At 36.9% G+C, this 51556-nt stretch carries 45 protein-coding genes, 3 tRNA genes and 6 pseudogenes; 24 read left to right on the forward strand and 30 right to left on the reverse strand.

The genetic code is table 11. The annotated features are described in order from the left end of the window. Together NPX99_RS07025 and NPX99_RS07030 are read left to right on the forward strand one after the other, a co-directional pair. A pseudogene (locus NPX99_RS07025) lies at positions 1 to 85 on the forward strand (lambda exonuclease family protein); the annotation flags it as partial. A 79-nt stretch (positions 86 to 164) separates the two neighbouring features. Next, entirely contained in the window at positions 165 to 440 is a 276-nt protein-coding gene (locus NPX99_RS07030; RefSeq protein ID WP_269031162.1) for a helix-turn-helix transcriptional regulator, read from the forward strand. 3 nt (positions 441 to 443) lie between these two features. Here the strand turns inward: NPX99_RS07030 and NPX99_RS07035 are convergent, their stop codons facing one another. The 3 genes from NPX99_RS07035 to folE form a co-directional block, all read right to left on the reverse strand. After that, complete coding sequence (locus tag NPX99_RS07035; protein WP_269031163.1) at positions 444 to 1616, reverse strand: tyrosine-type recombinase/integrase; 1173 nt, start codon at positions 1614 to 1616, stop codon at positions 444 to 446. A gap of 150 nt (positions 1617 to 1766) precedes the next feature. Further along, a tRNA-Leu gene (locus NPX99_RS07040) sits at positions 1767 to 1851 on the reverse strand. 129 nt (positions 1852 to 1980) lie between these two features. Next, positions 1981 to 2598 (reverse strand): GTP cyclohydrolase I FolE, encoded by a 618-nt coding sequence (folE, locus tag NPX99_RS07045; protein ID WP_269031164.1) that lies wholly within the window; start codon positions 2596 to 2598, stop codon positions 1981 to 1983. A 126-nt stretch (positions 2599 to 2724) separates the two neighbouring features. Between folE and NPX99_RS07050 the strand changes: the two genes are divergently transcribed. The 3 genes from NPX99_RS07050 (at position 2725) to thrS (ending at position 5602) form a co-directional block, all read left to right on the forward strand. Continuing rightward, positions 2725 to 3153, forward strand: a complete 429-nt coding sequence (locus NPX99_RS07050; protein WP_269031165.1) for an iron-sulfur cluster assembly scaffold protein — start codon at positions 2725 to 2727, stop codon at positions 3151 to 3153. Next, positions 3154 to 3507 carry a membrane protein insertion efficiency factor YidD gene (gene yidD, locus NPX99_RS07055; RefSeq protein WP_269031166.1) on the forward strand — a complete coding sequence of 118 codons (354 nt, stop codon included), beginning with the start codon at positions 3154 to 3156 and terminating at the stop codon, positions 3505 to 3507. 118 nt (positions 3508 to 3625) lie between these two features. Then, on the forward strand, positions 3626 to 5602 hold the full coding sequence (thrS, locus tag NPX99_RS07060; protein WP_269031167.1) for a threonine--tRNA ligase: 1977 nt from the start codon (positions 3626 to 3628) through the stop codon (positions 5600 to 5602). A 32-nt stretch (positions 5603 to 5634) separates the two neighbouring features. Here thrS and NPX99_RS07065 read toward each other — a convergent pair whose 3' ends face one another. The 5 genes from NPX99_RS07065 to NPX99_RS07085 form a co-directional block, all read right to left on the reverse strand. After that, the gene (locus NPX99_RS07065; protein WP_269031168.1) at positions 5635 to 6138 is read right to left on the reverse strand and encodes a MerR family transcriptional regulator; all 504 of its coding nucleotides are present in this window, start codon (positions 6136 to 6138) and stop codon (positions 5635 to 5637) included. Positions 6139 to 6330: 192 nt separating this feature from the next. Further along, positions 6331 to 6654, reverse strand: coding sequence for an integration host factor subunit alpha (locus tag NPX99_RS07070; protein WP_269031169.1), 324 nt, complete (start codon positions 6652 to 6654; stop codon positions 6331 to 6333). 78 nt (positions 6655 to 6732) lie between these two features. Further along, positions 6733 to 7707: a beta-ketoacyl-ACP synthase III gene (locus tag NPX99_RS07075; RefSeq protein WP_269031170.1), complete on the reverse strand. Its 975-nt coding sequence runs from the start codon at positions 7705 to 7707 to the stop codon at positions 6733 to 6735. Positions 7708 to 7756: 49 nt separating this feature from the next. Next, a complete protein-coding gene (gene plsX, locus NPX99_RS07080; RefSeq protein WP_269031171.1) occupies positions 7757 to 8827 on the reverse strand; it encodes a phosphate acyltransferase PlsX in 1071 nt (356 codons plus the stop codon). Between the two features lie 149 nt (positions 8828 to 8976). Beyond that, a complete protein-coding gene (locus NPX99_RS07085) occupies positions 8977 to 9540 on the reverse strand; it encodes a YceD family protein (protein WP_269031172.1) in 564 nt (187 codons plus the stop codon). 222 nt (positions 9541 to 9762) lie between these two features. Here NPX99_RS07085 and NPX99_RS07090 point away from each other — a divergent pair, with 222 nt between their 5' ends. Next, entirely contained in the window at positions 9763 to 10242 is a 480-nt protein-coding gene (locus tag NPX99_RS07090; RefSeq protein ID WP_269031205.1) for an outer membrane protein assembly factor BamE, read from the forward strand. A gap of 81 nt (positions 10243 to 10323) precedes the next feature. On the opposite strand, the gene nusB is transcribed toward NPX99_RS07090, so the two are convergent. The 6 genes from nusB to glyA form a co-directional block, all read right to left on the reverse strand. Then, positions 10324 to 10794, reverse strand: coding sequence for a transcription antitermination factor NusB (nusB, locus tag NPX99_RS07095; RefSeq protein WP_269031173.1), 471 nt, complete (start codon positions 10792 to 10794; stop codon positions 10324 to 10326). Positions 10795 to 10796: 2 nt separating this feature from the next. Continuing rightward, positions 10797 to 11249 (reverse strand): 6,7-dimethyl-8-ribityllumazine synthase, encoded by a 453-nt coding sequence (locus tag NPX99_RS07100; protein ID WP_269031174.1) that lies wholly within the window; start codon positions 11247 to 11249, stop codon positions 10797 to 10799. Positions 11250 to 11327: 78 nt separating this feature from the next. After that, positions 11328 to 11945: a riboflavin synthase gene (locus tag NPX99_RS07105; protein ID WP_269031175.1), complete on the reverse strand. Its 618-nt coding sequence runs from the start codon at positions 11943 to 11945 to the stop codon at positions 11328 to 11330. After that, positions 11927 to 13054 carry a bifunctional diaminohydroxyphosphoribosylaminopyrimidine deaminase/5-amino-6-(5-phosphoribosylamino)uracil reductase RibD gene (gene ribD, locus NPX99_RS07110; RefSeq protein WP_269031176.1) on the reverse strand — a complete coding sequence of 376 codons (1128 nt, stop codon included), beginning with the start codon at positions 13052 to 13054 and terminating at the stop codon, positions 11927 to 11929. Before ribD ends, NPX99_RS07105 begins: the two co-directional genes overlap by 19 nt. Further along, positions 13047 to 13529 (reverse strand): transcriptional regulator NrdR, encoded by a 483-nt coding sequence (nrdR, locus tag NPX99_RS07115; protein ID WP_269031177.1) that lies wholly within the window; start codon positions 13527 to 13529, stop codon positions 13047 to 13049. Before nrdR ends, ribD begins: the two co-directional genes overlap by 8 nt. 13 nt (positions 13530 to 13542) lie before the next feature. Next, positions 13543 to 14856, reverse strand: a complete 1314-nt coding sequence (glyA, locus tag NPX99_RS07120; protein WP_269031178.1) for a serine hydroxymethyltransferase — start codon at positions 14854 to 14856, stop codon at positions 13543 to 13545. 343 nt (positions 14857 to 15199) lie between these two features. Here glyA and argC point away from each other — a divergent pair, with 343 nt between their 5' ends. Then, complete coding sequence (gene argC / locus NPX99_RS07125) at positions 15200 to 16135, forward strand: N-acetyl-gamma-glutamyl-phosphate reductase (protein ID WP_269031179.1); 936 nt, start codon at positions 15200 to 15202, stop codon at positions 16133 to 16135. A gap of 13 nt (positions 16136 to 16148) precedes the next feature. On the opposite strand, the gene NPX99_RS07130 is transcribed toward argC, so the two are convergent. The 4 genes from NPX99_RS07130 to hfq form a co-directional block, all read right to left on the reverse strand. Then, on the reverse strand, positions 16149 to 17240 hold the full coding sequence (locus NPX99_RS07130; RefSeq protein WP_269031180.1) for a COX15/CtaA family protein: 1092 nt from the start codon (positions 17238 to 17240) through the stop codon (positions 16149 to 16151). A 138-nt stretch (positions 17241 to 17378) separates the two neighbouring features. Then, positions 17379 to 19151: a hypothetical protein gene (locus NPX99_RS07135; RefSeq protein WP_269031181.1), complete on the reverse strand. Its 1773-nt coding sequence runs from the start codon at positions 19149 to 19151 to the stop codon at positions 17379 to 17381. Between the two features lie 140 nt (positions 19152 to 19291). Beyond that, on the reverse strand, positions 19292 to 20635 hold the full coding sequence (hflX, locus tag NPX99_RS07140; protein WP_269031182.1) for a GTPase HflX: 1344 nt from the start codon (positions 20633 to 20635) through the stop codon (positions 19292 to 19294). A 57-nt stretch (positions 20636 to 20692) separates the two neighbouring features. Then, positions 20693 to 20932: an RNA chaperone Hfq gene (gene hfq / locus NPX99_RS07145; RefSeq protein ID WP_269031183.1), complete on the reverse strand. Its 240-nt coding sequence runs from the start codon at positions 20930 to 20932 to the stop codon at positions 20693 to 20695. 566 nt (positions 20933 to 21498) lie between these two features. Between hfq and NPX99_RS07150 the strand changes: the two genes are divergently transcribed. From NPX99_RS07150 to mazG, 8 genes are all read left to right on the forward strand, one after another. Continuing rightward, positions 21499 to 26064, forward strand: coding sequence for a hypothetical protein (locus NPX99_RS07150; protein ID WP_269031184.1), 4566 nt, complete (start codon positions 21499 to 21501; stop codon positions 26062 to 26064). A gap of 756 nt (positions 26065 to 26820) precedes the next feature. Beyond that, on the forward strand, positions 26821 to 29139 hold the full coding sequence (locus NPX99_RS07155; RefSeq protein ID WP_269031185.1) for an NADP-dependent malic enzyme: 2319 nt from the start codon (positions 26821 to 26823) through the stop codon (positions 29137 to 29139). Between the two features lie 197 nt (positions 29140 to 29336). Continuing rightward, positions 29337 to 29621 carry an acyl carrier protein gene (locus NPX99_RS07160; RefSeq protein ID WP_269031186.1) on the forward strand — a complete coding sequence of 95 codons (285 nt, stop codon included), beginning with the start codon at positions 29337 to 29339 and terminating at the stop codon, positions 29619 to 29621. 9 nt (positions 29622 to 29630) lie between these two features. Continuing rightward, a complete protein-coding gene (locus NPX99_RS07165) occupies positions 29631 to 30806 on the forward strand; it encodes a beta-ketoacyl-ACP synthase (RefSeq protein WP_269031187.1) in 1176 nt (391 codons plus the stop codon). A gap of 14 nt (positions 30807 to 30820) precedes the next feature. Next, on the forward strand, positions 30821 to 32095 hold the full coding sequence (locus tag NPX99_RS07170; protein WP_269031188.1) for a beta-ketoacyl-ACP synthase: 1275 nt from the start codon (positions 30821 to 30823) through the stop codon (positions 32093 to 32095). A 67-nt stretch (positions 32096 to 32162) separates the two neighbouring features. Further along, positions 32163 to 33191: a zinc-binding dehydrogenase gene (locus NPX99_RS07175; protein ID WP_269031189.1), complete on the forward strand. Its 1029-nt coding sequence runs from the start codon at positions 32163 to 32165 to the stop codon at positions 33189 to 33191. A 6-nt stretch (positions 33192 to 33197) separates the two neighbouring features. Then, a complete protein-coding gene (locus tag NPX99_RS07180; protein ID WP_269031206.1) occupies positions 33198 to 34127 on the forward strand; it encodes a lipid A biosynthesis lauroyl acyltransferase in 930 nt (309 codons plus the stop codon). Positions 34128 to 34159: 32 nt separating this feature from the next. Next, positions 34160 to 34981, forward strand: a complete 822-nt coding sequence (mazG, locus tag NPX99_RS07185) for a nucleoside triphosphate pyrophosphohydrolase (protein ID WP_269031190.1) — start codon at positions 34160 to 34162, stop codon at positions 34979 to 34981. Positions 34982 to 35053: 72 nt separating this feature from the next. Here mazG and NPX99_RS07190 read toward each other — a convergent pair whose 3' ends face one another. After that, positions 35054 to 35431 (reverse strand): iron-sulfur cluster assembly accessory protein, encoded by a 378-nt coding sequence (locus tag NPX99_RS07190; RefSeq protein ID WP_269031191.1) that lies wholly within the window; start codon positions 35429 to 35431, stop codon positions 35054 to 35056. A gap of 564 nt (positions 35432 to 35995) precedes the next feature. Here NPX99_RS07190 and NPX99_RS07195 point away from each other — a divergent pair. Continuing rightward, positions 35996 to 36072: transfer RNA gene (locus tag NPX99_RS07195), tRNA-Pro, on the forward strand. A 186-nt stretch (positions 36073 to 36258) separates the two neighbouring features. Here NPX99_RS07195 and NPX99_RS08770 read toward each other — a convergent pair. The 8 genes and pseudogenes from NPX99_RS08770 to NPX99_RS07245 all read right to left on the reverse strand — a co-directional run. Further along, positions 36259 to 37074: pseudogene (locus NPX99_RS08770) on the reverse strand (DNA adenine methylase). A gap of 82 nt (positions 37075 to 37156) precedes the next feature. Beyond that, positions 37157 to 38194, reverse strand: coding sequence for a phage late control D family protein (locus NPX99_RS07215; protein ID WP_269031207.1), 1038 nt, complete (start codon positions 38192 to 38194; stop codon positions 37157 to 37159). Then, entirely contained in the window at positions 38194 to 38448 is a 255-nt protein-coding gene (locus NPX99_RS07220; protein WP_269031195.1) for a tail protein X, read from the reverse strand. Before NPX99_RS07220 ends, NPX99_RS07215 begins: the two co-directional genes overlap by 1 nt. Next, a pseudogene (locus NPX99_RS07225) lies at positions 38418 to 38669 on the reverse strand (hypothetical protein); the annotation flags it as partial. The gene NPX99_RS07220 and the pseudogene NPX99_RS07225, both read right to left, overlap by 31 nt. A gap of 129 nt (positions 38670 to 38798) precedes the next feature. Beyond that, positions 38799 to 39074, reverse strand: a pseudogene (locus NPX99_RS07230) (hypothetical protein); the annotation flags it as partial. Then, a pseudogene (locus NPX99_RS07235) lies at positions 39070 to 40333 on the reverse strand (DUF6990 domain-containing protein); the annotation flags it as partial. The pseudogenes NPX99_RS07230 and NPX99_RS07235, both read right to left, overlap by 5 nt. Positions 40334 to 40434: 101 nt before the next feature. Next, the gene (locus NPX99_RS07240) at positions 40435 to 40557 is read right to left on the reverse strand and encodes a hypothetical protein (RefSeq protein ID WP_269031196.1); all 123 of its coding nucleotides are present in this window, start codon (positions 40555 to 40557) and stop codon (positions 40435 to 40437) included. 57 nt (positions 40558 to 40614) lie between these two features. Further along, positions 40615 to 40709, reverse strand: a pseudogene (locus NPX99_RS07245) (SMI1/KNR4 family protein); the annotation flags it as partial. Positions 40710 to 41239: 530 nt separating this feature from the next. Between NPX99_RS07245 and rpmG the strand changes: the two are divergent. The 4 genes from rpmG (at position 41240) to NPX99_RS07265 (ending at position 43500) form a co-directional block, all read left to right on the forward strand. Then, complete coding sequence (gene rpmG / locus NPX99_RS07250) at positions 41240 to 41407, forward strand: 50S ribosomal protein L33 (RefSeq protein ID WP_004864083.1); 168 nt, start codon at positions 41240 to 41242, stop codon at positions 41405 to 41407. 366 nt (positions 41408 to 41773) lie between these two features. Then, complete coding sequence (locus NPX99_RS07255) at positions 41774 to 42334, forward strand: thermonuclease family protein (RefSeq protein WP_269031197.1); 561 nt, start codon at positions 41774 to 41776, stop codon at positions 42332 to 42334. A gap of 30 nt (positions 42335 to 42364) precedes the next feature. Further along, the gene (locus tag NPX99_RS07260; protein ID WP_269031198.1) at positions 42365 to 43000 is read left to right on the forward strand and encodes a uracil-DNA glycosylase family protein; all 636 of its coding nucleotides are present in this window, start codon (positions 42365 to 42367) and stop codon (positions 42998 to 43000) included. A 17-nt stretch (positions 43001 to 43017) separates the two neighbouring features. Further along, positions 43018 to 43500, forward strand: a complete 483-nt coding sequence (locus tag NPX99_RS07265) for an Lrp/AsnC family transcriptional regulator (RefSeq protein WP_269031199.1) — start codon at positions 43018 to 43020, stop codon at positions 43498 to 43500. Between the two features lie 35 nt (positions 43501 to 43535). Here the strand turns inward: NPX99_RS07265 and cobT are convergent, their stop codons facing one another. From cobT to glpD, 3 genes are all read right to left on the reverse strand, one after another. After that, on the reverse strand, positions 43536 to 44525 hold the full coding sequence (gene cobT, locus NPX99_RS07270) for a nicotinate-nucleotide--dimethylbenzimidazole phosphoribosyltransferase (RefSeq protein WP_269031200.1): 990 nt from the start codon (positions 44523 to 44525) through the stop codon (positions 43536 to 43538). Positions 44526 to 44923: 398 nt separating this feature from the next. Further along, the gene (gene dusA, locus NPX99_RS07275) at positions 44924 to 45904 is read right to left on the reverse strand and encodes a tRNA dihydrouridine(20/20a) synthase DusA (protein ID WP_269031201.1); all 981 of its coding nucleotides are present in this window, start codon (positions 45902 to 45904) and stop codon (positions 44924 to 44926) included. A 460-nt stretch (positions 45905 to 46364) separates the two neighbouring features. Next, positions 46365 to 47900, reverse strand: a complete 1536-nt coding sequence (gene glpD / locus NPX99_RS07280) for a glycerol-3-phosphate dehydrogenase (RefSeq protein WP_269031202.1) — start codon at positions 47898 to 47900, stop codon at positions 46365 to 46367. A gap of 335 nt (positions 47901 to 48235) precedes the next feature. Here glpD and NPX99_RS07285 point away from each other — a divergent pair, with 335 nt between their 5' ends. From NPX99_RS07285 to NPX99_RS07300, 4 genes are all read left to right on the forward strand, one after another. Next, positions 48236 to 49108: a DsbA family protein gene (locus NPX99_RS07285; protein WP_269031208.1), complete on the forward strand. Its 873-nt coding sequence runs from the start codon at positions 48236 to 48238 to the stop codon at positions 49106 to 49108. Positions 49109 to 49321: 213 nt separating this feature from the next. Then, positions 49322 to 49813, forward strand: coding sequence for an acetyl-CoA carboxylase biotin carboxyl carrier protein (gene accB, locus NPX99_RS07290; protein ID WP_269031203.1), 492 nt, complete (start codon positions 49322 to 49324; stop codon positions 49811 to 49813). A 14-nt stretch (positions 49814 to 49827) separates the two neighbouring features. Next, a complete protein-coding gene (gene accC / locus NPX99_RS07295) occupies positions 49828 to 51186 on the forward strand; it encodes an acetyl-CoA carboxylase biotin carboxylase subunit (protein WP_269031204.1) in 1359 nt (452 codons plus the stop codon). 203 nt (positions 51187 to 51389) lie between these two features. Continuing rightward, positions 51390 to 51465: transfer RNA gene (locus tag NPX99_RS07300), tRNA-Thr, on the forward strand. The last annotated feature ends 91 nt before the right edge of the window (positions 51466 to 51556 follow it).

A 51556-nucleotide genomic window follows, 5' to 3' on the forward strand; every position in this document is an offset into this window, starting at 1 on the left:
AATTGAAGAAATTAATAAAGCAGTCGAAGCTTTTTTAACTCAGATAGAACAAGAGATACAAAAGATCTCAACAAAAGCTGCTTAATCCCATATGGGGGTGCGTTTTTTAAAGTCTTCTTTGCACCCCTACCCTCTCATAATTATAATAAGAAGGATCAATTTAGATGAATGAAGAAAAATTAAAAGCCTCAATAGAAAAAGTAAGTTTATTTGAACAAGCTTTACTATCAATGCGCTTGCAAAGGCTCGTCAATATACAAGACCTCTCAATTTATCTTGGAATGTCTATGACCTATATTAGAGAGCTTGTAAAATCTGGTGCTTTCCCTAAACCAATACAAGAAGGGCGATACTTAAAATGGGATATCGTTGAAGTTGATCACTATATTGAAAGCAAAAAAGCAGAAAGAGACTCTATAGAATTACCACCACTATCGTAACAATCAACATCCAGTCACAAAAGACGCCCACTGTTCTAAAAGAACACGGCGCTGTTCTAAAAAATCAGTCCTCATATAGGCTTTTGTGACTGAATTCCCCACTGAATGAGACAAAGTAAATTCCGCAATTTCAAATGGTGTTGATGTTGTCTCTGCTATCCAATCACGAAGACTAGATCTAAATCCGTGAGGTCGATAAGCAATCCCTCTATCTTTCATAAATTTAGAAAGCGTCATATCAGATATAGGCTTTCCAGAATTTCCAACAAACAAAAATCCATTTTTTTCGATTCTTTTTGCTTTTTCAATGATAGCAATCGCTTCATCTGTAAGAGGTACACGAAAATCAAAAACCTTTCCAACTATCCCCTTCATATTTTCTTTTGGAATTATCCATATTGATTGATGAATCTCCTCCAACCGTATATGCCTAATTGGCATTGAACGAACCCCCGTTAAAATTAAAAGTTTTAAGGCTAAATTTGATACAATATTATCATCTAAGGATTGATAAAAAGCCGGAACTTCTTTCCATGGCATAGCCGGAATATTTTGAACATTTTGAATAAATTTTCCCAATAAAGCTTTTGCTTTTGGTACCAATTGCATATCCACATCTATACCACGTGCTGCGGCATGCTTTATAGCAATATTCAAACGCGATAAAGCCTTGCTTGCTGTTTCATTTTTGGTTTTCCAAATAGGGGATAAGCACTCTTTTATATCAATCTGCGTCAATTCAGTAATTGCTATATCTCCAAGCTTAGGAAAAACATGCAATGTAAGAGGTGTTAACCACCTTGCTGCTGTTCCTTCGTTCTTCAATTCACTTTTCTTGGCTTCAAAAGCGCTTAAAACAATTTCTCTTAAAGAAATATCATCAACCGCCCGCCGTAATTTTTCATTTTTCCTTTCACGAATCGGGTCAATACCTTGGTTTAAAAGATCACGGCAAGCTGTAGCCTTAAGCCTTGCTTCTTTTAAAGATACAACGCTACAAGAGCCTAATCCCATTTCACGACGTTTTTTATTGAAATCGAATCGAAAAACCCAACGTCCTTGATTCTGCGTCGTTTTAATAAGCCATAGTCCAGCTCCATCCGCATATTTACCTTTAGGTAAATTTTTTACAGATAAGGCGGATAATTTATCACGTGTTCTTGTTTTCCTAATCACTTTTTAAACCACCTTTTGAACCACCTTTTGAATTGCGCTTTTGACAGATTCATCAGATATCAAGGTCGTGTATAAAAGACAATTAATTAAATAAAAACAATAAAATAAGATAAAAAACAACATCACGTGATATTGTAGAAAATCCATAACTGGTGCGGTCGAGAAGACTCGAACTTCCACGGGTTGCCCCACAGCGACCTCAACGCTGCGCGTCTACCAATTCCGCCACGACCGCACATGGTGAAGTGAAATACATTGATTTCTGGCTTTAACAAATCATAAAGCCAGGTACAAGCCTATTTTTTCTTTCCTATGATTTATTTTTCCTAAATGATGATAGCGCAATAGAACATACGTTGGTTAATTATAATCTTTGCACCATCTTCATAAAGTTATCCTGTGCACCTTGGTCTTCTTCATAACAACCACGAAAACTTGTTGTAATCGTTGTCGTACCTTGCTTTTGAATTCCTCTCATAGCCATACACATGTGTTCAGCCTCAATCAACACTGCAACACCACGAGGCTGTAAATGAACCACCAAAGCACCAGCTATTTGAGCGGTCATAGCCTCTTGCGTTTGTAAACGACGGGAAAAAATGTCTACAACACGTGCAATTTTTGAAAGGCCAACAACTTTTGTATCAGGAAAATAGCCAATATGAGCTTTCCCAACGATGGGGATCATATGGTGCTCACAATGCGAATAAAAAGGAATATTTTTCATGATTATTGCATCATTGTATCCTGAAACTTCTTCAAAAACTGTATCTAAGATCTCTTCAACGGATTTGCTATAACCAATAAAAAGCTCGCGATACGCTTTAGCTACACGTCTTGGAGTGTCGACAAGTCCTTCTCGATTTGGATTTTCTCCTATCCATAACAACAATGTACGAATCGCTTCTTCTACCTCTCTAAAACTAGGACGCTTTCCAGATAAAAATGGATCTACCGAACCTCCTTTAACAACATCTTGCATTTTAAAACTCCAATTTTATCCCCTAGCAAAGGATTTGCTTCATATCTATTTCATTTTGTATAATCTCTATATAAGCGAATGAAAAGGTTAAGCAATAAAAACTCTTAAAATTTCAGGTAAGAGCTCATGATTGACAATCTCTATAGTAATAAAATACTTGAACACGCCGCCCATATAAGCAAAATTGGACGTCTTAATAATCCTGATGCAACATCAAAAAAACACGCACACCTTTGCGGTTCAACAATTACTGTAGATCTAAAAATAAAAAACAATATCATTATAGATTTTGCTCACGAAGGACATGCATGTGTACTAGGACAAGCTTCAACTTCCCTTTTAGCATCTCATATTATAGGACAGACAACACAAAATCTTAAAATGTTACGTGAAATTATCTATCACATGCTCACAAAAGATGGTCCACCTCCCCAAGCTCCATTTGAAGCATTCTCTTGTTTGCAACCGATTAAAAATTATCAAGCACGTCATACATCAGTAATGCTTCCCTTTGATGCCGTCATAGATTGTATTGAACAAATTGAGGAAAAATAAATGTTCATATTGCAGTTCCAACAAAAAAACAGAAAAACGCGAAATTATGTGGGACCTTGGCGAAAAACACCTGGACGATTACTTGGCATTTTCTTGATACGTTTTTATCAAATAACGCTTTCTAGCTTTATAGGAAATCAGTGTCGTCATGCACCAACCTGTTCAGAATATATTTATGAAGCAATTGCACGCCACGGACTATGGGCTGGTGCATGGATGGGATTTTTTCGTATCCTACGTTGTGGTCCATTTGGAACATATGGATTTGATCCAGTCCCAACCTCTCCTGAAAAGAGTTGTTGTTTTTATAAACCTTGGCGTTACTGGAAAATTTCTACAAAACACGATAAATAATTCTTTTCTTTTTCCATGCCTATTGATAAAAAAAGTCTATAAACTTTAAATTAAATATAACTCAGTTTTCAGGAAATCATCCGCAACCGTTAGCGGAATTGGAGTAAAAGGTTGTTTTATGTCTTGTTCTGTTTCTCTTTCCTTTCCTGATGGTTCAAAACGTGATTATCCTAGCAAAATGACTGGCTTAGAGTTGGCTGAAACCATTTCTAAATCACTTGTGAAAAAAGCAGTCGCCTATAGCCTTAACGGAATCACTCGAGATCTATCAGATCCATTAGAACAATCTGGTCAAATAGAAATCATTACCCGAGAAGATCCACGTGCTCTTGAACTCATCCGTCATGATTGTGCACATGTGTTAGCTGAAGCAGTACAAGAACTCTTTCCTGACACACAAGTGACAATTGGTCCTGTTATTGAAAATGGTTTTTATTACGATTTTGCACGCCAACAACCTTTTACATTGGATGATCTCACTATCATTGAAAAAAAAATGCGTGAAATTATTCAACGCAATAAACCTTTCAAAAAAGAAATTTGGTCTCGTAAAAAAGCAAAAGAGATTTTTTCTGAAAAGGGCGAACTTTATAAGGTAGAGCTTATTGAAAGCATTCCTGAAAATCAAGATTTAAAAATTTATTATCAAGGTAATTGGTTTGATCTTTGCCGTGGTCCACACATGCAATCTACTGGACAAATAGGCAATGCTTTCAAACTGATGAAAGTCGCAGGAGCTTATTGGCGTGGTGATTCCAATAATCCAATGCTCACAAGAATTTATGGCACGGCGTTTGCCAATGAAAATGACTTAAAAGCCTACTTGCACATACTAGAAGAAGCTGAAAAGCGTGATCATCGCCGCTTAGGACGTGAAATGGATTTATTTCATTTTCAAGAAGAAGGGCCAGGAATGATTTTTTGGCATAAAAAAGGCTGGAAAATGTTCCAAAATTTGATCAACTATATGCGTAGACGTCTTGATGATCATCAATATGCGGAAGTTAATGCACCGCAAGTTCTCGATAGATCACTTTGGGAAATATCTGGTCATTGGGGATGGTATAAAGAGAATATGTTCAAAGCAATTCCAGCGGCAGAAGATTGGAATCATGAAAATATTTATGCTCTTAAACCAATGAATTGCCCTGGTCACGTGCAAATTTTCAAACATGGTTTAAAATCTTATCGCGATTTGCCTATAAGGCTTGCTGAATTTGGTCTTGTCCATCGTTATGAACCCTCAGGCTCTTTACACGGTCTTATGCGTGTGCGAAGCTTTACACAAGATGATGCACATATATTCTGTACCGATGAGCAGTTAGCTGATGAATGCCTCAATATTAATGATTTAATTTTATCAACTTATGCTGACTTTGGTTTTAAAGAAATCAGCCTTAAACTTTCAACACGTCCAGAAAAGCGAGTTGGAACTGATGCATTATGGGATCATGCAGAAAATATCATGGAATCCGTTCTTAAAACTATTGAGACAAAATTTGCAGGACAAATCAAAACAAGTATCCTCCCAGGTGAAGGTGCATTTTATGGTCCAAAATTTGAATATACATTAAAAGATGCTATCGGTCGTGAATGGCAATGTGGAACAACACAAATAGACTTTAATCTTCCTGAACGTTTTGGTGCATTTTATATTGATAAAGATTCAGAAAAACGTCAACCTGTCATGATCCATCGCGCCATTTTTGGATCAATGGAACGTTTTCTTGGTATTTTAATCGAAAATTTTGCTGGACATATGCCTCTTTGGCTTGCTCCTGAACAAATCGTTGTAGCGACCATTACATCTGAAGCAAATGAATATGCAAAAAAAATAACGGCAAAACTTAAAGCTGCTGGACTTTCTGCAACATCAGATCTTCGTAATGAAAAAATTAATTATAAAATACGTGAACACTCTTTACAAAAAATTCCGGTAATTTTGGTATGCGGTAAACGTGAATCTGAAACCAATAGTGTGAGTATGCGCCGCTTAGGAAGTACAGAACAGCTCTTCTTGTCTATAGAAGAATCGATTGAACAACTTATCAATGAAGCAACACCACCAGATTTACGCCGTTTAATAAATGCTTAAAAATACACTAAAAGACAAAAGAATCGATAAAATTATCGCGCTCTATCAAGCGCACGTTTACATTCAATAAGTTCAAACAGCGTCTCTTGTAACAATGCTTTATCTGTTTTATCTTTGTGAATATTAACAGAACCAATAGATGCGTCCCCTCCGCTCCTCATGAAACTCAAAAGCCCAAAAGAAGACTTTTTAGGCTCACTACTAGAAGTTTCAAAAGTTTGTCCTGCATGCTTCTTTTCTATTACGACATTCATAGCTTCAAGATCACCATTACCAAATGCAGTAACAAAAGCGATACCATTCTCTTTCAAAAGGCGCTGTACACCCTTTATCGTATACCCCTGATCATACAGCAACTGCTTAATGCCATTGAGCAACTCAATATCGGTTGGGCGATAATAGCGCCTTCCTCCCCCACGTTTCATTGGTTTAATTTGCCTAAAACGCGTTTCCCAGAATCTCAACACATGTTGCGGAAGCTCCAATAACTCGGCTACTTCGCTAATGGTGCGAAAAGCATCAGAGCTCTTATCCATTTGTAACACCTTATCTAAAACACTCTTGGTTACACAACAACCCATAAAGTTCTAATTTTTCAACAAAACCGGTCAAAAATAGGACCATACTTGACAATTTTTAAACTCAAAAGCCTTTTCTCGAAATAAAATGCAAAACTCAATTTATAATACAATTTTTTAACAAACGCCAAACATCGTAACAGTATTTATTTATGTGATATTACTTTTTTGTTTTGCACGATGCGAATCTAAGATTTTTTGTTTAAGGACATTTGCAGCCTTAAATGTCACGACACGTCGCGGTGGAATCGGCGCTTCAATGCCGGTTTTTGGATTCCGTCCAACGCGTTCATTTTTACTACGAACTTGAAAGGTTGCAAAAGAAGAAAGCTTAACGGACTCACCTCTCACAAGGGAATTGCAAATTTCATCCAAAACTAACTCAACCAAAGCTGCTGATTCAGTATGTGACAAGCCTACCCTTCTACAAACTACGCTCGCTAAATCTGCACGCGTTACTGTTTTACTTGTCATTATAACCACCTATTTAAAATATTAAAAATTACAAAATGACTTATACGTTTTATTCAAATATGGTCAAGAGACTATAATTTACCAACGAATAAGAATTGCTCCCCACGTAAATCCACCTCCCATAGCTTCTAACATAATAAGATCTCCTTTTTTAATTTTCCCTTGGCAAACAGCTGTTGTTAAAGCCAATGGCACTGATGCTGCAGACGTATTACCATGCTGATCAACAGTAATCACAACCTTATCTAAAGCAATTCCTAATTTTTTAGCTGATGCTTCAATAATACGTTTATTAGCTTGATGAGGAACAAACCAATCTAATTGTGAAGAATTCATACCTGCTGCTGCAAAACAATCATCAACCACATCGGTTATCATACCAACTGCATATTTAAAAACTTCTCGTCCCTCCATGCGTAAATAGCCCGTTGTTTGCGTTGTTGAAGGGCCACCATCAACATACAGCTTATCCATATATGCGCCATTAGAGCGTAATTTTGTAGCCAATATGCCACAATCAAAAGCAAGATTGCTTTTACATTCCTGTGCTTCTAAAATAGCAGCACCCGCACCATCGCCAAATAAAACACATGTCGTGCGATCTTTCCAATCCAAAATTCGAGAAAATGTGTCAGACCCAATAACTAAAATTCTTTTGGCTGCTCCACAGCGTAAATAGGCATCTCCTGTTGTTAAAGCAAAAATAAAACCAGAACAAACAGCTTGAATATCAAAAGCAAATCCATGTGTCATTCCCAAAGCATGTTGAATTTCAACAGCAGAAGCAGGAAAAGTACGATTTGGTGTTGAAGTTGCTAAAATAATACAATCAATATCTTTTATTGTTAAACTAGCATTTATAAGTGCTTTTTGTGCAGCCTCAACGCCTAAAGAAACCGTTGTTTCATTTTTATTGGCAATATAACGCTGACGTATTCCTGTACGTTGAACAATCCATGAGTCCGATGTTTCAACAAATGTTGCAATCTCATCATTCGATAAGCTTTTTTGAGGCAAGGCGCTTCCTACACCACGTATAACGGATCGAATCATTACGCCCTAACCTTTTCTTCAAATTTTTTAATTATATTACAAAAACTTATCATAAGTTCTTCTCATTTATGGTCGCTTCATCTTCTTGATTTAAAAGTGTTGCTTTATTTTCATGAAACCTCCGCAAATCAGCAGTTATTTTTTTCAGAAGTCCGTTGTTAACCATCTCATAACCAACGCGGATAGCAGACGCAAAGCCATTAGCATTAGCACTTCCATGGCTTTTTATGACAACACCGTTTAAACCTAAAAGCACCCCACCATTCACCCTATCGGGATCCATTTTGTGTTTCAATGCACGAAAAGCACTCCGCGATAAAAAATAACCAAGAGATGTTAAAAAAGAACTGCGCATAGCGGAGTTTAGAATCTCTGCTATCTGTCGCGCAGTGCCCTCTGCAGTTTTTAAAGCAATATTACCGGAAAATCCTTCTGTTACAACAACATCTACTGTTCCCTTTCCAATGTCGTTCCCTTCAACAAATCCTTTATATTCTAGTCCTTCTAAATGCACTTCGCGTAATATCATTCCCGCTTTTTTAATTTCATAAAGACCTTTAACCTCTTCAACACCCACATTTAAAAGACCAACACTCGGCCTTTCAGTATGATAGAGAGCACGAAACATACCTGCCCCCATAACGGCCAAATCAACCAACTGGCTCGCAGACGCACCAATCGTTGCTCCAATATCCAAAACAATGCTTTCACTGCGAAGCGTTGGCCAAATACCTGCAATTCCAGGGCGTTCAGCCTCTGCCATCATTTTTAAACAAAAATAAGACATCGCCATGAGTGCCCCCGTATTGCCCGCAGAAATACAAGCATCAGCCTTTCCATTTTTTACCGCTTCAATTGCATACCACATAGATGATTTACCACGACCATTGCGAAGGGCTTGGCTTGGCTTTTCATCCATACGGGTATAGCTTTCTGTAGGATAAAAGCGGGATACAGAAGCCAAACAAGGGTATTTTTTTAAAACCGGCGTAACAGCTTCCTCTATCCCATAAAACAGAAAATAAATATTTGACAAATATTTTTGTACAATTGCTGCTCCTGCAATAGTTGCTTCTGGACCATAATCACCGCCCATGACATCCACAGAAATTCTAATCACGCTTGCATATCCCACATCTTTTCATTTACTCTTTTAAAAGCATATTACGATTTTTTCTACTGAATAACCACAAAACACCTTCTGCGAAAATAGCTCCGCAGAAAATACTGTTTTTATAATGCAACACAATAGATAATTTTTTTATGTTTTTACAGTCGCTTCCAACTTTCCAAAACAGAAAATGGCGATGATTTTTGCTCAGTTTCTTCTAAATTTTCAATTACACACGCCTTTACCCCCTCTTTGCGCGGATAATGATTAATGGACAACTCAAAGAATTCTTCCATAATTGCACCAATATCAATTTTATCGCCATAAAATACTTCTGGTGTATCTAGTCCTTCCACATCTAAAAATAATTCTCCTGTATCTTCCGCTGTTTTTGGCTTTATTAAATTTGAGTCTTCAGGGACCAAAACAACCTCAATATTTTCACGGAGAATATTTTCTACTGGTTCTAGTGTAACAACACATAACTGTATTATACGTGCCCGCAATAGACCTTTTACACGTACTCCGCGTTTTTTCCACGGGAAAATATGGAATTTTCCTTCACAAGATTTTACTTCAACCAAATTATGATTCTGAGCCAAGTGAGCGCACTCTTGCTGGTTTGCACAAATAGAAACCTTTATGCCCTTAGCTGGTAGAGAACGTACTGATATAGGATAAGCCAAAGCAAATGTTATTTGAGAAACATTTTGAAGATTCATTAACGACTCCCGAATATAGGATGTAATGTATTGCACTTTTGTTTAGCCAAAGTACATTTCACTCATTTTTTTCTTTTCTAAAGAAATTCTATATGGCATAACTACTTTATAACAGGGAAACTCAATGTAAGCTATGGCAGATTAAGCTAAAATGATAAAAAAAATTTGAGGTTACCTTCTTGTCATGTATTTAAGTATAAAAGGGAGATATCATTGTTTCAAATGCCTCACATAGCAGCCTTAATCAAACGTAAGTCATTGATTGGTCTGTCAATAGCAAGCATGGTAGTAGTTTCTGGTTGTAGTATTCTTGATTCTTCAGGTTCAAGCCAAATATATCAAGAAGGTTATGTTCTTGATAATAATGCTCTTAGTTCTGTTTCTGTTGGATCAAGTCAGGAGCAAGTTATTTTAAGTTTAGGAACCCCCTCACTTAAGACAAAATATGATAATGAGGTCTTCTATTATATCTCACAAACGCGCTATCGTGCGATGCAATTTATGAAAACAAAAATTATTGACCGTAAAGTTTTGGCTATTTATTTCAATAAAAACAACCAAGTTACTAAAGTAGCGCATTATGGTCTACAAAATGGACAAGTATTCGATTTCATCACACAAACAACTCCAACCGCTACAAAAGAACAGCCTTTCTTAATCCAGATTATTAAAGGTCCTGCGAATTTGCCAACACATAACTAGATTATAACAATCTGTATAGGACTGATAATCTCGGGACTGATAACTATCAGTCCCGACAATGTTGAGACTAAGAAAACATTCTTAAAGGCGAATTTTTTTTGCCATACTGTCAAGAACGGCATTAACGAGCTTTGGTTCATCACCATCAAAAAATGCTTTTGCTATATCCACATATTCATTCATGACAACAGCAACAGGCACATCTTGACGATTCATCAATTCCCATAAACCTGCACGCAAAATTGCCCGTAATATGGAATCAAGACGTGAGAGTGACCACTCTGTGGAAAGCTGTTGATGAATCATAGGATCAAGCTGTTTTTGATTCTTTACAACACCCGTAATAATAGCTAAAAACCATTGAAAATCAGCATCAAGATACTGATCTCCATCAATATTTTTTCCTAAACGGTAAGCCTCATATTCAGCTGCCGTTTCCATTACACCAGAACCAACTATATCCATTTGATAGAGGGCTTGAACTGCAGCAAGTCTTGCTGCTCCACGTTTATTGGCTGAACGCGGAGAATATTTTCCTTTTATATCAGCCATATTTAATGATTATCTCCAAATCTCTTTTTTAGAGCGATCATACATAAAGCAGCTTTAGCAGCAAAACTACCTTTATTTTTTTTATCCTGTTTTGCACGCTCCCATGCTTGTTTTTCATCTTCAACAGTCAAAATACCATTTCCAATAGCTAAATGTTTATGAACAGTTAAATCCATCAATGCACGACAAGAATCATTCGCAACAATTTCAAAATGATATGTTTCACCTCGAATAACACAGCCAAGTGCGATATAACCATCATACTTACTCTTTTTTTCGGCAAAAGCTATTGCAGCTGGTATTTCTAATGCCCCTGGAACTGTCACGATATCATAGCTTGCTTCAGCTTTCTGCAAAGCATTTACTGCGCCTGCAAGAAGAGCATCAGAAATCCCCTCATAAAAACGCGCTTCAACGATCAATAGATGCAACTTTTTATGCTTCTCTTTTATCATAACAAGATCCCATAAAAATTAACCAAAAAAATTAGGCTTATAGAGTACAAAATTTTGAAAATTACAATAACCTTCAACTCACATATCTGTTATTTTAAAACCAGAAAGCTTTGCAACATAACGAGCCAACGGATCGATCTCTAAATTGACTTGGTCTCCAATTTTAGCTTGTCCCCAAGTTGTCATTTCAAGTGTATGACGAATAATAAGAATATCAAAAATACAGTCCTCAACACAATTCACGGTCAAAGACGTCCCATTAAGTGCAATAGAACCTTTGCTTACAATAAAGGGCGTAAATTGTGTTGGAACCTGTAGGAAAAAACGAACTGCATCACCTTCATTTTTTTGATCAATGATCTCAGCCAAACCATCAATATGACCAGAAACCAAATGCCCCCCCATTTCATCACCCAATCGGAGAGAACGCTCTAAGTTAATACATGTTCCTTTTGTCCATTGGGCAAGATTAGTCAAACGCAATGCCTCTTCCCACGCCTCCACAGCAAACCAACTCATATTTTCCTGTTTTGATCCTCGTTCAACGATTGTCAAACAAATTCCTGAACACGCAATGGACGAACCAATCTCTAAGCTTTCAACAGCATAACGCGTAGAAATATTGAAACGCAGCCCTTTTTTTAAAGATTGAACATCTTTAATACAACCGATATCCGTTATAATCCCTGTGAACATAACGTCTTACGCCTCCATTTATAAAAACGGTCATTTCCAAACATTCTTGCTTCAATTTTATGAAATTGTGAGAGATAATTTTCAAAATGAGGAGCTTCAATACGGTTTTCGCCTAAAATAATGGGAGCATAAAAGCATATCAAATGATCCACACAACCAGAATTTAAAAACTTTTCTCCTGTCTTCACTCCTCCCTCAAGTAAAACACTATTGATTCCACGTTGATAAAGCAGCTGTAAAATAGCAAGGGGCTGCATGCAGCCATCATCCATTTTTACCGAATACACAGAAACACCATACTGCTCTAGCGCATTTTTTTTGCTTTTCTTTGCAAGGTTTTTATCACAAATAATCCACGTAGGAATTTTTGTTGCTGTTTGAATAACTTTTGCATCAAGAGGGATACATAAATCTGCATCCAAAATGACACGTATTGGCGAACGCCTTTCCATCCCTGGCAAACGACAATTCAATTGTGGATCATCGGCTAATATAGTGCCAATACCAACGAGAATAGCATTATTTTGAGCGCGTAAAATATGCGTATAGGTATGAGAAATCATTCCACTTATTTTTATTCCCCCCTGCCCCTTTTTTCCCACACCATTATCAGCAGATATTGCCATTTTTAAAGTGACAGCACAACGTTGCAACTTTTTTATACACCAATGCGTACACAATGCTTCAAAAGCTTCTTCAGCAAGAATGCCCTCAACCACTTCAATACCAGCTGCCCGTAAAAGAGCAATCCCACGACCATCAACCCGCTTATCTAAATCAGTAAGAGCAATAACAACCCGCGAAACACCTGAATCAATGAGAGCATTCACACATGGTGAAGTTTTTCCATAATGCGAACAAGGCTCTAAAGTCACATAAGCTGTTGCACCATGAGCTAAAGTTCCAGCCATTTGTAATGCTTGTACTTCAGCATGAGGCCTCCCATGAATGGCTGTTACACCATATCCTACAATAGATGTCCCTGCCCCCTCATCGTTTCGCACAATTAACGCACCAACTGAAGGATTCTCACCGGTAAGACCAACATGACGCTCTGCTAAACGGATAGCTGCAGCCATAAACCGCTTATCTTGCATTTTTTTATTCATCAAAATGAGATTCTGTATCCGCTATATCCTTTGACAACTCGTCTATAACATCATGAAAATCGCTTGCATTGCGAAAATCTCGATAAACAGAAGCAAAACGGATATAGGCAATATCATCAATACTTTTTAATGCTTCCATCACAAGACAACCAATTTTTTCTGAAGGAATCTCTGGTTCCCCCAAACTCTCGAGTTGTCGTACAATGCCAGAAATTGCCCGTTCAATATAGTCCGGATCAATATTGCGTTTACGCACTGCTATATCAACTGATCGCATTAATTTATCACGATCAAAGAGCTCACTTCGACCACTTTTTTTTAAGACTAAAAGCTCACGCAACTGAACACGTTCAAAAGTCGTAAAACGACCACCACAAACAGCACAGATACGGCGGCGGCGAATAACCGCCCCCTCCTCTGCAGGACGAGAATCTTTAACCTGTGTATCCTCATACTGGCAGTAAGGACAACGCATCTCCTGTACACCCTTAACAAGTGCTAAGATAAGAGTAAAGAGGAAACTTATCCGTTATATCTTTTACTTTTTTCTTAACAGCCATTTCAACGGCACTATTGTCCTCATCGCTTTTTGCTGCTTTAAGACCATCAAGCACTTCTGAAATCAGCTCACCAATTTGAATAAATTCTTTTTCTGCCAAACCACGCGTCGTTGCAGCTGGCGATCCCAAACGAATTCCTGACGTTATAGATGGCGTTTCAGGGTCAAAAGGAATACCATTTTTATTACAGGTAATATTTGCTCGTCCCAAAGCCAATTCAGCGCGTTTTCCTGTCACATTTTTAGAACGCAAATCAACCAACAATAAGTGGTTATCTGTACCACCAGAAACAATATCAAAACCATTACTCTGTAATGTTTTTGCTAAAATTTTTGCATTCGCAACAACATGAGTGATGTAACTCTTGAAAGAAGGCTGTAGGGCCTCTTCGAATGCAACAGCCTTAGCCGCAATCACATGCATTAAAGGACCACCTTGAAGACCAGGAAAAATTGCTGAGTTAATTTTTTTGGCTAAAACTTCATCATTTGTTAATATCAATCCACCACGAGGACCTCGCAACGATTTATGCGTCGTTGTTGTTACAATATGCGCATGTGGAACAGGTGAAGGATGAACACCACCAGCAACTAAACCAGCAATATGAGACATATCAACGAGAAAATAAGCACCGATTTCATCTGCAATTTCACGGAACCGTTTCCAATCCCATAGGCGAGGATAAGACGAACCACCTGCTATAATAAGCTTTGGTTTGCGTTCTTTTGCGAGCCGTTCAACTTCTTCCATATCAAGAATCTGATCTTCTTGACGCACACCATAGCTAACAACATCAAACCATTTTCCTGACATATTAACGGATGAACCGTGTGTGAGATGACCACCAGCATTTAAATCCAACCCCATAAATGTATCACCAGGCTGAAGTAAAGCTAAAAATACAGCTTGATTCATTTGGCTACCAGAATGAGACTGAACATTTGCAAAAGCAGCACCAAAAAGCTGTTTTGCGCGTTCAATTGCTAAATCCTCAACAACATCAACAAACTGACATCCCCCATAATAGCGCTTTCTTGGATAACCTTCTGCATATTTATTGGTTAAGACTGATCCCTGTGCTTCAAGAACTGCTCTTGAAACAATATTCTCTGACGCAATCAGCTCAATTTCTTGTTGTTGACGCTCAAACTCTCCCTTAATTGCATCAAAAATTGCCCTATCAACGGTTTGTAAACTATCATTAAAAAAGCGCTTTTGTGTGTCATTTTCTTGCTGAGTCATAAAACACATTCCTAACATATAAAAAATAAAGTAATGGGACGATAACACAGCAAACTGTGCAAACCAAACATTTTAAACCACTTTCACTCAAAAATGGTATAAACATTTATCTTATTTCTTTGCCATATAAAATAGAAAACCCTTCCCTCATAAAAATGAGGTAAAATAAGTATGAAGTTTCTCTTCTCACACGTCTATTTATCACACTTTCTACAAATAAAAAGATCTATAATCTTAAGAAATTCAATCATTTAATAACTACCATTAAAATTGTTAATAATTTAAAATAATTTTAACATGACAAGCTCAATACAGTAGAAAAAATTAATTCAAGGCCAATAGGATGACAACGAAAGTTTTTATTGATGGTGAACACGGAACAACCGGATTACAAATACAAAAACGACTAGCCGAGCGTTCGGATTTTCAATTACTCTCTCTTACTCATACAGAGAGACATAATATTGATATGCGACGAGACTGTCTTAGCCAAACTGACATTGCTATTTTATGTCTTCCAGATGATGCTGCACGCAAAACAGTTAACTGGCTTAAAAATAATAAAAAAATTAGAATTATTGATAGCTCAACAGCTCACCGTGTGGCACCAGACTGGGTCTATGGTTTTCCTGAAATGACGATAGGACAAAAAAAACGTATCCAAGCAGCTCATTACGTATCCAATCCTGGATGTTATCCTACCGGTGCAATTAGCTTGATTCGTCCACTCCGTGAAGCAGGCCTGCTTGACGCTCATTATCCAATATCAATTAATGCAATATCTGGCTATACGGGAGGGGGAAAACAATTGATTGCACAAATGGAAAACCAATCTCACGAAAATGATGCGCGAGAAAATTATTTTATCTATGGTCTTAATCTTGAACATAAACATGTGCCAGAAATTAAAATCTATGGGCAAATAAACCAAACACCTGTTTTTGTCCCAAGCGTTGGTCGTTTTCCTCAAGGAATGATTGTAAATATTCCACTCCATCGCCACTTATTTACAAAATCAGCGAACTGTTCTGATCTACGTGAAATTCTCGAAAACCATTATAAAGGACAGAATATCATATCAGTTGCATCACAAGACGAAACAGATGCCCTTACTAAACTCAATCCAGAATGCTTCGCACACAAAGATGGAATAAAGTTATTCGTCTTTGGCAACGAGCGCGAAGGAATTTTCAATCTCTGTGCTCTATTAGATAATTTAGGAAAAGGTGCATCCGCAGCTGTTATTCAAAATCTCGACTTAATGCTTTCAGGAAATTAACTTCTCTGAAATGTTATTTAACAACATGATACGCTCCCTTTGTTGCTCGCCAATGCGCAACCGAAAAGCACAATATGACTAATGCAACAGTTTGATGAATAAGCCCCAAACTGATAGGAACCTCATGTAACAATGTGAAAACACCTAAGATTGCTTGAAGAATGATCATAATACACATAAAAAATGCACGACGAGAATGCGTTGACTGTGGAACATTGCTCCGTACATATAAGGCATGAACAACTGCTGCAATAAACAAAAAATAAGCAAAAAAACGATGGATAAATTGAACAGTTAAAGGATTCTCAAATAAATTAAGCCAAACAGGATTATGCTGCAATAATCCATCGGGTATGATCTGACCATCCATAAGCGGCCATGTATTATAGACTTTTCCAGCATGAAGGCCTGCAACCAAAGCACCCAAATAAATCTCAATCAAAATAAAAACAACAAACCATCCTGCAAAATACTGAATCTTTCGATTTGCTGGTTTTTCTGAATATTCCGTAAGTCCTCTAGATAAATAAGTAACAAAAATAATAACAAAACATGCTGTGATAAGATGAAAAGCTAAACGATATTGGCTCACACTTGTTAAATCACTTTGACCAATACCAGAAGCCACCATCCACCAACCAATAAACCCTTGAAAGGCTATAAGGATTGGTACAACGGTAAGCTGAAACAAAATATTTTTTTCAATACGTTTTGTCGCCCAAAACCAAATGAGACCTATTAAGGCGACAAGACCAACAAGACGCCCGAGAATACGGTGCGCCCATTCCCACCAGAAAATAACCTTAAACGCGCTTAACGTCATATCACGATTAAGCAGCTTATATTGCGCTATCTGTTGATATTTTAAAAATTCTTCCTGCCATTGATCCACACCAATCGGTGGAATGACACCATGTATAGGCTTCCATTCAGTTATCGACAATCCTGATCCCGTCAAGCGGGTAGCTCCCCCCACCAAAACTATTGCCAAACAAAGCAATAAAATAGAATAAAGCCACATTTGAATTTGTTTTCGATTTTTCTTTTGCAATGGTGTTAAAACGGTATCGTTCAATCTCTTTACTGTCATTTCTAATTGCCCCACGTCATTCTCCAACCACAATTTATTTTAAAACCTAAACTTATAAACCCTAGTAAATCCTAGCTATTTTTTTAATATGTACTACAATTTTATTAGAAGACAAGCAGAGTATTATCATATGTGATGAGCTTTCTACGATATTTATGATGCAACCACACGGTAAATAGTTTTCGGAAACCTCTTCATCATTTTCATCATCCAATTTTGTTCATGAAAAGCAGTACTACAAATATAATAGTCTGTGAGCTTTGCAAATTGGTCAAATCCATATTTGGGTTCGCTTGCCATTTCTAAAATGATAAAATCATAATCCTTTTTAAATTCTTGTAAGAGATTTGGGATATCATTTGAAAAATCTTGCGCACAAACGGCACTTGTTAACCCTTGGGGAAGAATATCAACTCCCGTATCATAATCACGATAAATAACATCTTGAAACTGGGCATTACCCGTCAAAATATCGCTCATTCCTCTATGTGGACCAATGACTTTCTCTATTTGTTGACCAGAAATATCCACCAAAAGAATTGTTTTATGCTCTTTTATCAGAAGTAAAGAGAGCTTTGCTGCCGTTCTTGCAGCCTCTGGCCCAATTATTGAAACAACTGTTGAAGCACGACATTTCAAAAAATCGGATAATTCCCCTATTGTAATAAAAGATTCATCATGACTTTTTATTTCCTTAATGTCTAAAGTGCTCTCATCATTTTTAAAGTCATCTTCTTTCCGTTGATCTTTTGTTATTCCAGAGCATTGGCGAAACAAGAATAGTCCTAGCAAAAGAGCAACTAAGCCTGCAAACACACTGATAATAACATTTTTTCCGTAAAGAGCCATAAAAGAAAAAGGCACCAATGTTGTTGGCACAACCACATGAATTTTTGTATTTTGCAACAGAAGAGAATTCTTACTCATCTCTTTATTTTGTGCATCCACCACTGTTCTTATTTTATTTTCAAGCTCGTTAAATATTTGTTTCAAAGACTGGGATTGCTCTTTTACAAAAAAGCTAATCCTTTTTTTGAGTTGTTGTTCAAATTCTGTTGCAAGAGCCTCATCTGAATGAACTTGATCAATAATTTGCAAAATTTTCTTCTCTAATTGATGAGAAATCACCTCTAATTCGGCAGTCATCGCTTTAATTTGAGGATGTGTCCATCCTAATTGTGCAACCATATGCGCTCTTTGTGTCTCTAAAAGATCACGCTTAGATTCTAGTGCAGAAATCATTGGATTGTTTGCAATAAAGGACAGAGACAATAAAGACTGTCCATTTTCCCGTATCATGTTAATCGTGGAATTCAAACTCGTTAAATGAATGCGCTTTAAAGTTGCTTGTGTTAATTGCACAGAGAGATCATTAAGTTCTGATTGTTTTACATTGTGATAAATGAAAGAATCAACAGATGAACGAAATCCTCGCACGATATTGAGTATCTCAGTCTTATCATATTGTTGACCAACGTTCTGCTCTGTTAACAATAATTTTTTTTTCTGTTTTATGATTGCTTGTGAAAATGCAGAAAACCACGTTTCTAATCCACGTCGAGCAGCTTCAAAGCTTCCTGCTTCAAAAGTAAGATCAATGAAATCACCATTACGAGACAAACGAATATTCTCATGAAAATCTTTTTTCTGAGAAGCATTTGAAGAAAAACTCTGTAAGAGTGGATCATTCAGAGGTATAGGCTGTGAAAATAAAGATGCAAGAATATTATTTTGTTTATGAATTGATAATGGCTTTCCTGCAGAATCAGACAAGGAAAATGTCAAAGTTGCCCTGTATGTCCGCGGACGACTAAAGTCATATAACAACCAAATCGAAAATGCACACAGAATTGTGAACAGCAAAATAACTAAAATATTTCGCGGAACCGTGCGTACAAAAACCCTTTTGTTATATTCAAGACTCATCTTTATTTCAACCAGTAAAATACTTCGTATTTTTTTATTAAGAGAAAGTAGTAACTATCCTCTTAACTTGAAATCATATTATTTTGAGAGAAAAAAATGTGAAAATGCAGAAATAAAGTACAGAAATATCTCAAAAAACTTTAATTCATATTTTGCTTGATATGATCGAGTTGTTTTTTTGCTTCAGAGGTAAGTACGGCTTTAATGGTAACAGAACCGTCCCCATGCCCTTCCTGCGTTATTGCACTAGAATTTTTATAAAACCAATTAATAAGTGGCATTTCATGAGGTTTTAAGAGACATTCAACGTTTTGCATTTCTCCAAAAATTCGCTTTTCAATAGCTGTTAATAATTGACCAAGTCCATCACTCATGAGTGCTGAAACCATAACTGCAGGATTTAACCGTGTTTTTGCGCTTGTTTGCAAAACATTCAATGCATGCTCATCTAATATATCAATCTTATTCCAAACTTCCATGATATGTTCTGTATCGTCAATATCAATACCAAGACTTGAAAGAACTTCTAAAACATCTTTGGCATGGGCACGATGATCAAAATCTGACATATCTCTCACATGGAGAATGAGATCAGCTTCAATCACTTCTTCAAGAGTTGCTCTAAAAGCTGCAATCAAATGCGTTGGTAAGTTAGAGATAAAACCTACAGTATCAGATAAAAGAATAGGTTTTCCATGGGGTAGAATAACCTTGCGCAAAGTCGGATCAAGCGTTGCAAACAACATATCTTTAGCAAGGACATCCGCACCGCTCAAACGATTAAAGAGCGTTGATTTTCCTGTATTAGTATATCCTACTAAAGCAACAACAGGATAGGATGTTTTTTTTCTTTTCGCTCTATGAAGAGCACGTGTTTTTGTAACTGTTTCCAATTCGCGTCGGATACGAGTAATCTTTCCTTGCAAAAGACGCCTGTCCGCTTCAACCTGAGTTTCACCAGGCCCTCCTAAAAAACCATGTCCACCACGTTGCCTTTCCAAGTGTGTCCAACTACGCACAAGTCTGCTTTTCTGATAAGATAGATGCGCTAATTCGACTTGCAAAACCCCTTCTTTTGTACGCGCACGATCCCCAAAAATTTCAAGAATTAAAGCTGTTCTGTCGATAACTTTACACTTCCATAATTTCTCCAAATTTCTTTGCTGCACGGGTGTTAAAAAATAATCTATAATGACAAGCTCAACGTAATATTCACTTATATAATGAGCAAACGCATCTACTTTACCCTTTCCAAATAAAGTTGCAGGACGGAGAGTGGTTATATTAATTGCTTCATAATAAACAACCTCCAACCTTATAGCGCGGGCTAGCCCTAACGCCTCTTGAATTCGAGAAGATACTGAACAACTACCTGAGGCATTTTCACTTTTATTTTCTTGACAAATCGGAACCAAAACAACAGTGGGCACTTGTCTTACAACTTGTGAAGGAAATCCTCCAAATCTCTCATTTTCATTTAACATGGCAATCTAAAGCACTTTATAAATGGGATAAGAGGTTTACAATGAAATATATCTTGTTTATTCAGAATTTTCACCTTCAAACATCTGTACAGGTTGCCCAGGCATAATTGTAGAAATAGCATGTTTATAAACCAATTGCGCATGTCCATCACGACGCAAAAGGACACAAAAACTGTCAAATGAGGTTACAATACCCGTTAGTTTAACCCCATTTACAAGAAAAATTGTAAGAGAAATTTTTTGCTTGCGTACTGTATTTAGAAATACATCTTGCAGGTGCTGTGATCGTTCTGCCATTATTCTTACACCTTCATCTCAAATTGCATAAAACACTCGTGCACGCATATCGACTGAAAAATAACCAATTGTCAACGTAGGAGCTTCAAAAATTAGCAAAAGACAGTTTAATATCAAGAAAAAAAGCTCTCTACAATGATGAATATCATAACTTGTAAAAAACTTATCATCAAATATAAAAAACTCCGCACCCTCACTTTTTACGAACTGCTATGAATAACCATTTTATAATGTGGATACTTTTTTAAAATTATAACATCTTAGGGGTATATAGCTAACTTCTCTCATTTAGAATCAATAAAAATGAATGTAGCAAACTCGTCATTCTACCTATAAATGAAAATTGTAAACAGTGTTTTTGTCTTTATTGTAATCAAACACTATATTGTTTTTATTATATTTTACACCATTTATGAACAGGTCAAAAGAACCCCGTTAACTTTATCTTGATAAGTTTTTAAAATTTTTTCCAAAACATATTCCTTTCTAAATAATTAACAGCTAGTATGTCGGGATATCTGGAGGAGGACGTATCCCTTTTCCATCTGTAAGAGTACGAGGCGAGTATGGCACGCAGAACGAAGTTACAAACATTTGAAATTGAAGTTGAAGAAGCTCTTTCGAAAGCTATGAACTTTGATTTTAATAATGATGCGGCAATGGAGACAATATCAGCCAATAATTCTGAAAATGTCATTAATGTAGACGAATTAATTCAAAAGATTGCAATGGCGGAAGAAGAAATTTTTGCTGAAAATGATACTTCAACACTTGTTTCAAATATTCATGATAATGCTGTTATTGATGAATCGGTTGTTGAACAGCTTTTTTCTTCAAAACCTAATCCTGACCTTTCAGGTGGAACTGTTCATAATACATTGTTATCTACACAGCTTTTTCCTGCCAATGATGATATAACAACTCCTTTAAATTTTGGCTTATTAAAACAGCGTTCCACTTCACGAATCTATTGGTGTACAACAGCGCTTAGTGCTCTATGGGCAACAGGGGGTGCTTTTATTGCTCATAAGCTTGCTCCTGCTGGACTCAATTCCTTATCAAATATCACCACCTTTGTTACATCCTCAACGGGATTAGCAGTAGCGGCCGGAACAGTAATCCCTATCCTTCTCTCTTGGGGATTTGCTCAATTAACAAAGCGTTCAAACGAATTGCATAATATTGCTCTTCTTATGACAAATGCTGCACAACGCCTCAGTGAGCCACAACATATCTCTGAAAAGCAAGCTATCGCTATAGGGCAAACCATTCGTGAAGAAGTCGCAGCTATGAACGAAGGAATTGAACGCACCCTTGGGCGTGCTGTTGAACTTGAAGCAATCATACAAGGGGAAGTCCATAATCTGGAACAAGCCTATGCTGAAAACGAATCACGCATACACACATTAATCAAAGAATTAAGCAATGAACGCATAGCCATTTTGAATCATGCTGATCGCGTACAGTCAACAATTAAAGGAACACAGGAACAACTAAGTGATGAATTCGGCTTAGTGACTTCCAAAATTGTCACCAATGTTGAAAAGCTTGCACAAACTCTTTCCCAAACCTTACAAAAACAAGGGGAAGATCTTGTTGCAAAACTTTCCTATGCAGGTGATGATGTAACAAATCAGCTTGTTGAAAAATTTAATGAAACCACAACCCAGATTCAGCAAAAAAATACAGCATTCTTTCACGAATTAGGGAAAAACTTTGATGGTTTTTCAGAACGTTTTGATAATAATGAAAAACAAATAGAAAAAGCCTTTAATGAAACAGCAGCTAAAGCTGAAATGCATATCGCTAAAATTGCAACCCATATACAAACAGCAACAGACCAGACCTTACAGAATGTTGATGAAAAATTTAAAACACTGGATGAATCCATTATTGATCGCAATCATCAATTTCTACAGAGTTTTGATGAAAAAATCATTCAACTCGATGAAAAAGCATATAAACTCTCTTCCAAGTTTGATAACGTAACTTCAGAAGCGATAGAAGCTTTTGAAAACCGTTTAGCAACGGTTGATCTTTCTCTTAAAGAACACAGCAATTCCATAATTGAATCCTTTATTGCTCGTAGTCAAACTCTAGAAGATAATGCTGAAAAGCTTGGTAATTTCTTAGAAGCCCACGTTTCACAAATTAATGCAAATCTCCAAGAAAAAACAGCTGATATTACCGAAGCATTTACAAATGGACATGAAACTATCCTTTCTGCAATCGACAAAAGCAAAGAAAAGCTAAGAGAAGAAGTTCAGCATATTGATAGTGCTATTATTGATATCATACAAGAACGCTCAAAAGACTTCAAATTACAACTTTCTGATCAAAGAACTCTCATGGCAGATATGCTTGATAATGAAAAAAATAAAATCGCTGAGACACTAAAAAATCAAATTGATGTTTTAGCTGAAAACACCTCAAATCTTGAACAGATTTTGGTTGATAATGTTCAAATCGTTGATCAATATGCTGAAAATCACGTTGCAAATATAGTTCAATGCACAGAAAAACTACAAGAAGTCATTGTACAAAGTAGCAATACAACAAAAGAGGCCCTAGAAGCACAAGCTAGAAATATTGACATACGTGCTGACGCTCTGCGTGACTCTTTAGCGATTAATAGTTTTTCTCTTAACGAAGTTCTTGCAGATCAAGCACGTACACTCGAACAGCGGATGGAAACAATCCATAATCTCATTACAAAAAGTGATATACATGTGGATGTTGCGTTAAAACAACAGATAGATTTAGTTGAGAATGCAATTGCTGCCAACAATAAGAATATTACAGAAACTGTTCAAGGACATATTAAAAACCTCGAAAACCATGCCGAAATTTTAAAAAATACCCTCTCTCAATCGAGTGGTACATTTTTTGAAACTCTTGAAACAAGCATGGAATCGTTTGATACAAAGCTGGAAGTTGGTGCACACAAAATTTTTGAACGTGCAATAACATTAGAAGAAAGCTTGTCAGAAAAGCTTGATCAAGTATGTGAAACTATTGAGATGCAAACATCTGCTTTTGAAGAACGCTCTGACACATTAAAAACATCTATCATGCTTAATAATGAACAAAGTCAGATGATTCAACAAACGCTGGAATCAAACATTGATAATATGCGAATCACATTAGAAGATTCTGTGAATACGGTCACAGATAACTTGCATAACAAGATTATAAAGGCCTCTGATATTCTTTCTTCTACAAGCGAACAGATACTTTCATCTGTTACAAATGTTGCTGTACAAGCAGAAAATATTCTCTCGGAATCTGGAAATCGCATTGTATCAAACGTTAAACAAACGGTTTATGATACTAGTGAAAAAGTTTTGTCTGTTTTTTCTGAACAAACAGCCCATACTATCGAAGCTTTCGCAACAGCCAGTCATAATGCACAAGCATTATTGAATGAAACAATTCACACTTCAACAATAACAATTGAACAAGTCCTTAACGAAAGATGCAATGTTCTTCATCATTCCATGCAGAATCTTAAAAATAATTTAGGATATCAGCTTTCTGATGTAAGTAGCCGCTTGGAAGAAGCAAAAAATCAAACAGCTACTCAAATTTCAGAACATGTTGGAAAAATTACAGAGTTGACAAACCATTTAAACCAAGCTGCGCAAAGTACAACGGAGTCAATTGGTTATTTAACACAGCATATTGGTGAACAACTCTCCCTTTCAACACAAGATGCCGAACAAAGGATTTATGCACACAGTGAATCTCTCGTAAATAGCTTAGCACAAACAAACTCTGAAACACTTCAAACAGTGACTGCTATGAAGGAAGATCTTGTCAATAATGTCTCATCTATCATTGCACAATTAAATCAGTCAATTTACAACTTTCATGAAAATAGCAATGTTTTATTATCAGCTGTTCAGAATATTGATGGTCAATTCAGCGAGACTGCAAATAGCTTTTTCCGCAACACTAACCAAGTAGCAGAGCATTTATCAGCTTCGAATCAAGCACTCAATAGCAATATTGAGATTTTGCAAGGACTTTCACAAAACACATTTAAACAAATTGCTCACATAACAAGTAGTTTCAGTAAACATGCTGAAACACTTGCTGAAGCTATTCAAGTTTTAGAAAAATCTGAAAATTCGTTTAATGCAACACTTGAAGAAAAACACAACACACTCTCTGCATTAAGCAATGCTCTTGTTTCAAAATCTAATGAAATTAATCAACTGATTGAACATTATGAAAATGTTCTCAGCACAGCACTCGAGCGCACTAACAAAAATGCGCGTAATTCCACACATTCACTCCAACAATCACTTAACCAGCTCATTAATGAAGCTTCAACGCGTTTTTCAGGAGCAACAGAAGATATACGTCGCTCAGCTGATGAAGTTCGTTTAGAACTTTCAAAAATTAATCATGATATTCATGAGAGTGTTCAAAAACTCCCTGCAACGACAAAAGAAACAACGCAAACAATTCGCAGCGCTCTCAATGAACAAATTACAGCCTTAAAGGACTTAGCAAGTGTTGTACAAAAAGTTGATCAAAATAATGCAAATGAGCAGCTAATATCGACAATTCCTACAACATCAACACTTCAAAGAAAGGATAGAAGTTCTCCTGAATTCATTAAAAAGATAATACCCCCTAAACCTATTTTGCAACAAGACCAAAGCAAAAAAAGGCAAAATAAATGGGTATCGAATCTTTTAGAACGAGCTTCACGTGAAGAAACTTGGTATGATGAAATGCCTGATGATGCGGTTTTTGTCCCTGTACAAACAAAATCGCGACCTGTAAGTGAGTCTCTTAACACATTAGCAGCAAGTATAGTGCGGGCTATTAACCACAATGCGGTCGTTGAGCTATGGGCTCATTATAGGCGTGGACAAAAAAACATCGTGACCGAACACCTTTATACTTTGAATGGAAAAACCATATTTGAAATGATTAAGAAAAAATATATGAACGATGTTGACTTTAAACACTCAGTTAATCAATATATTGCAGATTTTGAAAAACTATTACGTGATGTATCCCACGATTCAGCTTCTTCGAACTCAGTTCGAAAATATCTGATATCGGATACTGGAAAAGTTTACACTATGCTTGCTCATGCGAGTGGTCGTATCCAATAGACAACAATAAAAGTGGAAAAAATATTTTTCCACTTTTTGTATTTGTGGATCTGTTGTCATATAATGCACTGCTTGCAAGTGTAGCGTTATGTAAACCTTGGATAGATGATTGGTATTCTGTTTTCTTTGATATTCTAAACAATATTAATTACCAACAACGTCCCCCAAAATAAGGATAAGTATTCCCCTATTTTACACTTCTTATACGAATTTAGACCTATTGTAGAAAAAAACTCTCTATATAAAGCACTCAATTGATGAATTTTCCAACCAAAGCTTTATTCATTAAAATACACATATTTTTCTACCTACGTGCATAGACTCATTCCATCAATGTTCATTAAAATGATACAAAACAGTTTAGAATTTTAAAATAATGGTTTATGAATTACACACTCACTATAAATATGAATAAAGCTGGAGTTTATAAAAACTAGGTTAAATGAATAAATTCTCTTCTGCTTTTTTGTCAGCATTGCAAAAAAAATAACTGCTTGGTAATGTAAGCATCAATAATATTATACTTATCTTTTTAAATAACTTACTTCCGCAAATTTTTGTTAAGGAAAAAAGATTAATCGTGCTGATATCAATGCAATTGTTAAGGGGCGCAAATAAAAAAATATCAAACTGTTTTAATGCTCCAAAAGAGTTTTCTCGCATTTTTTATTCAGAGAAAAGAGAGCTACCAGTGGATACAATTTATTATAAATGGAATATCTCACATAAACATATACTAACTTGGATATCATAAAAATGTCTATAGAACAAAAGAGTAATTTCAGTTCACAAAAAGTTGAACTTGACAGTGCCGCACTTTTTTATCACCAACATCCCAAACCCGGAAAGTTGGAAATACAAGCGACAACACCTCTTGATAATCAGCGTGACCTAGCTCTTGCTTATTCTCCAGGTGTCGCTGCACCATGTCTTGCAATTCATAAAGATCCCAATCTTGCTGCGCAATATACTTCTCGTTCTAATTTAGTTGCTGTTATATCAAATGGAACTGCTGTTCTTGGACTAGGAAATATTGGTCCCCTCGCCTCAAAGCCAGTTATGGAAGGAAAAGCCGTTTTATTTAAAAAATTTGCGAATATTGATGTTTTTGATATTGAAATTAATGCGCCCAATATTGACCAAATGGTAGACACTGTATCTGCCTTAGAACCTACATTTGGTGGTATTAATCTTGAAGATATTAAAGCTCCTGAATGTTTTGAAATCGAAGAAAAACTTCGTTCTCGAATGAATATTCCAGTTTTCCATGATGACCAACATGGGACTGCTATTATTGTTTCTGCAGCTGTATTAAATGCTTTAAATCTTGCTGGAAAAAAAATTGAAAATGCAAAAATAGTTACCTCAGGTGCCGGTGCCGCGGCTTTAGCTTGTCTTAACCTTTTAGTTCGCCTTGGAGCAAAAGTTGAAAATATTTGGCTTAGCGACTTAGAGGGAGTGGTTTATAAAGGCCGTACGACTCTTATGGATCGTTGGAAAATCAATTATGCCCAGGAAACTGATGCACGAACTTTATCCGAAATTATTGATAATGCCGATGTTTTTCTAGGTGTTTCAGCAGGGGGGGTTTTAAAACCTGAATATCTGAAAAAAATGGCTTCAAATCCATTAATTTTAGCACTCGCTAATCCAACACCAGAAATTATGCCAGAAGAAGCACATTCCGTGCGGACAGATGCAATGATTTGCACAGGACGTTCTGATTATCCTAATCAGGTCAATAATGTGCTTTGTTTTCCCTATATCTTTCGTGGTGCATTAGATGTTGGTGCCACCGCGATTAATGAAGAAATGAAAATGGCCGCAGTTTATGCGATTGCAGCTCTCGCCCGCGAAGAAACTTCAGATATTGCAGCACGTGCATACTCCAAAAAACCACCCAGTTTTGGTCCAGAGTATCTGATCCCCTCCCCCTTTGATCCACGGTTAATACTGCGCATAGCTCCTGCTGTTGCGAAAGCAGCAATGGAAACTGGTGTCGCACTGCGGCCAATCGAAGATATGGAAGCCTATCATGATATTCTTAACCGATTTGTGTTCCGTTCTGGTTTAATGATGAAACCCGTTTTTGCTGCTGCAAAAACAGCAAAACGTAAACGTGTCATTTATGCAAATGGTGAAGATGAACGCGTACTTCGCGCAGCACAAATTGTTCTTGAAGAACAAACTGCAATACCACTCCTCATTGGGCGTCCCCATGTCGTGGAGGCAAGACTAAAGCGCTTTGGTTTAAGAATTCGTCCTGGCATAGATTTTGAACTTACAAATCCAGAAGATGATCCACGTTTTCGCGATTATGTTCATTTATTTCTTCGTTACACAGGAAGACGTGGTGTTTCACCCGATGTAGCAAAAACAATTGTACGAACATCAACAACAGCAATTGCAGCCCTCGCTGTAATGCGTGAAGAAGCTGATGCAATGATTTGTGGTTTAGAAGGGCGCTTTGAACGTCATCTTGAATTGATTGAGCAGGTCATCGGACTTGATTCAAATGTTCGTCATTTTTCTGCTGTGAGTTTGCTGATTTCTTCACGTCGCACCCTTTTTCTAACAGATACTTACGTTAATGAAGATCCTTCTGCAGAAGAAATAGCAGAAATGACGGCACTGGCAGCACAAGAAATTGAAGCATTTGGTATAACTCCAAAAGCAGCATTATTATCACACTCAAACTTTGGCTCAAAAAATACAGAAAGTGCGCGTAAAATGCGCCGTGCAACCGAAATTCTTGCCAAATTATATCCAAATTTAGAAGCTGATGGAGAAATGCACGGTGATGCAGCACTTTCTAAAGTTTTTCGTGATCGTGTTTTTCCTGATTCACGCCTCAAAGGTGAAGCTAATTTGCTTGTCTTTCCAACACTTGATGCAGCGAATATAACACTCAATCTCGTAAAAAATCTTACCAATGCCCTTCATGTTGGACCTATTTTAATTGGGGCCTCGCGTCCTGTACACATCTTGACACCTTCAGTAACTTCACGAGGAGTCGTTAATATGACAGCTCTTGCTGTTCTTGCTGCCAATAGAAAAAAAACCTTAATAAAATAACTGAACGTAAGTAAACACAAACAAAGTATCAAATTTTTATAACTTTGAAGCGTAATATTTCAAACACTGTAAACGCGTTTTCTCTATAGAAAAGACAACTATATTTTGCTTTGAGTCTTTTTTTTTAAGGAAAAAAAGGCTAAAAGAAGGCAAACAAGTGTATTTTGAATTTATAACTCATAATAAGGAACCGCACATTGCCCTCTACGTTTGAGAAAGTTGCTGATATTATCGCAGAAATTAGTGAAATTGATCGCAGCACAATCACACCTGAAAGCCATACAATTGACGATTTAGGAATCGATAGCCTTGATTTTCTTGATATTGTTTTTGCTATTGATAAAGCTTTTGGAATTAAAGTTCCGCTAGAGCAGTGGACCCAAGAAGTCAATGAAGGTACAATTGCTACTGAAGAATATTTTGTTCTGAAAAATCTTTGTGCAAAAATTGATGAACTCGTCGCCATAAAACAGGCGGAATAATTTTTTATCATGCATAACCAAGCTGTGTTCATCACTGGTATAGGACTTATAAGCTCTCTTGGTGAAGGCGTTAATCATCATTGGGATCTCTTGAACAATTCTACAGTTACACCAAATCTTGATTGTACAACTTTCTCACCCTACACTGTTCATAAATTGCCTGAAATTGATTGGAGTTTACAAATTCCCAAAAAAAGTGATCAACGGCAAATGGGCACGTGGCAACGCCTTGGTACCTATGCAGCAGGTCTTGCTCTAGATGATGCAGGCATGAAAAATAATGAACAATTAACCTCAACAATGGATATGATTGTCGCAGCAAGTGGAGGGGAACGTGATATTGTTGTTGATACAGAAATTCTTTCTAAAGCACGTACAGCAGCCGATCCTGCTTCTATATTAAATTCGGTCCTTTCGGCAGAACTTCGTCCCACTTTGTTTTTAGCACAACTGTCAAATCTTTTGGCTGGCAATATTTCAATTGTTCATAAAGTTACCGGCTCTTCTCGCACCTTTATGGGCGAAGAAGGCAGTGGACTTTCTGCACTTCAAATTGCTGCAGCGCGTATTCGATCAGGGCAAAGTACACATGTATTGGTAGGAGGCTCCTATAATGCACAGGGCTATGATATGTTGTTAGCCTATGAACTTGGAAACCTCTTAACGCAAGGTGGGTGGGCACCAGTGTGGGAACGTAAAAATTATCTTGGTGGCGGTGTTATAACTGGCTCTGGTGGTGTCTTTCTAGTTCTTGAAAGTGAAGCACATGCAAAAAAACGTAATGCACGTGCTTATGCTGAAATTAAGCAGATTATCACAGATCAAATAGACAGAACAAAAATCTCACTTCAAGAATCGATTGTATCAATGTTGAAAACAATCAAAGCAAAATCTGCTTTAGCTATTTCAGCTGCTTCAGGATTTCATGAGGTGACAGAAGCAGAACAAAACGCTCTTGAAGATTCTGATATTTTTTACCGTGGAATTACAACATTATTTGGTTATATGCGGGAAGTCCAACTTCCTTTAGCACTTGCACTTGCTGCTCTTTCTATTGAAAAAAAACACTGTTTTCCAGCATTAAGTGCTCCTGAAAAGCCTTTTTTAAAAGAAGTACGTGAAGCATTTGTTACAACCATTGGTATAAAAAGAGCTGAAGGTGTGGTCCGCCTAACTGCTGTTTGAGGGAGATTGCCATAGTGAAATATCATGATCATTTTGGGCGTCCGCTTGTCGCAATCACTGGAGCAGGAGTTGTGACATCACTGGGAAAAGGGAAAAATGAAAATTGGCAAAAATTAACAAGCGGTGTGAGCGGCATTCATAAAATCACACGCTTTCCTGTTGAAGGATTAAATACACGTATCGCTGGCACCGTTGATTTTCTTAAAGAAAGCACGCTTGGTGCTTCAGCTCTTTCTGAAAAACTTGCAGATCTGGCAGCAGAAGAAGCTTTAACGCAAGCAGCTCTTGATAAAACGAATTTTAATGGACCACTCTTTTTAGCAGCTCCTCCTGTTGAGCTGGAGTGGTCAGCACGTTTTACTCTTGATCAAAAGGAAACATGTATTGGTGAGCCTTCCTATGCGCGTCTTCTTGAAATCTGCAGCCATAATCTTCACGAAACATTCTTTGAAAGCACACAATTTGGTGCAATTGCAGAAAATCTTCAAAAAAAATTCGGGACAAAGGGACTTCCAATTACACTTTCAACCGCTTGCGCATCTGGTGCAACAGCAATTCAATTAGGTGTTGAAGCTATTCGACGAGAAGAAACAAATCGTGCACTCACAATTGCTACAGATGGTTCTGTTTCGGCAGAATCTCTCATCCGCTTTTCGTTATTATCTGCTCTTTCAACCCATAATGATCCTGCAGAAAAAGCAGCCAAACCCTTTAGCCGTGATAGAGATGGTTTTGTTATGGCAGAAGGATCAGGTGCTCTTGTTCTTGAATCTCTTAAAAGCGCATTAGATCGTAATGCTATAGTTTTAGGAATTTTGGCTGGCTGTGGAGAGACCGCCGATGATTTTCATCGTACGCGTTCAAAGCCCGATGCATCCCCAGCAATTGGATCAGTCCGCAAAGCCTTAGATGACGCAAAAATAACCATCAATGAAATTGACTACATTAATGCCCATGGAACCTCAACACCTGAAAATGAAAAGATGGAATATCTCGCATTATCAACAGTCTTCGGTAATATTTTAGAACATATTCCTGTGTCTTCTAATAAATCAATGATTGGACACACATTAACTGCTGCTGGCGCCATTGAGGCTGTTTTTTCGCTTTTAACTATCCAATCGGGGATACTTCCTCCTACAATCAATTATGATAATCCTGATCCTGCTATACCTTTAGACGTTGTTCCTAACCATAGCCGTAAAGCACATGTCAATGCGGTTTTGTCAAACTCATTTGGATTTGGAGGTCAAAATACAAGTCTCGTTATCACTGCATATAAAAGATAATCCTTTTAATATTGATCAAACTTTGTAACATTTAACTTAACGGCCATATACATTAAGGGGGATAATAATGCGTGCTCTGCAACTATTAAATGACCGCCAACTTAAAATCACTGATATTGCCACACCACCACCACCTAACCCCGATGAAGTAACGGTACGTATAAAAGCCGTCGCTCTCAATCATATTGATGTATGGGGCTGGCGTGGTATGGCCTTTGCTAAAAGAAAAATGCCACTCATCATTGGCGCAGAAGCTTCCGGTGAAGTTACGCAACTAGGGAGTCATGTTAAAAATTTACACCTCGGACAAATTGTTTCCATTTACGGTGCACAAACCTGTGGAATATGCCAAGCTTGTCGTGAAGGGTGCGATAATCTCTGCAGTCAAGTAAAAGGCGTCTACGGTTTTCATCTTGATGGATTTGCCTGTGAACTTGTCAATTTACCAGCACGTCTTTTGGTCCCTGCTCCACCAGAATGTGATGAACTGCAAGCAGCTGTTGCTCCCATTACTTTCGGCACTGTAGAACATATGCTTTTTGATAATGCAAAACTACAAGCAAGAGAAACAATACTGATACAGGCAGGTGGTTCTGGTATCGGTTCAGCAGCCATTCAACTTGCAAAACACATGGGGTGCACAGTTATTACAACTGTAGGTTCAGATGAAAAAATTGCAAAAGCACAATCTCTTGGGGCAGATCATGTTATTAATTACCGCAAAGATCGATTTGAAGGCGTTGTCCGCAAATTAACGCAAAAAAAAGGTGTTGATGTTGTCTTTGAGCACGTAGGAGCCGACACATGGAGCGGTTCTCTGTTGTGTATGAAACGAGGAGCACGCTTAGTAACTTGTGGTTCAACTTCTGGAGTGACAGCACCATTAAATCTTATGCAGTTATTTCAACAACAACTTAAGATATTTGGTTCATTTGGTTGTCGTATAGAAAATATGCAAAACGCCATGCGGAAAATGGCAAAAGGTTTTGTTCATCCTGTCATTGATACAATTGTTGAATTTGATGAAATTGATACAGCTTTAAAACGCATGGAAAGCCGTGATATTTTCGGTAAAATTATTCTTAAAATCGATTAATTTATGATGAAGTTTTATATTAAAATTTTTATGTATCATATTAAAATTATAGCAAAAAAATTATTTTATTTGTTATGGGGATATTTTCTCATTGGTTCATTATTTATTTTAAAATATTTTCCTACCAACATTGGATTTTCTTTCTTTTCTTGGTTAGCAAAGACATTTGGTCCTCTTATCCATCGTCATCAAATCGCGCTTGCAAACCTTAAAGCTGCGTATCCAGAAAAAACAGAAGAAGAGCTGCATGCAATTGCAATAGAAATGTGGGAAAATATAGGGCTATTCCTAGCCGAATATATTTTTCTTGATAAAATTTTTGATTTTGATCCTCATGCGGACCAACCAGGTCTTATTGAAGTTAAAGGCGCTGAGATATTTCAGCGACTAAAAAATGAAAAAAAACCGCATATTTTTTTCACAGCGCATACCGGAAATTTCGAACTTCTTCCTATATGCGCACAAAGTTTTGGCCTGAATGTTACAGTGCTTTTTCGGCCTCCCAATAATCCCTATATAGCAAAACGAGTCCTTAAAGCCAGACAAACTTCTATGGGGCATCTCGTGCCATCTAAAGCTGGGGCAGCTTGGGCACTAGCAGCCAAGCTAGCAGAAGGTGAAAATGTTGGCATGCTCGTTGATCAAAAGTTTCGTCGAGGTGTTTTAGGAACATTTTTCAACAGATCACTTAAAACAAATCCCTTAATTATAAAACTCGCGCGACAATATAATTGTGATATCTATCCAGCACGCTGTATCCGGCTAGCTGGAAGGCGTCATCGTTTAGAGTTGTATGAATCTATAAAACTTCCACTTGATGAAAAAAATGAGATTGATATAGCTGCTTCCACGCAAAAATTAAATGATATTGTCGAAAGTTGGGTACGTGAATATCCCGGACAATGGACGTGGTTACACAGACGTTGGGATAATTGACATATTCATAACATTTATTAGGAAAGGCATAAATGAACGCGTCAAAAGAGATCAATGATCTTATCGCAATCGTTTCAGCATTACGAAACCGTGAGAGCGGATGTGTTTGGAATATAAAACAAACCTTTGAATCTCTCATACCCTATATGCTTGAAGAAGTTTACGAAGTTATCGATGCCATTGAACGAAAAAACTGGACAGATATTTGCGACGAACTCGGTGATCTTCTTTTACAAATCGTCTATCATGCTACAATTGCGCAAGAAGAAGGTCGTTTTTCTTTTGAGGATGTTGTTCACGCAATTACCGCAAAAATGATTCGCCGCCATCCTCATGTTTTTGGAAATACAGAGCAAAAAAAACGTGGCTTTGTAGCAGAAGAATGGGAAAATATCAAAAAAAGAGAACAAGCTGAACAGAGAAACTGGTGCAAAGAAGCAAGCTTAACAAATAATCCCACAACAAGCATTCTTGCAAAAGTAAAAAAAATCCAGCCAGCAGAACAAGAAGCACTCGCTTTACAAAAAACAGCAGCTAAAGTGGGGTTTGATTGGCATAAAAATCATGAATTTTTTGCAAAAATTGAAGAAGAATTCAATGAACTCACAGAAGCCATTAAAGATCATAAAACGTCAGATATAGAAGCAGAGTTCGGTGACCTTTATTTTACCTTGCTTAACCTTGCACGCCACTTGAATATTGATGCACAAAAAGCATTAAAAAAAACAAACACAAAATTTCGAAATCGTTTTACCTATATTGAAGAAAGTCTCTCCACTCAATCTAAAACACTAGCTGATATATCTTTAGAGGAAATGGAAGCTCTTTGGAATCAAGCAAAAAGTGAGAAATAGGAAAAACATCAGATTTCACTAACCACCAAAATCAAGAAATCATCAAATTATCCAATAGAAATCCTATTAAGCTCAACTGGCTTTATCTGTTTTATTTGACTGATTTTGTGAGGCAGGACGGAGTTCTACCGATTCACCACATCCACATGCTGAAACTTGATTAGGATTTTTAAAGACAAAACCGGAATGAAGCGTCGTTACTTCGTAATCTACCTCAGTCCCTAACAAAAATAATATTGCATCATGCGCTATAAAAACACGCGCGCCATTAACTTCAACAACATCTGCATCCACCCCCTCTTCCTTTACAAGAGTAATTGTATATTCCATCCCCGCACACCCGCCTTTTTTAATACCAATAAGAATGCCATGTGCGCCTTTCGCATCCATAATCGCCTTAACACGATTTACTGCAGATTCTGTCAAATTTATTACCGAAAAACGGCTCATCACTTACTCTTTTCTTACTCAACAAACATTTCGAAATGTGTTTTATTTATGATATTTTATCTGGTAACTTAAAAATAAAACAACAAAATATAAATTAAAATGTTTTGATCTTTTCTTATCGAGATCAAATCCTCATATCCAATGACTTTAATTTATCACTGTCAATCTTAAAAGTCCTCTTTCATTGTCCTTGTGACATTATGCAAAAAAGCATTTTTACAAAAATCATAAATAAAGCAACTACGAATGCACAAAATGCATGTGGCATTCTTATTCTGTAAAAAAAAAGAAAACATAAACAAACTTAGCAACACAAAGCTCTCACTTCGCACTTTACAATCTGTATAAAATAATTAAATAAACATATGCACAGAACTAACTATAAAATCAACGAAACCAAGAGCTCAACAATCTTAATTATCTCTCACTAAATAAAGAAACATTGGAGCGAGAAGTTCTTTATTCCTTAAGTTTTCTTTAAAAGTGCAAAAGCATTTTAAATTTTATTCGCTTTATTTTTCTCTTGCCTTTAAAGAAACAGTCGTTTAGTCGTTCTATACAATTCGGAGCGTAGCGCAGCCTGGTAGCGCACTTGACTGGGGGTCAAGGGGTCGTGGGTTCGAATCCCGCCGCTCCGACCATTTTTCCCAGAAAAAATATCAGCAAACACAAAATGTGTGCAGTTTGCCACCAAGTTTTGTATAATTTGACAGCAGGTTTTGTACCAATTTATTTTTTTCAAAGGGTTTTTAAGGGGGGCTTAAAGAGTCTTCAAAGACCTTTCAAAAGTCATTTAAAGCTCCGTTTTAATGAATCTTTTTTCTTTTCTAAAGATCGCAATTTGAAATGATCAGCTCCTTACCGGAAATCGCATTATTTGAACCACATGTATAAAATGTATTCACTTCTTTTAGTTTAAATTGGCTAAAAGTTTTTGGTCTTCAGGCACATCATTGAGAGACAGAACAAACTTTCCTTGTAATTGTGCATGCAGTGTGGACATTATCTGATAATTCTCTCGCTTAAACAAATCCTCCCCATAAGTATCCCCAACACCCCAATAAGGCGGATCGAGGTAAAACAAAGTCTTTGGCCTATCATAACGCAGAATAAAATCAGATCAATCTAAATATTCAATTGTAACATTGGATAATCGGCGATAAATAAGCTCTAATAATAATTCAAGTTTGAAAAGATTAAACTGTGTACTACGATTAGGATCGACTCTAAATGTACGTTTGTCCACCTGACCACTAAAATTGAACCGCTGCAAATATCAAAATCGCAAAGCCTGCTTTAAATCCATGAGAGTGTTTGGGTCTTGCATGCCCAAGCGTTGAAACTCTTCACGGCTGGTGATTTGGAACTTCAACAAATCCATAAAAGGATGATAATGGCGTTGCAAAACCCGAAAAAAATTCACCACATCACCTGAACGATCATTGTAATTTCAGTGGATGGGATCAATTTTCTTCTAAAAAATATTCCCCCATACTAACAAAAAGTTCAGCATAAATGCTATGAGGAATGTCTTCTATGATTTTGATAATGGTTTTTGCCAACTTGATTTTGCCACCAACATAAGCAACAGCTGGTGCGATGGGATCAACTGATTTTAATGTTTCCTTGTAAAGTATATCCATAGTTTTTAAACACTCTTTCATCACTATTAACCATCTTCTCATTGCTTCAAGTGATAAGAAGTGGCTGCGATGTTAAGTTGTGTTACATCAGATGGGTGTGTCTCAAACTTGTCCCGTTGGTTGGGCAACCAGCCCAGCCTCTATGTTGGTTTCCCTTCTCTGGTGCTTCTAGAGTGATTTCTGTGGTGTATCCGCTTTGTTTCTCATAGCGATGGGTGACGGTTTTGGCTTTCCATGGTCCATTGATTTCACTACGGAACCCTTGCAACAGCAGCGGTTGATCCGCCATGATTTCGGGACGCCCTTCAAGGGACAAAGAACCACTGCCCACAGCACGACACAGCCGGTCTGATTCTGAAGCGGCAGCAACTAATGCCTCTTCCCTGCTGGTGTAGCAACAACGCAAACGACGCACGGGACCTTGGAGATTTGTGCGATGTTTGATAGACAGCTGTTTTCCTTGCGAACGATCAAAATAACAGGCTTCAATGATCTCATATTGGGTGCGTGGCTCGAAGGTAAATTCCCAACTGGAACAATTATGCTTATGAATCTCGAGGACCGGTAAATTGTTTCCGCTTAAAAACAAAAACTTATTGTCTTTGATTAAAAAACGTGCCTGCATGCGCTCCGCAAGGCGGGTTAAAAAATCAATCGTAGATTGATCAGTGCGCACCACATAGAGCAAAGTTTTGTGCGTGAATTCTGGACTGATCTTTGCTTGATAACCATGGCGTTTAGCGAGGGTTTCAACAATCTCGCCAACGGTTTTGTGATCAAAATGTTCACTTATTTGTTCTTTGAGTTCTTTACGCATCGAGGCGCTTTTGCCACAAAGGCGCAAGATCTCACCATCACTGCCCCCACAACTCACAACCGATTCGACAACAAAACACCCCATAAAAGCACTGATGCTATTCTTATAGCCAAAGATCACCTGCAGCGCACTGCCCGTTTGTGGAACCTCTAAATCATTGTCCCTATCATCAAATTCTGCTTCAAATCTATCGGCTTCATTGCCGGCATGGTCGGTGATGGTCGCATTTAAAAGACGCTGGTAAAAAACCTCATGCACGGGTTTGTCTTCCACCTTGACCACAATAAAAGGATATGTGCGCATTAATCCCATAACCGCTTCACCATGCTTTGGGGATTAGACAACACAAATTCAGGCAAAGTAACCTTTAAACCGCGTGGTAAAAGCACACCATATTTGGCAATCTCTGGATTGGCTCTCAAAGTGGCTTCGAGATAGCCTTTTAATGCTCCAACTTGCGCACGGTCCTTTAATACAGCCATGGCATGTTGATAACAAATGAGATCGAGACTCATATCTTCTAGCTCTACAACAATATGCTTTTCTGGTAGCTCCATGGGAATTGTTTCTCTTGATATGGACTCACCTGATATTGTCCTTGAGGTTTTCCCCATCGAAAAACGGCAACAAACTGATGGAATAGCGGATGCGCTGCGATTGACCAGAGCGACTGATATAATCATGGTCTTTCGTGAGAGTGGTGATCACCACGGGACCATGGAGAATGGCAACTATAGCTCATATCATTCATCCAACAAAACATCTGCACCGGTTTTGCTTAATGTTTGGCGAAAAAGTTGTGTATTCAAACGCCATCTCTTAAGTGCCAGATTATTGAGACCGATTTTTGCTTTCGACAACTCAAGCAAAGCAACCTAAGCCAATTCAGCAATAATAAACCACTCCTTCATAGCTGCCCTCGTCTAATTCTTACAGGCGTTGCACGCATAGCTTTCAATTGCGCCGCAATCTCCGGTTGTTCCTGATAAAGCCTGAGCTATTTCTGCCAACCGCACCTCATCCCTTTGCAACAGCAACAAGCCATCTTCATTCAAAATCTTATCCCACAGTCAAAATGCCTCTGTCGCCCAAACAAATGCTTTAAAACGCAGCAGAAAATATCCACCTGCTTACTTTCCGCAACATAAACATCCAAACTTACCTTGCTTAAATCACCAATCCCCCATCACAAAGCTTTGTTGATAAGATTGCAAGCTTTTAACATCACCCAATAAAGCAAGGACACCAATATGAAGCAAACCATAATGTGTATCGGCTGCTTTAAATGTTGTACTTATTTCCCAAAGCGCGGTACCGTAGTGAGAGTGGAGCTCTTCATGAAGACCAATGGCACTTACTACCCACTCTAATGCATCATCAAGTGCTTGCTTTACGTGATCCGCACTCACCTCTGCTTCAAAAATTTCCAATCCCTTGGCTTCAAAATTAAAGTCTAAATCCGGTAAATCTTCAGAGTGAATAGGATCAATAACCTTGCAAGCAGCGGCAAGTATGCCAGCACTACTCAAAAAAGCGCTATCAAATTGCAGGTAATCTCTAGTAATTTCATCGTTATAAAGAATATCAACTTCGTGATTCGCCAATTGATGGCTCGCCATATGATCGTCTTCATTGATTTTCTTAACTGACCAATTCAAGCTTTTTAAAAGTGCTGTTGCACTCTCCACGGTAAGACGATTATCATTGTTATCCATTTCACCCGCCTCCTCACTCTCAGAAACAGATACTGTTTTGGAGATAAGTACCGTTGTTTGCGGATTAAGGGATATAATCTGAGCATTTTTTGGAAAACCTTTTCGATATTCTTGCGCAAAAGCAAGAGCGTTATCAATATCATATTCTGTGATAGTTTCTACAAAACTCAAACAGCTCTTTCTTTGAAAACTCTCTTTATAAAATTCAAGTTTTTTGACATTGCCAATTAAAATAAGCGCAATAAGATGACATTCTGCAAGGCAAAATTCACTATCTGTTGGCAAAGCGGCATAATCACAGATAATTTGATTAACATTTTATTTGATCTGCACATTCAAGGATATCCGCACAAATCTGTTGCAATTTGCCTTCTTCAACTTCAACACTAGAAACTGTATAAACTTCTTTTGCCTCTTTGAGAGCTATATATTGAAGTAATAAAAAAAATATCTCGATGAGCAATAGAAAAGCCAAGTGTTGAAAGTGAATCTTTTAAGGCAACAGTGGAGGTTTCTTCTTCTATCCCAAGCTTATAAACTATGTTGATGAGACGGTCTTTGCTGCTAAAATAAGCATTGCGATTGTAATTTTTGTCGCAATAAACTGTCCAGCCCATCATTTTTAATTTTGCAGAAACGGTATTAAGAAAAGCCACAAATTGTACATCAATATCTGTATCTTCTTCAAAGTTGGAAGATATTCTTCAGCAAATTGAATAGCACGATTTTTTACCACGAGTATATTCAGAGCCAAGACAATAGATAGAAGTCGTGAGACTGGCAGAAACTCAAAATCTACCGCTATCTTGTTCATAATCTATTGATACCCTAGTGAATACGTACTATATAATCAGAAGTGATAATAAGCAATATATCTCCTACTTCATCTCGATGGGGGTTTCCAGCTAAGTTTTTTAAAATTTCTGTTGCATCTTTGGTTTGTATCGTCATTTTTCCAGAATATTCCATAATTCATTTACAGAAAAATTCATAAAATTGCTTAGCCTAATATTCGGAATCTTCAGATATAAATTTGAGATAGAGGATGCATTCTCCATCCCGAAACTGCGTATAGCCAAAGAAAAGGTTTCACCAAAATCAGTTCTATCGGCCAATTTTATTGGCAATATACACCCTTGGTAATATTTTCACTAATCCCTATCCGGACTTATAAGCAATCCATGACAAAGATCATCGCTCTCCACTAATGGGTTGCACTCTCTTTAGGATTTGATGAAACTTTTATGGTTCTATAGATAATAAAACATCAATGGCTTTTGATATTTGCTCTCTTTCTTTCTGAGGTAATTTCAAGTCTTTATACAATCGGACTTGCTTATCGGGTATATCCCACTCCTGCTTATTCTGCTTTTTTGTTATGAAACCAATATACTTATGGATCAAACATTCCAACAGAGTATGAGATATCTTTAAACCAGTTGATTTTTCTAGAAGCAGTGATTAGTTTTTTCGCTTATATATTATTTTAGAGTTTGCACAACACATAAGGAAATTAATCAGCTCTTGACTTTTTTTAGAACATCCGTAGTGTTGGCAAAAAATCTAATCACATAAGAAATAGATTTTGATAGCAAGATAATATCGTTTTCAGTACAAATAGGATTCTTAAATTATGGCTAAGGCAGCAACCATTAAGATCAAGCTTTTATCAACTGCAGATACTGGTTTTTTCTATGTCACAAAGAAAAACAGCCGTACAATGACTGACAAAATGAGTAAACGTAAATATGATCCAGTTGTAAAAAAACACGTCGAATTTAAAGAAACAAAAATTAAATAATGGATTGCACCACTTAACTGGTGTGTTCTGCAACTGAAGGTCAATATAGTTTTATTCCTCTTCAAGATCATCCTTTTGAAGAGTGTTTTTGTTTTTTTAAGTTAAAGAAATATTATATCCGTCATTTACACGTTTTATATGGACTTGGATAGGTTGACTTAATTTTCTAGTTGCTTACTTTTATTATAGCCGTATATCGTATCACGATATTGTATTTGATTTACTTATGTAATCGAAATACAAGGATTATATATTACAAGATTTTCTTATTATTATGAGATACTATCGAGGAAATGGAAAATTTTATAAAAATTATGAGTGTTTATCATTCAATCAAATATGTGATAATGGCAGTCTCTTTATTTCATGAAAAAAAGTTACCATTTTAATTCAAGAAATTTTAATTTAAGATTTATTGGTTTTAGCTTTCTTGTCGCTGCTATTTTTTCCATCTTTATAATGATCTATTTTAAGCATACTCAAACGCTCTCTCAAAAAGAACATTCTTCTTCTAAAGCATTTGTCGAAGGTCTTGCCTCTGTTATTGATGGCGATTCAATCATGATTTCTTCTGTTACAATCCGGCTTGCAGGAATTGATGCTCCTGAACTCCACCAATTTTGTGGTAAAAAAGATGCACGCTATCCTTGTGGACTCGAGGCAAAAAAATACCTAGAACAACTCACAGCAAATCAACCTGTTAGATGTCACTGGCATAAAAAAGATAAATATCGCCGTATCCTTGCAACATGTAAAACAAAAGAAATCAGCAACATCAACGCAACACTTGTACGAAATGGTTGGGCAGTAAGTTACTATGACTATCCTGAAGAAGAGCAAAAAGCCAAAAAGACAAAAAAAGGGATATGGCAATCAAATTTCCAACGACCAAAAGAATGGCGAAAAGCACATCCTCGACCAGAATAAAAAAAATATTCTTTAACCCTCTGTCTGCAAATGAAAAAACCACACTATAACTCAATTATTGAACTTGAAAAGGAAATTTATTCCTGTCGCGCTTGTATCCAACATCCCCATTATCTTCCTCCTCTTCCTCATGAACCAAAACCGGTTGTTTATTTATCTGATAGAGCTTCGATTGCAATCGCAGGGCAAGCACCAGGGTTGCGTGTCCATGAAACTTCTATCCCTTTTAATGATCGTTCTGGTGGAAGATTGCGCAATTGGCTCAACGTAACAAAGGAGGAATTTTATAATAGATCCCATTTTGCTATTGTCCCTATGGGCTTTTGTTTTCCAGGCTATGACCAAAATAAATCTGATTTGCCTCCAAGACGTGAATGTCGTGAAATATGGCATGAAAAAATCTTTCGCGCTATGCCACAAATAAAGCTTGTCATTGCTATTGGAAGTTATGCACAAAAGTGGCATATTACTAAGTTAAGACATAAAACCGTTTCAGCAACCGTGAGTGATTGGAAAAATATTCTTTCCATCCGTCAACCTCGAGGCTATCATGTCATGCCTTTACCTCACCCATCATGGCGAAACACTTATTGGTTACAGAAAAACTCATGGTTTAACGAGGAGCTTATTGTGTATCTACAGAGCTTAATACGTGAATTTTTATAAACTGAATCGAGAAAAATATGGATCGTCTTGATCGAAAAATTTTATATCTTTTACAAGAAAATGCAACACTTTCTGTTGCAGATATCGCTAAAAGAGTTGGACTTTCAACTACTCCTTGCTGGCGTAGAATCCAAAAACTTGAAGAAGATGGTGTTATTCAACGTCGTGTTGCTGTTCTTTCTCCAGAGAAAGTAAACGCACACGTTACTGTTTTTGTTTCTATTCGTACAAATACGCACAGTCATGAATGGTTTAAGCGTTTTTCAAAAATTGTCCGAGAATTCCGTGAAGTCATCGAGTTTTATCGAATGAGTGGAGATATTGACTATTTATTACGTGTGGTTGTTCCAAATATCGAAGCTTATGATCTTTTTTATAAAAAATTAACTACTAAAATTGATATTCGTGATGTTTCATCTTCTTTTGCAATGGAGCAAATTAAATATACAACAGAACTTCCACTCAGTTATATAAAATTACAAGAGAAAACGAGCGAATAAAATTCTTAAAAATTCTTTTAATACACTATCTTTCCTTATTTAACAGCCACCATTTGTGTATGCATCAAAATAGCAGCCTTAACAATACCCGCTGCCACAGCCGCCCCAGTCCCTTCACCAAGACCTATCTCTAGATCTAAAAGCGGTTCTTTGCCAATTTTTTCTAAAAGTTTACGATGTGCTGATTCAGAAGAAACATGCCCAATCAGAGTATGATCAAGAGCATTAGGATGCATTTTATAAAGTAACGCTGCTGCTGCTGTTACTACAAAACCATCTAAAACAACCGGTATTTTTTCCATTCTTGCTGCTAAAATAGCACCAACTATGGCAGCAATTTCACGGCCTCCTAAACGACGCATTATTTCAAAAGGATCATTAAAATAATCCTTATGTAAAGAAATTGCTGCTTTAACTGCTGCTATTTTACGCTGATAGAATTCTCCTTCAGGTTTTATTCCACTTTCTGACCATTCCTCAACTTCTCCACCAAATAACGCTAAACATAAAGCTAAAGCTATTGTTGTGTTTCCAATGCCCATTTCACCTATACACAGGAGATCTGTTCCACCAGCAATGGATTCCATTCCAAATGCCATTGTAGCTGCTGCACTACGCTCATCCATTGCGGCATCCTTGGTAATATTCATTGTGGGATATTCTAACGCTAAATCAAAAATCTTTAATCCGAGATTATAAGCTATACAAATTTGATTAATAGCCCCCCCACCAGTTGAAAAATTTTGTACCATCTTTTGGGTCATAGATTGTGGAAATGGTGTTACATTTTCTTCTGTAACACCATGATTTCCAGAAAAAATAGCAACTAAAGGGCGCTTTATGACAGGCTTTTCTGTTGCTCTCCATCCTGCATACCAAATCGCAATATCTCCTAATTTTCCTAGTGATCCTTGATTTTTTGTTAATTCTGTTTGCCGTTTTTTTGCCAAAGTTACAGAAAATGCATCAGCAATAGGTAAATTTGTGAGTAAAGCACGAAAATCATTAAATGGACTAACGGTCATGAAGATACCTTTTCAAATCTAAAATGTTTAATGAGAATCTGGTCATATATACAGGATATGAATAATTTATTGGTTTTTTAAAAATCGCTTTTTAAGAACATTGAAATCTTGTTAGTAAAATTATTTTTTGCATGACATCTTCCAATAAAATGACTTTTTTAATAATTAATAACTAGAATTATCAATAACTTATTGTATTTTTTTAAATTATATTATTCATTTATTTCCACATTGTGTAAGCTTCATCAGTATACTGTTTGATATGCAATACTAACATCCTCTTCGTAATAAAGATTGAGAGCTTTATGAAGTTTACCAATCTGAACTGCTTAAAATTTGTAAAAAAATAAAACTGTAGGAAATCTAAACTTTAAGAGAAACCAATCTGTAAACTGTTGTTAAATGAGGGCAGAAAACGCCTCTTTCAAAATATGCACACCTGCATCGATTTTTGTTGCATCACTAGATAATATTTGCCGCCATCGGCGTGCTCCATCCCGCCCATGAAATAAACCAATCATATGACGAGTTACATGGGAAAGCCGCCCTCCTAATGCAATATGTCGAGCTGCATAATCACATATAGCTTCAATAAGATCACTATCACTCATTTCACTCTGCAGCTCACCATATATTTCAAAATCAATATGTTTTAACAAAGCTGGATCATGATAAATTTGTCGACCAACCATGGCAGCATCACACAAAGTCAAATGTTTTTTGATCTCATCAATAGATTTAATTCCACCATTTATCCCAATAAATTTATAAGGATATTTATGTTTTAATTTATAAACTCTCTCATACTTAAGTGGAGGAATATTGCGATTTTCTTTTGGACTTAATCCTTGTAACCAAGCTTTTCGTGCATGGACCCAAAGGGCATCACACCCAGCATTCCAAACCTGATCGGCCAAAAGATCTAAAGCTAACTCTTCATCCTGCTCATCCACACTAATACGACATTTGACTGTTACAGGTATCGTAACGACTTGTTTCATCGCTTCTACAGCACTTGCTACAATATTAGGATGTAACATCAAACAAGCACCGAATACACCTGCTTGAACCCGATTTGAAGGGCAACCAACATTGAGATTTATTTCATCATAACCAAATTCTTCAGCAATTCGAGCAGCCTCTGCCAATTTCTTCGGATTTGCCCCTCCTAGCTGCAAAGCAATCGGATGTTCTTTATCATTCAAAGTCAATAGTTGTTCACGAACACCATGAATTATAGCATCAGCTACAATCATTTCGGTGTAAAGAAGAGCCTTTTTTGTTAAAAGGCGATAAAAGAATCTACAGTGTTGATCTGTCCAGCCCAACATTGGTGCTACCGCAAATCTCACTGATGATGGAGAACTATAAGATATCATAAGAGCTTAGTCTCTCATCTCTATTAAGTGTTTTCCATTCATACTAGATCTCCGCTCTTTTTCACTTCACCTAAAATGTTATTTTCTTTATCATTACTTAGAGAGAACAATACACTCTCTATCCAATTCTCTTCCTCAAATAACCTAAATTTTCCAAAAATCAAAAAAAGACAACAGAACGTTACGAATAGAAAAAAACTTCCAAATATCATAGCCATGCAACCGATATTATAAGAGATAAAATTGTAGCTAAAAACTGATTTGAATAGTATTTCCTGTCACTCAAATAGTCCTTGAAGAACATAACAGCATTATAAAGTACAGTATCGAAGATATTTTGAGTTTAACAAAATAATAAACGAAAGCTTCTTACATACATCATTATAGCTTATTTCCCTTCAACTTTTTTCAGTTTATTGTGCAAATAGATTTTACAATAAGGTGCTTGCGTAAAGCTGAATTAATATACATCTTGTTCGCTCTCTTTTTGGCTTTGCATATAAGCGGAAAGAGCATCAATCTCTTTCTTCTTAAATAAAAGTCCAAGCTTTGAACGACGCCATAAGACATCTTCACATGTTTTAGCCCACTCTTTTTCCATTAACCATTTGACTTCTACTTCATAAAGCCCATGACCAAAATTTTTTCCTGTATCTGCCTTCCCATTTGCAAATATCATCAGAGCCTCCGAACCATAAGAGCGTGCAAGTCTGCGATATGTAAAATCATCTAAATCTGGAATCAAAAGAGCGATCTTATTTTCAAGTGTATTTAGCTTATTATATGGAAAATTACCTCCGGGAAGTGTCGAATTTTCTGTCCATGGAGCTCCTTTTATCCCAAGCGCTTTTTCAACAAATTTCATAGCATCTTCAGCCAGCTTACGATAGGTCGTAATCTTACCACCATAAAGATTAAGAAGTCGTGGCATATCGTCTGTACCCATTTCTTTTAAAACGTAATCACGTGTAATTTCTTGTGCTTTTGAAGCTCCATCATCATAGAGTGGACGAAGTCCCGAATAAGTCCAGACAATATTTTCACGCAATACTGGTTGTATAAAATATTCACTCGCTGCTGTACAAATATAATCAATCTCTGCATCCGTAATATGAACATTAGCAGGATCACCCTGATAGTCACAATCCGTCGTTCCAAGCAGTGTAAATTTTTCCTGATATGGAATAGAAAATATAATACGTCCGTCACCGTTCTGAAAAATATATGCACGGTCATGGGTATAAAGCCTAGGTACCAGAATATGAGATCCTCTGACAAGCCGGACAGGCGGTTTCTCCTTACAGCCTAATACGTTTTCTAGAATATGTTTAATCCAAGGGCCTGTCATATTCGCAACATAAGAAGCAGTAACGCAATATTCCTTGTTGTTTAACTTATTTTGAAGAATTATAAGCCATTTTTTTTCTTCTCTCTTTAAAGAGAGAATTTCTGTGCGCACTTTTATATCAGCGCCCTGCTTTTTTGCATCACGAGCATTAGCAACTACCAAACGCGCATCATCTACTCTTGCATCAGAATATTCAAAACCTTTTTGGTACTCTTCCTTAAGTGTAGAACAAAAATCTTTTGAAAAATTAACCTTTTTACTGCGCCACAGTTTTTGGTTCCAGTTTCCTAAATAATCATAAATGAAAAGCCCCATACGCAACATCCAAGCAGAACGTAACTCTTTATGATAAGGCAGAATAAAACGTAAAGGACGCACAATATGTGGAGCCATCCGCAAAATAATCTCGCGCTCTTTTAGCGCTTCACGCACAAGTTTAAACTCATAGTGTTCGAGATAGCGAAGACCACCATGAATAAGCTTTGTCGATGCACTTGAGGTCCCGGATGCAAGATCATTCATCTCCGCCAATCCTACTTTAAATCCGCGTCCAGCTGCATCCCTAGCTAATCCACATCCATTTATGCCTCCACCAATGATAAACAGGTCGTAATGCGTCGTGGTTTTTATCATTTTATTTTCTATCATTTATCTAATTTTACTCTACTATACTCAATGAGATAACCGCTGAGAGATAATGCCAATGTTCTTAATCAAATTGTTATATTCTAATAAATACGCATAAAATATTTTTGATATTACATAATAAAGACAACATCTGATAAAAAAACGGAAAATTCAATTACTGTAAAAAACAGTATTATCGTAAAATATGCTTTACATGAAAGCTCCTTAGAAAAAAAATTGATATTTTCTTTACAACCTATTAGATTTACATTGTAGTTAAATACCTTATTGCACATAGACAATAGCTTTCATATAAATTTACTCAACATTACAAGAGGAATATGAAACCATAAATGATGACCTATCAGCCCCAACACTCAAAAACAACGCTCATTTCAAAATTTTTCATAACAGCTTTTTTAAGTATTTTGACTTTTTCTTTTTTTTCATTAAACGCGATTGCACACGAGAAAACAGAAAATCATTTCAGTTCAGAAAAACTTAAGACACAGCTTTTAGAAGATCCTGCTTTCTTATCTAAGCTTAAAAAAAAGCTTATACCATTTATCAATGATCACGATATTCAAAATATTGTAAGAGATTATTTACTCACTCATCCAGAGATTATGATCGAAATGCAGCTTATCCTCCAAGAAAAGCTGGAAAAGAACAGCGAACAAAGGGCTCAAAAACAAGCTTCCATTATCAATTTGTTTAAAAAGGAAATTTATCAGTCTCCTCATGATGCTGTTTTGGGAAATCCAAATGGTAAGAAAGTGCTTGTCGATTTTTTTGATTACAACTGTGGATATTGCAAAATGTCCTATTCATACATAGAAAACTTAATAAAAGAGAATCCAGATCTACGGGTTATTGTCAAAGATCTACCAATTTTGGGAGCTGATTCCATAGCAGCACATACTGTTGCCTACGCTTTTCGAAAAGAATTTCCAGAAAAATATCCTCAGTTTCATAGAGCGCTTTTAACTAATAAAAGTCGTGCGAATGAGTCTAAAGCTATAAAAATAGCAGTTTCATTAGGGGCAAATGAAAAAAAACTGCGCAGTGCAATAAGGGATTTTAATCTTCAAAATTCCTTTAAAGAAAATATTCAAATTGCCTCTGCTCTCAATATTACAGGAACACCTTCTTATATTATTGGTGATAAAATACTCATTGGGGCCGTGAGCCAAGATGTTTTAAAAGAATCCATCAAAAATATGCATTAAATATCTTTTCTTCATCTCGTCAACTTTATGAAGAATACCATACATGAAATAATTTTATGCTTTCTCTTTTTGGGTAACAGGCTTATAAATGTGACTTCATAAAGCAAATAGCTTTTAACAGAATCCTCAAAAAAGGTCATCCGTAGTCTAGAGATATTCGATCATAACAATTAAATAGTGACGATCTTCATTGATCAAGGAGTGAAAAATAAAATGGCAACAAAAAAAATGGATGCGGGAAAATATACCGCAATTGATACGAACATTATCCGAGACCTTGCTGAAATTTTAAATGATACAAATTTAACAAATATTGAACTTGAACAAGGTGAACTTCGTATTCGCGTATCACGTCAAAACACTCCAGTCACTTCCGAACAAACAATTTATGCCCCTATTTCGCCCTCTCCTGTTACCGTAAATTCTCCTCCTATCTCAACAATTGAAGCTCCTCTACAAGAAGATAAATCAAAAAATACAATAACATCTCCAATGGTTGGGACAGCCTATCTTGCACCTTCACCAGGTGCACAGCCTTTTGTAGAAGTAGGACAAAATGTTTCTGAAGGACAGACTTTACTTATCATTGAAGCGATGAAAACAATGAATCAAATTCCATCACCACGTTCAGGAACGGTAACTGCTATTTTGGTTCAGGATGCCCAACCCGTTGAATTTGGTGAAGCACTTATTGTTGTTGAGTAAAGCGAGGGGCAACTATGATTCGAAAAATTCTTATTGCTAATCGAGGAGAAATTGCTCTTCGCGTACTACGAGCCTGCAAAGAACTTGGAATAAAGACTGTAGCCGTTCACTCCACTGCTGATGCTGATGCGATGCATGTTCGTCTTGCTGACGAGAGTGTCTGTATTGGCCCTCCCCCAGCACGCGATTCTTATTTAAGTATTCAGCAAATTATTGCTGCATGCGAAATTACAGGAGCTGATGCTGTTCATCCAGGCTATGGCTTTCTTTCTGAAAATGCAAAATTTGCAGATGTTTTAGAGGCCCATGACATCACATTTATTGGCCCAACAGCTGCACATATTCGAATCATGGGCGATAAAATTGAAGCAAAAAAAACCGCTAAAAAACTTGGAATTCCTGTAGTCCCTGGTTCAGACGGAGCTGTTACTGAAGAATCTGAAGCTCTGCGTACCGCTCGTGAAATTGGTTATCCAATTATTATTAAGGCTTCTGCCGGTGGTGGGGGACGCGGTATGAAAGTGGTCCATTCTGAAAAAGAATTTGCTATAGCTCTTAAAACAACTCGTTCAGAAGCAGCAGCAGCTTTTGGAGATGACGCAGTTTATATCGAAAAATATCTAGAAAAGCCCCGTCATATTGAAATTCAAATAATTGGTGATGGAGTGGGGAATGCTGTTCATTTAGGAGAACGTGATTGTTCACTTCAACGGCGTCATCAAAAAATATGGGAAGAAGCTACATCACCTGCGCTTAATGAAACTGAACGGAAAAAAATTGGTGGTATTGTCGCCAATGCCTGTGCACAACTTGGATACCGCGGAGCAGGTACTATTGAGTTTCTTTATGAAAATGGAGAATTCTATTTTATTGAGATGAATACACGTTTACAAGTCGAACATCCTGTAACTGAAGCAATTACAGGCATAGATTTAGTTCACGAACAAATTCGCATTGCATCAGGCTGCAAACTTTCAGTTGCACAAGATGACATTTGCTTCTCTGGTCATGCTATTGAATGTCGTATTAATGCGGAAGACCCTATTAACTTTACGCCATCTCCAGGAACTATTACACATTTTCATACACCAGGAGGTTTAGGAATTCGCGTTGATTCAGGTGCTTATTCAGGTTATCGTATTCCTCCTTATTATGACAGCATGATTGGAAAGTTGATTGTTCATGGACGTACACGTTTAGAATGTATGATGCGGTTACGGCATGCTTTGGATGAATTTGTGGTCGATGGAATCAAAACCACGTTACCTCTCTTTCGCGATCTCATTAACAATAAAGATGTTGCAGATGGAAATTATAATATTCATTGGCTAGAAAAATATCTTTCTAGCCAATCGAATTCTGCAGATTCGTGAACTGGTAGCAAAAAGCATTTTTTCTCATCGCTTTTATAAAGTATCAATGTGGAAATAATTTTTGACATTGTGATAAAGGATGATGAGAAAATAAAGAGTCTCATTATTTTATAATTTGACGTATAATTTTTAAAAATATGCACAAAAACTGATAATTTTCTATTTTCCTTTTTGTGAGTTTGTGCTACCTCGTATGTGATTATGCCCTTATAGCTCAGTTGGTAGAGCACCTGATTTGTAATCAGGGGGTCGGGAGTTCGAGTCTCTCTGGGGGCACCATTCTCTTTTTTATACCAAATAACTTATTGATTTCACATATGTTTTTTTAAGGTGAGGGATGCGTGGATAAAAGTGAGGGAATAGGATTTCA

The organism is Bartonella sp. 220B (assembly GCF_026930205.1).
Lineage (GTDB): Bacteria > Pseudomonadota > Alphaproteobacteria > Rhizobiales > Rhizobiaceae > Bartonella.

Bases quoted from the DNA above. Each gene is read 5' to 3' on its own strand.
- NPX99_RS07030 (WP_269031162.1), top strand. From the start codon at position 165: ATGAATGAAGAAAAATTAAAAGCCTCAATAGAAAAAGTAAGTTTATTT.
- folE (WP_269031164.1), bottom strand. From the start codon at position 2,598: ATGCAAGATGTTGTTAAAGGAGGTTCGGTAGATCCATTTTTATCTGGA.
- NPX99_RS07050 (WP_269031165.1), top strand. From the start codon at position 2,725: ATGATTGACAATCTCTATAGTAATAAAATACTTGAACACGCCGCCCAT.
- yidD (WP_269031166.1), top strand. From the start codon at position 3,154: ATGTTCATATTGCAGTTCCAACAAAAAAACAGAAAAACGCGAAATTAT.
- thrS (WP_269031167.1), top strand. From the start codon at position 3,626: ATGTCTTGTTCTGTTTCTCTTTCCTTTCCTGATGGTTCAAAACGTGAT.
- NPX99_RS07065 (WP_269031168.1), bottom strand. From the start codon at position 6,138: ATGGATAAGAGCTCTGATGCTTTTCGCACCATTAGCGAAGTAGCCGAG.
- NPX99_RS07070 (WP_269031169.1), bottom strand. From the start codon at position 6,654: ATGACAAGTAAAACAGTAACGCGTGCAGATTTAGCGAGCGTAGTTTGT.
- NPX99_RS07075 (WP_269031170.1), bottom strand. From the start codon at position 7,707: ATGATTCGATCCGTTATACGTGGTGTAGGAAGCGCCTTGCCTCAAAAA.
- NPX99_RS07085 (WP_269031172.1), bottom strand. From the start codon at position 9,540: ATGAATCTTCAAAATGTTTCTCAAATAACATTTGCTTTGGCTTATCCT.
- NPX99_RS07090 (WP_269031205.1), top strand. From the start codon at position 9,763: ATGCCTCACATAGCAGCCTTAATCAAACGTAAGTCATTGATTGGTCTG.
- nusB (WP_269031173.1), bottom strand. From the start codon at position 10,794: ATGGCTGATATAAAAGGAAAATATTCTCCGCGTTCAGCCAATAAACGT.
- NPX99_RS07100 (WP_269031174.1), bottom strand. From the start codon at position 11,249: ATGATAAAAGAGAAGCATAAAAAGTTGCATCTATTGATCGTTGAAGCG.
- NPX99_RS07105 (WP_269031175.1), bottom strand. From the start codon at position 11,945: ATGTTCACAGGGATTATAACGGATATCGGTTGTATTAAAGATGTTCAA.
- ribD (WP_269031176.1), bottom strand. From the start codon at position 13,054: ATGAATAAAAAAATGCAAGATAAGCGGTTTATGGCTGCAGCTATCCGT.
- nrdR (WP_269031177.1), bottom strand. From the start codon at position 13,529: ATGCGTTGTCCTTACTGCCAGTATGAGGATACACAGGTTAAAGATTCT.
- glyA (WP_269031178.1), bottom strand. From the start codon at position 14,856: ATGACTCAGCAAGAAAATGACACACAAAAGCGCTTTTTTAATGATAGT.
- argC (WP_269031179.1), top strand. From the start codon at position 15,200: ATGACAACGAAAGTTTTTATTGATGGTGAACACGGAACAACCGGATTA.
- NPX99_RS07135 (WP_269031181.1), bottom strand. From the start codon at position 19,151: ATGAGTCTTGAATATAACAAAAGGGTTTTTGTACGCACGGTTCCGCGA.
- hflX (WP_269031182.1), bottom strand. From the start codon at position 20,635: ATGTTAAATGAAAATGAGAGATTTGGAGGATTTCCTTCACAAGTTGTA.
- hfq (WP_269031183.1), bottom strand. From the start codon at position 20,932: ATGGCAGAACGATCACAGCACCTGCAAGATGTATTTCTAAATACAGTA.
- NPX99_RS07150 (WP_269031184.1), top strand. From the start codon at position 21,499: ATGGCACGCAGAACGAAGTTACAAACATTTGAAATTGAAGTTGAAGAA.
- NPX99_RS07155 (WP_269031185.1), top strand. From the start codon at position 26,821: ATGTCTATAGAACAAAAGAGTAATTTCAGTTCACAAAAAGTTGAACTT.
- NPX99_RS07165 (WP_269031187.1), top strand. From the start codon at position 29,631: ATGCATAACCAAGCTGTGTTCATCACTGGTATAGGACTTATAAGCTCT.
- NPX99_RS07175 (WP_269031189.1), top strand. From the start codon at position 32,163: ATGCGTGCTCTGCAACTATTAAATGACCGCCAACTTAAAATCACTGAT.
- NPX99_RS07180 (WP_269031206.1), top strand. From the start codon at position 33,198: ATGAAGTTTTATATTAAAATTTTTATGTATCATATTAAAATTATAGCA.
- mazG (WP_269031190.1), top strand. From the start codon at position 34,160: ATGAACGCGTCAAAAGAGATCAATGATCTTATCGCAATCGTTTCAGCA.
- NPX99_RS07190 (WP_269031191.1), bottom strand. From the start codon at position 35,431: ATGAGCCGTTTTTCGGTAATAAATTTGACAGAATCTGCAGTAAATCGT.
- NPX99_RS07215 (WP_269031207.1), bottom strand. From the start codon at position 38,194: ATGCGCACATATCCTTTTATTGTGGTCAAGGTGGAAGACAAACCCGTG.
- NPX99_RS07220 (WP_269031195.1), bottom strand. From the start codon at position 38,448: ATGGAGCTACCAGAAAAGCATATTGTTGTAGAGCTAGAAGATATGAGT.
- NPX99_RS07240 (WP_269031196.1), bottom strand. From the start codon at position 40,557: ATGACGATACAAACCAAAGATGCAACAGAAATTTTAAAAAACTTAGCT.
- rpmG (WP_004864083.1), top strand. From the start codon at position 41,240: ATGGCTAAGGCAGCAACCATTAAGATCAAGCTTTTATCAACTGCAGAT.
- NPX99_RS07255 (WP_269031197.1), top strand. From the start codon at position 41,774: ATGAAAAAAAGTTACCATTTTAATTCAAGAAATTTTAATTTAAGATTT.
- NPX99_RS07260 (WP_269031198.1), top strand. From the start codon at position 42,365: ATGAAAAAACCACACTATAACTCAATTATTGAACTTGAAAAGGAAATT.
- NPX99_RS07265 (WP_269031199.1), top strand. From the start codon at position 43,018: ATGGATCGTCTTGATCGAAAAATTTTATATCTTTTACAAGAAAATGCA.
- cobT (WP_269031200.1), bottom strand. From the start codon at position 44,525: ATGACCGTTAGTCCATTTAATGATTTTCGTGCTTTACTCACAAATTTA.
- dusA (WP_269031201.1), bottom strand. From the start codon at position 45,904: ATGATATCTTATAGTTCTCCATCATCAGTGAGATTTGCGGTAGCACCA.
- glpD (WP_269031202.1), bottom strand. From the start codon at position 47,900: ATGATAGAAAATAAAATGATAAAAACCACGACGCATTACGACCTGTTT.
- NPX99_RS07285 (WP_269031208.1), top strand. From the start codon at position 48,236: ATGACCTATCAGCCCCAACACTCAAAAACAACGCTCATTTCAAAATTT.
- accB (WP_269031203.1), top strand. From the start codon at position 49,322: ATGGCAACAAAAAAAATGGATGCGGGAAAATATACCGCAATTGATACG.
- accC (WP_269031204.1), top strand. From the start codon at position 49,828: ATGATTCGAAAAATTCTTATTGCTAATCGAGGAGAAATTGCTCTTCGC.